The following is a 57,671-nucleotide window of genomic DNA, read 5'->3' on the forward strand; positions in this document are numbered from 1 at the left end:
AGGCCTTAAGACGATTGTAGGCATGGGCCGCATAATCGCCCTGCTGTACCTTGCCAAGATAGGCGGCATACTGAGTTGCCGCAGGCTGAATCTGATTCATCCCCTCCAGGGCATATCCCTTGAAAAACAAAGTCCCGGGGTTACCGGGCAGCAGTCGGTCATAGGTGTTAAAATAATTAAGTGCCGTGTTGAATTTTTTAAGCTGCAGGGCTGCAAATCCCGCCACGTGGCAGGCCTGGCCTTCGGTGGGATAAATATCATGGCCCACCCCTGCATGGGTATATGCGTCGGTGTAATTTTTCTGCACCAGAAAACACCGGGCCAGCATCACCCTTGCCGCATAATCCCGGCCATCCATGGCCACGGCCTGTTTATAACGCTCCCGGGCCTTGTCATATTGTTTCCCTGCCATGAAGGCATCGCCCTCCTGCAGAGCGGTGATGAGTTTTTCCTTGGCCCGTAACGGAGCCATGATATCCATGTACCGCTCCCGGTACAGGGGGAATGTCCGGGTGTGGGCATATTCACGCCCTGCCATGGAAATGGCGGTTTCGTATCTTTCCGAGCTCATGGGATGGGTGGAAAAAAGCATTTCTGCAGCATCGGTATGCCCTTCATTCATGCGGTTGAGAAGAGCCATCAACCCCACAAACCCGTCCGTGGAATACCCGGCAGTGACCATGTATTGATTACCCAGGGCATCGGCTTCCCGCTCATTGGCCCGGCTGTACCGGGCAAGCAAGGCCCCCTGCCCCACCATGCCAATCTGCTGGGCCAGTTTTCCCAGCTGGGAACTCTTGGCACCGATCACCGCGGAAACGCCCCCGATCAACAGAGAAGATATACTTGCCTTGGACATCTGTTCTGCACTGTGCCGGGCATTGACATGCCCCAGTTCATGACCCAGCAGAGCCGCAAGTTCTGCCTCATTGGAAAGTTTCAGTAAAATACCCCGGGTCACAGCAATGCTGCCCCCGGGGAAGGCATAGGCATTGACATAGGTGGCATTGACACACCGGAAGGAGTAGGGCATGTCCGGTCTGTGGGTTTTTGATGCCAGTTTGTTTCCAACCCCTGCAATGTATGAATTGATGTTATTGTCCTGCAGGATTCCAAAATCAGAAGAGAACTGATGGGGAGACTGCTGTTGATCCATGGAAATTTCCGTCTCCCGGGACACCATCATCAGCTGATTTTCACCGGTCACCGGGTTCACTGCGCATCCGGTGAGTGCTCCGGCACCGGCAAGGGCGGATAACTGCAGGAATTGTCGGCGCGTCAAAGGTCTGTTTTGATATTGTTTTTCCATTTTTTCCTCCCTGTATCATGCACTGCGCCAGCTATGGATTTAAATATTGCTGACCTGCTTATTTTCGAAAACACATTCCAAGGACAAAGAAAACAACCCCCGACAACAGCAGCAGTTGATAAAAGGGCAGTTCATACATCATATAATGAAATCCTGTCTGGAGCACCTCCATGGGTATTTTCTCAGCCAATCCATCCAGCTTATCCCCGACAATCCCCCCTAGAAAGAGGCCTGTCCATTGACTGTCCTTATCCATGGCCAGGGATATCGCCTGAAACATCACAATTCCCAGACCGCAGATCCAGGAAAAAATTCCCAGAAAGGTAAACTTGTTTATCTCCATTTTTCCTCCGGTTACGTTTTTGTCATATTCATAATAATGCCGACACCACAGCCCCCAACTGGCGGGCAGTCCGAACCATCAGAAGCCAAAAGCGATAAGCCTGTTTGTCCGGCCAATTGTAACAAAACGCAAACAGTTTTAGAATAAACCTGCCCTGCAGTGCCTGGGCTTTAGTCCGTCAGGCCAAATGGACCGCAAAAGGTCCCGGGTCGTATGGGATGGCCTCTGGGGGCAGCATAATTACATTTTCATGCTTCGTTTTATCAGCCAGAACATCTGTATTATATAAGTTGATAGAAGCAATGAGTCAAACCTTTTTAGAGAGTTTTAAATGTCAGAAGGTCCTGAAAAATTTTTGAGCAACCTGTAAGGCAGGGCAGACGTCCAGCCGAAATTTCCTTTTATTTCATTTTTCATTGTGCTACATCTTCCGGCAAATGGGGCTTGATAAATACCTCCGCTCCAATCACAAAAAACTGACCCCATTGGCCCTCAAACTGTGACGGATGGCCCATGTAGTGACAAGGCCCACCAAATTATAATGACTGGCAGATGTGATGAACACCCCGATAAAAGATAAAGGAAAGAAGATGACATCTAAACAAGGCACCCTGAAAAAAGTCGGCGTGGCCTCATTTATCATGATGGCCTCGGTGTTTGCCAGCCGTGTCATCGGGCTTTTCCGGGAAATGGCCATTGCCTATGCTGGCGGTGCCGGGGGAGGTGTGGATGCCTACCAGGTGGCCTTTATCATCCCTGAAATTCTGAATCACATTGTGGCCAGCGGTTTTTTATCGGTGACCTTTATTCCCTTGTTTTCCAGCTACCTAGCCCGAAAGGACCACGAGGGCGGATGGAAAATTCTCTCCATTGTTTTAAACACCTTCGGCAGTCTGATGTTCATCCTTTTGATCATTGCCTTCTGTTTTGCCCCCCAGCTGGTATCACTGCTGGCCCCTGGACTTAAAGATCCTATTTTATTTACAAAGGCCGTTCGCATGACACGAATTATCATGCCGGCCCAGATGTGCTTTTTCACCGGCGGTCTTTTCATGGCCGTGCAGTTTGCAAGGGAACAATTCATAATTCCGGCCCTGGCCCCCCTGATCTACAATCTGGGGATTATCATGGGGGGACTTTTTCTGGGGCCACGCCTGGGCATGGAAGGATTTGCCTGGGGGGTGCTGGGCGGAGCATTTGCCGGTAATTTTGTTTTGCAGTACATGGGGGCAAAGAAATGCGGAATGAATCTTTTTCCAATATTCAGTCTAAGCCATCCTGATTTTATTCGTTATGTTCTCTTGACACTACCCCTGATGGTGGGGCTGACCATGACCTTTTCCACGGAAATTCTGCTGAAATACTTCGGCTCATTTCTGGAACCGGGAAGCATTGCCGCCCTTAACTATGCCCTTCGGATCATGTTTATACTGGTGGGGCTGTTTGGTCAGGCCGTGGGGGTGGCTTCCTACCCGTTCATGGCAAAACTGGCAGCCAAAGGCAAAATGGATGAACTCAACAACCTGTTGAACACCACTTTAAAATTTCTCATTTTAGTCATTCCCGTATCCGTACTGTTCATGGTCCTGCGCCGAGAAATCGTATTTCTTATTTTCCAGCGGGGACAATTTGATGCCGCAGCCACCGGGCTTACGTCCAGAGTACTTCCCTTTCTCATGGCGGGCACCGTTGCCTTTGCTGCCCAGACCGTGGTGGTCCGAGGATATTATGCCATCCAGAATACCTGGTTTCCAGCCCTTGCGGGATCAGCGGCTGTGTTAATAAGTCTGCCGATTTTTTATGGACTCATGCACCATATGGGGGCCATGGGTATTGCCCTTGCCCTAAGCCTTGGTGCCACCTTTCAGACGGGCCTTCTGTTTTTTCTGTGGAATAAAAAAAGCCACAATCATGGGGGGCGGACCGTTTATCTTTTCTTCATTAAAATGGCCGTGTTGAGTACGGGCATTGGATGGCTGCTCTTGAATCTGGCAGCCCCTCTGTCCCGTTTTTTAAATTCTGCCACCACCACCGGGGCCCTTGGCATCTGCCTAATCACCACCATGGTTTTTATTGCTGTCTTTATTGCCACCGGCTCATTGTTCAATATTGTGGAAATCCGGCTATTCACAAAAAAAATAGCTGCCCGGCTCAAGTCATGAAAGAGTCAAATTCAGCTGTTACTATCCACGATTTCATCTTGTAACCAAGCCCCATCTTTTGAAAAATCCACAACAAAGAATGAAAATGGGAATGCCCCCCTTACCAATTCACCGGCAGGCGCACCTGATGACCGGCCTTGCTACGAAACAACAAATGCCCATGGTCCCGCCCAAACAGATACAGATCCCGGGTGACCCGAACATCCTGGATGCAGTAATCTATTATTTCCCGCAATTTGCCTTCCTTCCACCATTTCAGGGCCAGCAGACCGTCGGCACTTTTTTTTGTTCCCAGAGTCTCCTGGGCCAGACGATCCAGGGAAAGCCGATAGCCCAGCTTTCCATGGACTTTTTTCAGCAGATCCAGGGTGGGAAGACTGAAAAAATCAAAATCCGACAATCCTGACAGCACTTTATAATCAAAGCCCATGATATTAAATCCCACCACAAGATCAAACTCGACGAGATCCTTTACCAGGGTCGGCACATCCTCCTGGAGGTATTCTTTAAAGACATCGGCATGGGAATCATACACCACCACGCAACTGACACCCATGTCATGGGCCAAGTTCCACCCCCCCACCTCTTGTGCAGACCTTCTGGTTTCCAGATCAAGCACACCATAACGCAGCTTTTCTTCTTTTATTGCCGGCAGATCTCCAAAGCCCGGTAAAAGCTCCTGCTGTCTGGGATGTTTTTCCTGTGTTCCACCCGTGGTCTTTTGTTTCATGGAAGGCACAAATTCTCCCACACGTTCCATGACCCGGGTTACCGGTCCCGGTGCATTGGCCTTAATCGTCTTTTTTTTCATCAGTTCTAGAATTTTTAATGCCGAAGTTTTATCAATGGGCCGGTTACCGGAGCCGCACTTGGGGGAATGCACGCAGGCAGGGCAACCGTTATCGCACCGACAGGTGGCAATGACATTGAAGGTTCGCTCAAGCAAAGCCTGTCCATGGGAAAAGGCTTGCCAGGAAAGTCCCACCCCCCCCGGGGTGCCGTCATAGATAAACACGGCGGCCCGGGCGATCTGGGGATGAAAGGGTATGGAAATCCCGCCAAGATCGTTTCGATCCGTCATCACCAGAAGGGGAAGGATACCGATGGCAGCATGCTCCATGGCGTGTATTCCCCCCATGAAGTGGTAGCGGTTGGATTCCATGAAGCCTTTTATGTCATCGGAAATCTCAATCCAGAGACCTTCGGTTTCAAAGGTGTTGGGAGAAAAATTAAGCGGAACAATGCCAAGGGATTTTCCGGAACCCACCGCCTTTCGCTCAAAACCTGTGACATGGTCGGTGACCCGCAGTTTTCCAAAGCCCATGCGGGTATTCCACACAAAACAATGGGCGGTCTCTTCCAGGATTTCGGTGGATTTCACTGATCTGGCCCGTGTGTAATACCCAACGGTTTCAGGAGACACCTCCACAATAGCCTTGTCTGGATCAAACCGGTTCACCACATGGGTGTTGCCATGGTGTAAATAAACGGCTCCTTCGTGGGTCTCGTAAAAGGCACGGTGTTTGTCCACGCTGCCAAGAAGCGTCCTGGTCCCGGAAAGAAATATGGGCACAGTGCTGCCGGTTCCCCGGAGCCCCACCGTTCGATGGGGGCTTTTACGGGAGGCAAACCAGGTGTTTCCATCGGCACTTTTTAAAAGGGTTGCATCCCCTTCAAGGGCTTTGAGGGCATCAGATACCCCGGAGGTCTGCATCATTTCTTCCCCGGCAACCAGGGCAAGGTCCGCTGCGGCACATTCCAGATGACGGGCCATGATCACTGGATTCAAGTGATTGATCACCGCCGTTTCAGGCGGCATGTCAAAAAAATGATCCGGGTTATTCATAAAATAATGATCCAGGGCATCCTCATGGGCCACAAAAATCATGGCGGAATCCCCGCCGTCTCTTCCCACCCGTCCCGCCCTCTGCCAGGTGGACATGATGGACCCGGGATACCCCACCAGAATACAAAGGTCCAGATTTCCGATGTCAATGCCAAGCTCAAGGGCGCTGGTGGATACCACGGCCAGAAGCTCTCCACTGGCCAGTTTTTCTTCAATGCCCCGGCGCTCTTCGGGCAGAAAGCCGGCCCGGTAAGCACTTATTCTGGAAGACAGGCTGCCCGCCCGCTGGGCTGCCCACATAGCAATAAGCTCGGTTATTTTCCGGGACTGGGTGTAGACAATGGTTCGCAGGTTGCGATGGATGGCGGCATGCATGAGCTGTATGGCCGTGTGGGCGGCCCCGGCCATGCCCCCCATTAAAAGTATCTCTTTTTTTCCCGAAGGCGCTCCACTTTCATGGATAAGTTCCACCTTAAGTCCGGTGAGGTCCGATGCAAGTTCCCTGGGATTGGCAATGGTGGCAGAAGAAAAAATAAACACCGGATCACTTCCGTAATGACGGCATATACGCCGAAGCCGCCGGAACACCCAGGCCATGTGGGAGCCCATCACCCCGCGATAGGTGTGCACCTCATCCACCACCACAAATTTAAGATCTTTAAAAAAGGTTTCCCACAGCCCATGGTGGGCAAGCATGGCAAGGTGCAGCATCTCCGGATTGGTTAAAAGAACATTGGGGGGCGTATTTCTGATGCGGGTCCGTTCATGGGCAGACAGATCACCGTCATAGGCGGCCGCCGTGAATTCACCGGCACCAAAATGGTCCAGGGCCACGGCATCAAACAGCTGCTGCAAACTTCCCAGCTGATCCCGGGCCAGGGCCTTTAACGGAAACATATACAATGCCCGGGTATGAGCATCTTTTAAAAGGGCTTCCAGCACCGGCAGATTATAGATCAGACTTTTGCCACTGGCCGTGGGAGTGGCCACCACCGTGTGTAAGCCTTTTCGGATCTGTCTCATGGCCCTTTCCTGGTGGGCGTAAAGCCGGGATATGCCCGCCCTGGTCAGAACGGCTTTTACGGAACCCGCATGGCTGGAATCCTCCGGGGCATAGATGGCTGATCGGGAAGGAAGAGTGCGATGGCACACAATGTCCGGTCCCAATTCCTTATATTTTTTCAGGGCGTCAATGTATTCGAAAAGGCTCAATAAATTCTTTTCCCCATGGCAGATACAATGAGATCCACGGCCAGCCGGGCAGTTTTATTGGCCTGATCCAGAATGGGGTTAATCTCCACAATGTCCATGGAGGCAAGCTTTCCCGAATCGGCAATTATTTCCATGAAAAGATGGGCTTCCCGGTAGGTCAGCCCCCCGGGTACAGGAGTTCCCACCCCCGGGGCTTCGGCCGGATCCATGACATCCATATCCAGGCTGATATGGATACTTTTCATGTGAACAAATTTCATCAAGGCCTTGTGGGTGATGGCACTGATTCCCTGTTCATCAATGTCGCGCATGGTATAGACGGTTATGCCGGAATCTTTAAGACGATATCTTTCCTTTACATCCAAATCCCGGATACCGATGAGAACCACTTGGTCGGGCTCCACTTTACTTGCATTGCGGCCAATGTTGACAAGGCCGGCATCCCCTTCCCCAATGAGGGCAGCCAGGGGCATACCGTGGACATTGCCGCTGGGAGAGGTTTCCGAGGTATTAAAGTCCCCATGGGCATCCAGCCAGATAAGACCCGTTGACCTGTCATGGGATACCCCCCCCACGGTTCCGGTGGCAATGGAATGATCCCCTCCCAGAAAAATAGGAACCCAGCCATCCTTTACGGCCTGTTTTCCGGCATCATACACCCGCTGACACACCCGGGTAATTTCAGGGAGATAATTTTTTGGCGCCTTATCCGTACCCTGATCTCGCACCGGCACCAGCACATCTCCGGAATCTTCCACTTCATATCCCAGGCTTCGCAACGCCGTAACAAGCCCGGAGTATCTGAGGGCAGCAGGCCCCATATCCACCCCCCGGTGAAGCTGCCCGAAGTCCATGGGTGCACCTATGATTTTAATCTTTTTTTCCATGACCCCTTCTCAATTTTTATCAACATAAAAAACCTGAACATCGACTAATTCAGCCCAAAACCGGGAAAATGTGAATGTGCCAACCTTATGGTTGCAGTCTTTTATAGGAAGATATATCATAACGGATGAATTTCATTCAACCTTAATACTTGATACCCCGTTTTCTCAAGACCGATTCTGGGAGAACGTGATCAGCTTACTTAAAAGGAATCCCCACTGCATCATGAGACCCAAAGATAAAATGCGACACCAGGAAACCCTTGACACCATCACCGCCCTGATGGATGAGGGCGTTGAAAAAATGGCCGTTATCATGCGCCATTCCCACCGATATTTCGGAGAAGACAGCTCAAAAGAACCCTTTCTTGGTCTGACCCCGGAGGGAAAGGCCCATGCCTTTGATCTTGGCACCTGGTTGCCGGGAAACATTCAACCCCATTTTTTTTCCAGTTTTTTCGGCCGGTGCATCGAAACCGCCTTTGTCATGGATAAGGGTTATATCAAGGCCCACGGCGTGTTCAGTGATCATAATATTCTGGCCGAAGAGTTGGCACCTTTTTATGTGAAAGATCTGGGCAAAGCCATTGCCATGATGACCCGGGTGGGGACTCCGGCTTTTCTCCGATCCTGGTTTAACTTTGAAATTAATGACAGCGTTATGTGCAACCCGGAACACACCGCCGATACCATTGCCGATTTTATGGTAAAGCGCCTTGACACCATTTCATCGGGAGAAATGGCCATATGTGTATCCCACGACTGGAATCTCTTTCCCTTAAAGGAATTCAAACTGGGCCTTTCCCATGAAGAACACGGCACCGTGGGATTCATGGAAGGGGTAGTGGTTTTTGAAAAAGAGGGCAGCCATTACATGACCAATTATCAGTCACCCCCCGTCCTCCTTCAAACAAGGAGACAGCCATGCCAAATATCAACACCGCACGACTGATCGAAGCCTTAGAAGCCATTGAAGACGGCATATACATCATCAATGCCGACCATGAAATTGAATACATGAACAGCACCATGATCTCTCTGTTCGGAGACAATGTGGGGAAAAAATGCCACGAGGTGATCAACCACACCCCACAAAGGTGTGCCTGGTGCCGGTACACTGAAGTCTTTGAAAAGGGAGAAACCCACCACCACGAAGTGTATATTGATCACCTGAACAAAACATTTAACCTTATTGAACTGCCTGTGACCAACCGGGACGGCAGCCGCTCCAAGTTATCCATCTACCGGGACATCACAAGCACACGGGAGCAGGAAGCAAAACTTAAATCCTCTGAAGAAGATTACAAGCGTCTGTTTGAGCATGCCGGATGCGGCATATTTATCAGCAGCAAGGAGGGGCGATTTCTGGATGTCAACCCGGCCCTTCTTAAAATGCTGGGATACACCGACAAGGATAATTTCCTCGCCATGGACATTGCCACGGACCTTTACTTAAAACCTGAAATCCGCAGGCAATACCAGGCAAAGGTGGAAAAAAACGGCCGGGTGGTGGACTATGAACTGGAGTGGAGACGGCGGGACGGCCATGTCATCCAGGTGCTGCTCACAAGCCATGTCCGGTATGATGTTAATGGCAATGTACTGGGATATGAGGGGGTTGTCGTTGACCAGTCCCTGCGTAAAACCATGGAAGCCCGCACCCGGAAGGCATTGGATTTTCTGGATCAGATCATTGCATGCAACCCCAATGCCATCATGGCCGCCGACCTGAAAGGAGAGGTCCTCATCTGGAATCAGGGTGCGGAAGAGACCTTCGGGTATGTGTCCGAAGAGGTCATCGGCAAAATGAACATCACGGATATTTATCCCAAAGGCGTGGCCAGACAGGTGATGAAGCTTATGCGTTCCCCGGAAAACGGAGGCAAGGGCAAACTCAAATCCTACCCCATTACCTTTATCAGCCGGGACGGGGAAAACCTGGAAGGAACCCTGTCCGCAAGTATCCTTCTTGATGACAAGGGGCAGGAAACCGCCTCGGTGGGCATTTTCGTGGATCTGGGGGAACGCCTTGAGATGGAACGGACCTTAAGAGAAACCCAGCAACATCTTCTGCAGTCGGAAAAACTGGCAGCCATGGGGCGGCTGACCTCCCAGATTGCCCATGAACTCAACAACCCGCTCTTTGGCATCATGAATACCCTGGAGCTAATGAAAACCGAAATATCGCCCGGCAATAAACGCAGACGACTCCTTGACATGTCCCTTTCTGAAACCGTACGCCTTGCCGACATGCTGAAAAAAATGCTCTCCTTTTCCCGGCCGGATCAGGAAGAAAAAATACACATCAACCTGAACACGGTTTTAGATGAAATCATTCTTCTGTATGAAAAAAGGTTCCGGGAACACAGCGTTAAATTCAAATTTGACCCGGCAACGGATCTGCCCCTGGTGCATGCCTCCAAAGATCAGCTGCGCCAGGTATTTTTAAACCTGATCTCCAATGCCATGGATGCCATGCCCGACGGCGGGAATCTGACCATCACAACTGCATCCATGGGGAAAAAGGTAAAAATCACCATCACCGATACGGGTTCAGGCATCAAGGCAGAGCATCTGGAAAAGGTCTTTGACTCTTTTTTCACCACCAAAACAGACAGTGTCAAGGGCGTGGGCCTGGGACTTTCGGTGTGTTACGGGTTTATCAAAGATCATGAAGGCGATCTCACCGTTGACAGCAAACTGGGTTCAGGTAGCACATTTACCATCCTTTTGCCGGTGGCAGGCGCTGTGTCATGATACGACCAGGAGCGTGTCCAGATTCAGAACACGCGCCTCAATGTAGATTACATACGCAACTTTCGGACTTCACTTCAAGGCTGGTGTTGTTATACAGTTCCTGACAGCACCACGAAAGGCGAGCACCGAAAGTTGAGTTGTACCTATCAGTTGCATATTTATCCGCTCACGGTGTAACTGCCAAGAACCTTCATAAATTCGGTATTCTTCTCAATGGTGGCAAGCACCGCTGTGGCCTTTTCCCCATGGATATCGGTCTCAAGGTCGGCATAAAACATGTACTGCCAGGGTTTGCCGTGTATGGGTCGGGATTCCAGCTTCACCAGATTGATGTCATTGTCCGCAAAGATTTTCATCACCTGGAACAGGGCACCGGGTTTATTGGATGTGGAAAACACAATGGAGGCTTTATTGCCAGCACCCTCCGTTAACTGGGCCTTTTCTATGATGGCAAACCGGGTGAAATTTCGGGGATTGTCCTCAATGGCCTCTTCCAGCACCGCCATGGAGAAAAGTTCTGCCGCCTCCACACTGCCGATGGCCGCCGCCCCCTTCAGACCCGATTCTGCTATGCGTTTCACCGCGCTTCCCGTGGCATTGACCGGTACCATCTCAATGTCAGGATAATTATCCAGAAACCGACGACACTGCTGGAATGCCGGGGGCGGGGCAAACACCTGTTTTATATCTTTCAGGGCTGTTCCCGCAGGGGCAATAAGGTTATGTACCACCCGCAAAGAAAACTCAGCGGTGATGTAGAGATCATATTCCAGCAGCAAATCATAATTTTCATGGATACTGCCTGCCAGGGAATTTTCTATGGGGATAATGCCATAATCGGCCCGGCCCTGTTTTACCGCTTCAAAAATATCCCGGAACGAGGGCACGGGATAGCTGTTCACATCTTCGTTGAAGTAATGCTGGGTGGCCTTGTGGCTGAAGGTACCCTGCTCTCCAAGGTAGGCCACCCGCCGGTCCGTGCGATCCATCAGTTCCCTGGAATTTTTTCTATCTTTTCTTCCAGTCGTATAGTCATGGTTCAACTGCTTGCCCACCACCGGTGCAATGACATACAGATCCCTGACAAGTCTGCCAAACTGAATGGGATAAAGGCTCTGGGGACCATCGGACAAGGCCTCATCTGGATTATGGTGCACTTCAATCATCAGGGCATCGGCACCGGCGGCAACGGCGGCCCTTGCCATGGGGGCCACCTTTTCCCGGATGCCGGTGGCATGGCTGGGATCAATGACCACAGGCAGGTGGGTGAGCTGCTTTAACACGGGGATGGCGGACAGATCCAGGGTATTTCTGGTGTATGGCTCAAAGGTTCTAATACCCCGCTCACAGAGAATAATTTTCTCATTACCCTCCGAGGCGATGTATTCAGCCGACATCAACCACTCTTCAATGGTGGCGGCAAGTCCCCGTTTCAGCACCACTGGCAATCCCATGCGACCGGCACATTTGAGTAGTTCAAAATTCTGCATATTCCGGGCACCGATCTGGATGACATCCACATACTTTATCATGAGATCCGCCTGCAGGGGGGAGGTGATCTCCGTCACCACGGGCAGCCCGGTGAGCGCCCTTACCTCTGCCAGTATTTTAAGTCCCTCTTCTTCCAGCCCCTGAAAGGAATATGGCGAGGATCGGGGTTTAAATGCGCCCCCCCGGAAAAGGGTGGCACCGTATTTTTTAACTTCCCTTGCAATGGTCAATGCCTGCTCTCTACTTTCCACAGCACAGGGACCGGCAATAATGGCAATTTTATTTCCCCCCACCTCCACATCACCAATGGTGATGACGGTATCTTCTTTTTTCATCTGTCTGCTCACAAGCTTATAGGAGGTGGAGATGGGCACGACATCCCTGACTCCTTCCATGGCAAGCAGATGTTCCTTATCGCATTTTCCAATGACCCCTAAAATATTCTGCCCGCTACCACCGGGTTCATGGACCATGCATTTCTGCTCGGCCAGCAAACTTTTAATCTGATTTTTCTTTGCCTGTGTGATTTCTTTTTCCAATACAAGTATCACGATCATTTCTCCATTTACGTTAATTTATAAATTAATTTAATTCTTAACACCAGGTCCGAAACTTTAACTTCAGGGCTTGATAATTAAGATCGGCCATTCCGGGGAAGGTTAAGCCCAACGTTATGAGCACACCCAAAACCCGAAACGGGCCAAAACAAAAAAAGGCCCTGGGTTTTTCTCCCAGAGCCTTAAAATAAAAAACCCCGGGTAGACTCTACAGTCCACCCGGGGTATGATCCTTAAACGGAACTATACCGGATGGACGTTCCTAAAAAAGAAACGTCCGAAAATAAAAAAACGATTAATGGTACAGTCAGTTGTATGTTTCAATATAATTTATCCTTATTTATTTTGATCATCTTTCACACAGATCAAAACCATTGTCAAGGGTTTTTAAGGCGGTTGGAAAAAATGCGTTTTCCCTTTTTATTTAAAGCTCCGCACACATTTTAACATCAAAACCTGATTCTTAAAGCCAATTTATTTGACACCCGAGGTATTTGTCGTTACTATGTAGGCCAAAAAGAGCAATCGATAAGAAATCAGCTTCACCACCCCCATGGCACTCTATCAATTTCCAAGCCCTGGGTTCATTGTCGCTTTCCATATACACACGACGAAATCATGTTTCAAAGTACTGTATACCGTAATGCTCCTGAATAGAAACCGGATGACGGCAAAAGGGGACTTATATTTTATGTCTTCCCCTTTTTGCTTTACATCCATACGTGACCATAGCCGAACAATACAACGCCGTAAAGGAGATAAATGGTGAATCCCGTACAAGGATATCTGGAAATCATGGATCAGGGATTTGGATTTCTAAGACAGATAGAAAATAATTTTCAGCCACTTCCCGAAAACACCTATGTTCCCAACAAAATGATCAACCGTTTCAAGCTCAGTGAAGGGGGCTTTATTAAGGGTGTCGGAGAAAAAAAGAGCCCGCGAAATAAAAACATGGCACTGCTTCGCATCGACACCATCAACGGAATTCCCTTAAAAGAAACCCTACACACCGTACCGTTGCAGGATCAGGTAAGCATAAACCCCTATGAACGACTGCAGATGACCATGGGACCCGACGATCTGACCGGCAAGGCCCTGGACAGCATTGTTCCCATGGGCCTTGGGCAGCGGGGCTTGATCATTGCCCCCCCAAAAACGGGAAAAACCACCCTGCTTCGCCACATGGCCAATGCCGTTATCACCAATCATCCGGATACAGAGGTCTTTATCCTTCTGGTGGATGAACGCCCCGAGGAGGTCACAGATTTTAAAAGAGGATTAAAGGAAGCCCATGTCCTGTTCTCTTCGGCTGACCAGCAGGTTTCCCAACACATGCGCATGACCCGTCTGGCCCTGCACACAGCCATATGTTGTGCGGAAATGGGAAACAATGCCGTGGTTTTCATAGATTCCCTGACCCGTATGACAAGGGCCTTCAATACCCAGACCGACAGCCATGGCAGAACCATGACAGGTGGTCTGGGGGCCAATGCCATGCAGATTCCCCGAAAAATTTTCGGGGCGGCCAGAAAATCGGAAAACGGCGGCTCCCTCACCATCATTGCCACCATACTGGTGGAGACGGGAAGCCGCATGGACGATATTATTTTCCAGGAGTTTAAGGGCACGGGCAATATGGATCTCATGCTCAACCGCACCTGTGCAGAAAATCGTATCTGGCCCGCAATTGATATTAATCAGTCCGGCACCCGTAAAGAAGCCCTGCTCCTGAGTAAAGCAGAGCTTGAGGAAATATCCCGCATACGAAGGGAACTAAGCAATCTGGAGGAAACCCAGGCCATGTCAGCTTTCCTTGAATATCTCAAGGATAAATAAACCCGCCGTCATTGAGAATGATCAACATCTATCAAAATAGTTTGTTATTGGAGCTGTTGAATAAACGGCCCCACGGCATCTACGCCTTCTTCGTTCACAATACGAATGGTCTGGGAGCCGATGACGGCGATATCCGCCCTTCCTTTCAGGTAATCCACATCCTTTTTGTCCTTGACTCCGAATCCCACGGCCAGGGGAAGATCCGTGGCTTTCCGGCACCGGGCAAGGTAGTTATCCATGTCGTGGGAAAAGGTGGTGTCCTTACCCGTCACCCCTTTCCGGGCCATGCAGTACATGAGTCCGGAGCCCTTGGATGCCAAAAGTTCCATACGTGCATCCGTGGTGGTGGGTGAGAAAATATATACAGGATTAAGGCTTTGTTTTTCCATAGCTTTCAGATACTCACCACCTTCTTCCGGTGGAAGATCCGGCACAATGGCACCCTTTATCCCTGCTGCTGCCATATCCCCGGCAAACCGGTCCATGCCGTATTTAAACAAAATATTGGTATAGGTCATGAACAAAAAAGGGATGTCAAAGCGCCGGGAGGCTTCCCTTGCAAATTCAAAACATTGGGCCACCCGGGTACCGGCATCCAGGGCTTTCTGGTTGGCCGTTAAAATCACAGGACCGTCTGCCATGGGTTCTGAAAAGGGAATCTGCAGTTCCATGAGATCCACCCCGGCCACCACCATCTGGGCCACAATGTCCATGGATGCCTCAAAGGAGGGGTAGCCAAGCACGATGTGGGTCATGAGCAGAATATCTTTTTTTCGTTTTTTTTCTCTTATATAAGCCTCAAGCATGATATTCACCTGCCTTTTCCTTTATAAACGCTTTCCATTTAGGGTCACCAAGGGCATCGGCCACCGTGAAGATATCCTTGTCCCCCCTGCCCGACTGATTGATGATGATGCACTGATCACTTGAAAGATTTCCGGCTTCCCTGAAGGCCCCGGCAAAGGCATGGGAGGACTCCAGGGCCGGAATGATACCTTCTTTCTGCATGGTGAGCTTCAATGCGGCAACAACCTCTTCATCGGTGGCGGATTCAAACCGGGCCTTTTTATCCACATGGAGCTGGGATAAAATGGGAGACACCCCCACATAATCAAGGCCTGCGGCAATGGAATGGGTTTCTTTCATCTGGCCGTCCCCATCCTGGAGGAAAAAGGTTTTGTACCCTTGGGCCACGCCCACAGAGGCATCATCTGTGCAAAGGCGGGAAGCGTGTTCGCCGGTGGCAAGGCCCCGTCCGGCAGCCTCCACCCCCACACATTCCACCCCGGGGTCTGAAAGAAATCCACTGAAAAGCCCCATGGCATTGGATCCTCCACCCACGCAGGCATATACCCGGGCGGGTAACCGACCCTCTCGTTCCAGTATCTGTTTTCTGGCCTCTTTACCGATGATGGATTGAAAATAGGTCACCATTTCAGGGAAGGGATGGGGCCCACAGGCAGTTCCCAGAACATAGTGGGTAGATTCCATGTTGGTTACCCAGTCCCGAAAGGCTTCGTTGATGGCATCCTTTAATATGCGAGTACCATCTGTGACCGGTATAACCGTGGCCCCCATCTGCTCCATCCAGAATACGTTGGGCCGCTGGCGTTTTACATCCACCTCTCCCATATAAATGGTGCAGTCAAATCCAAACTTTGCAGCCATGGTGGCCGTAGCCACACCGTGCTGACCGGCTCCTGTTTCTGCAATTACCCGGGTTTTCCCCATTTTTTGAACCAGAAGCCCCTGGCCCATGACATTATTGGCCTTGTGGGCCCCGGTGTGATTGAGATCTTCACGCTTGATATAAATTTTTGCACCACCAAAATGCTTAGTAAGATTCTCGGCATAGGTAAGGGGTGTGGCCCTGCAGGAGTAAGTGGACATGAGATCCACATAAGACTCCCAGAAACCGGGGTCATTTTTGATATCATTGAAATGGCTCACCAGATCATCAAAGGTGGCCACCAGGATTTCAGGGATGAATGCCCCGCCGAATTCCCCGTAGTATCCGCGTTTATTCATGTATATTTCCTCCAATGGTCTGTGAAAAAACAAACCGGTCTGTGCGACATAAAAGTTCCGAGTAAACCGCATTGGTGGCCTGGGGAAAATCCAGAAACCGTTTCACCATAATTACAGGATCATCCTCGGCAAGCTGCAGCGCCTGTGCCTGAAATTGATTTAAACGCTCAATCCGGAACGTCTGCCTGCCACAGTCCGGAACCATATAAAAGGTATCTGACACAACCCGGGCCAGGGATTTTCCCGTAAGATCCATATGCTCAATCCCCTTGAACAGCCGGGGATGAAGATAAATCTTTTCCAGAAGCACCGGCTGTTCTTCTGCCAGGGTCAAGCGGCTGACCACATAGGCTTGTCCCCCTGAAAACGGGTTTTCCCTGTCCCCTGAAACCGCCTTAAGACCCACAGGAAAAAGAAGTTTAATGTCAATGGGTATCCCCTGGCGCTGGAAAGCAGCTGACGTACCGGCCAGGGAAAATAAATCCACATCATTTCCCGTCTCGGTCACAAAGGTGCCGGCCCCCCGCCGTCTTTTGACAAGGCCTTTTCTGACCAGAAGATCCACGGCCTGACGAACGGTGGGACGGCCGATGCCGTAGGTTTGGGCAAGACCCATTTCTGCAGGAATCCGTGATCCCGGAGGATATTCTCCGGATCTTATCTCTGCGGTTAAAATTTCTGCCAGCTGATGGTACAGAGGCAGAGGTGATTCAGTGTTTAGCATATTATTTCCCTGTCATCACGGCAGTGCTGATTTTAATGGCTGGTATCAGGGGACATGCCTGAACCGCCAGGACCTTTCAGCAGCCTTTTAAATAATGCAACCAATATCAACCAAACAAGTCAAGTTGTCAAGACATTTTTACCATATGGCAACCCGCCGCACATGCCACTGCAGTTTTTGGAAATGGAGTATTCAGTGGATAAGGCCAATAACACAAAGCAGAACCCATTCCAGCAAAAAATGCCAACATAAACTTGTACATGGAGTTGGAATGAATTCCAAGTCACCTATCCACACCCTTGTACACCCGATTTTCAATGAAATAAGCCAAGTACCGCTGCAGTGTTAAGGGGCGCATTCCCATTTTCCAGGTTCAACGTTTAATCAGAGAAAGGTCATGCTTGCGGTAAAGGAAAAATCCCTACAATATAAAAATAAAGTTCAGTTATTTTATTTATTATAGCTATTTTATTTTTAATAATCTAAATTATATACTTGACTTTAAATAAAAAATAAAATAAATATAATAACTATATAAAATTCATTTTCATTCTGACCACTGCCTGGCCCCATCCTCCCGGATTTACATTCTTCCTTTGAATCAGCGATTCACGATCTGGTTCTTCCTGTTTCGTCCATCTCAATCAGTTCGTTATCACATGGGGGAACTGCCTGGTTTGCAACCAGACATATATCAGTCATCACCTGCTTTTCCATAACACTCGATGTTCAAGTTTTTTTGCCGATTTTGCGAGAACGGGGTCAGGCTTGTGTTATTGGCGTTATCGACCAAAGCCGGGGCGAACCCGAAGCGCCACCGATAATGCCCATAACGCAAGCCCGCCCCCTCCCCGTTTTATATGAAATACTCCGCAAATCAGGGGCGTATTTCAAGCTTCGTTGGGGGCAGAGCCGGATCGGAATACGGTCTGCCCATGGCAGTTATAAGAAAGAGTAGGTAAGTCTAACTCTCTTTCGTCCTTCGTTGTGGGCAGAACGAGATCAAAATAAGGTCTGCCCGTGGCAGTTATATGTAAATATAAACAAACTTGATCATCGAGTAACAAGATCGGCAAATGCATCCACCAGCAAACCAGCCCCCGGGCACAAAGATTTTAACAAAAACCCCTGAAGCACAAGGCCCATGGAGAACATGGGTAATCATTTCATCCATTCACAAGGAGGGTCGATTCATGGAAGACACCATGACCGTATTTACCGCAAGCAAATACTGCAATGTCTCATCAAAAACCATCATCAACTGGGTGGAAGCAGGCCACATCAAGGCCTACAAAACAGTGGGCGGCCATCGACGGATTAAAAAAACAGATCTGGAGAAATTCATGGAAAATCAGGGAATTCCCATCCCCGACGCCCGGGAAAAGTCAAGTGGGAAAAAAATCCTGGTGGTGGATGATGACATGATCATCGTGGAGTCCATTGTCCAGTCCCTGGAGGAGGATGAATATGATTATGAAGTCATCTCTGCCTCGGACGGATTTGAAGCAGGGCTTCAGGTCAACCATTTTAAACCCGATCTGCTGATCCTTGATATCATGATGCCCGACATCAAGGGATACGAGGTGTGCAAAAAAATCAAAACCACCGAAGAAACCGCACACATCAAAATCATCGTTCTGTCCGCCTATCTGGACGACGAAAAATTTCAACAGATGAAAGAGAATGGGGCAGACCTGTGCCTTTCAAAACCCCTGCCCCTGTCCCAGTTGAAAAATGAAGTGGCAAGACTGCTTGGACTTAAAGAATAGGAGGCCCGCCATGAACTTGAAAGACTCACTTGAAAAAAAGAAATTTGTCGTAACCTCGGAAATCCAGGCCCCCATGGGGGAAGATGATCCCCAGGAACTGATCAAAAGTCTGAACAGGGTAAAGGGGCGCGTGGACGGGGTTTCCATATCTGAAGTGGAACTTGAGGGCGTTGTGGGAGACAGCATCCAGACCTGTGAGCTGCTTCGCAAAAATCGTTTCAACGCTATTTACCAGACCACCACAAGGGATAAGAACAGGGTTCAGCTCCAGCGGGATCTCACCCTGGCCCATGATGCCGGGGTGGAAAATCTCCTGGTATTCACCGAAGACTATCGTATTTCCGGCGAGAGTCTCCAGGAGTCCATGTTTTTCCATGTGGATTCCGGAAAACTGTCATCGGTGCTGGAGCACATGAAGCAGGGGCAGACCATTGACGGCAACGCCCTGGATAAAAAAATGGATTTCATGCTGGGTTCCGGTGTGGAGACCCCCTGGGGAAAAAATCTTCCAAAACGCGGCATGGAAGAATTGGAGGACATGATCAGTGTGGGCACCGGATACTTTCTCACAACCCCCATCTTTGACCTGGATCAGTTTGAAAAATTCATGAAACAAGTGAACACCTTCGGGGTACCGGTCATCGCCGAGGTGATGATTCTTCGCACCGGCGGCATGGCGAAATTTCTAAATCGCCATTTCAAATCCGGAATGGTCCCGGAATGGGCCGTGCAGAAACTCTTGAAATCGCCGGATAAAACCCGGGCAAGCATTGAACTTTTTGCCGATACGATAAAAGGACTCAAGCATCTGTGCCAGGGGGTACACATCATCACCATCGGGGGTGAAGACAAACTGGGCGAATATCTTGATGCAGCCAAACTAAGATAAAAAGGGATGGTAAAAAATGACAGAATCAATTGCGCTTGACGAGCTCACCTGTGAATTAAAAGACGAGGTGGCAAGCCGTATCCCCGAGGCCAATCTTGATCTGTGTCTCACCTGTGGTGCCTGCACCGGCGGGTGTCCGGCCAGCGGGCAGTATGACATGGATCCCAGAAAATTCCTTCGCCTGCTCTTATTGGGCATGGACGATGAAATCGTTAAAAATCCCTGGGCATGGGTGTGTACCATGTGCGGTCGCTGTGTCACCGCCTGCCCCATGAAAATTAATATTCCCAAATTTATTTTTAATGTCCGGGCCGCCTGGCCCCGAAAAAAAAGACCCAAGGGCATAAGGGGTTCCTGCGATCAGCACATTAAATCGGGCAATGCCATGGGGGTTCCCAAGGAGGATTTTGTATTCACCATTGAAGATGTGGCAGAAGAGATCAAGGAAGAACAACCCGATTTTAGTGGATTAAACATAACCGCCGACCGGGTGGGCGCCCACATGGTGCTCAACCAGAACTCCCGGGAACCGGTAACGGAACCTGACGAGATGAGTCCCTTATGGAAGGTGCTCCACCTCACCGGCGTGGACTGGACCTATCCCACGGTGATGTGGGGGGGGGAAAACTACTGCATGTTTCTGGCCGATGATGAAGGCTGGAGATACATCATGGAAGAGTTTGCCCACCACATCGAACATACCATCAAGGCCAAGGTGGTGGTCAACACCGAGTGAGGACACTCCTACTATTCAATCCTGGAAGGATTGAGAAAATTTAATATTCCCCACACCTTTGAACTCAAAAGCATCATTGAACTCTTTGCCCAGTGGATCCGGGAAGGCACCTTAAAGGTCAACGCTGACTGGAACCGGGACCTTAAAATTAAATTTACAGTGCAGGACCCCTGCAACATCGCAAGGAAAATAGAAAGCGACCATATAGTCGATGATCTTCGATTTGTCATCAAAACCATTGTGGGGGAAGAAAATTTCATCGACATGATCCCCAACCGGTCCAACAACTTCTGCTGCGGCGGGGGCGGAGGTGCCCTCCAAGCCGGCCACACAGAACAGCGACGGGCCTATGGAAAGGTAAAGTTTGACCAGATCATGGAAACCGGGGCCGATTATGTTATCACCCCCTGCCACAACTGCCATGCCCAGATCGAAGACATGTGCCATCATTATGGCGGCAAGTATCACACCGTCCACCTGTGGACCATCATATGCCTTGCCATGGGCATTCTGGGGGAAAACGAACGGACCTATCTCGGGCCTGATTTGGCGGAATACGGCCTTGAAAAGGAGGATACATAATGACCAGAAACCCAACGGGATCCGTAATGGTGGTGGGAGCCGGCATTGCAGGGATTCAGGCATCCCTTGACCTTGCCGATGCAGGCTATCTTGTCTATCTTGTGGAAAAGGATACAGCCATTGGTGGTGTCATGGCCCAATTGGATAAAACCTTTCCCACCAATGACTGTTCCATGTGCATTATTTCCCCCAAACTGGTGGAGGCGGGACGTCACTTAAACATTGAACTTATGCCCATGAGCACGGTGACTGCGGTGGAAGGCAGTGCCGGTGATTTCACGGTGAAACTCACCCAGGCCCCCCGGTTCATTGACATGGAAAAATGCACGGCCTGCGGCGAGTGCGATTCCGTGTGCCCGGTGGAACTGCCCAACCCCTTTGATGAGGGATTATCGTCCAAAAAGGCAGCCTTCAAGCTCTATCCCCAGGCCATGCCCGGCGCCTTTGCCATTGACAAGGGGGATCGGGCACCCTGCAAGCTCACCTGTCCCGCCGGACTCAATGTCCAGGGCTATGTGCAGATGGTAAAACAGGGCAATTACAAAAAAGCCCTGGAGATCATCATGGAACAGCTGCCCCTGCCCGGGGTGCTCGGCCGTATCTGCCCCCATGAGTGTGAAAATGCCTGCCGCCGATGTGAAGTGGATGAGCCCATTGCCATCCGGGATCTCAAACGCCTGGCCGCAGACCAGTATGATGCAAGGAAGATTGAAATCACCTGCGCACCCGATACCGGGAAACGAACAGCCATCATCGGTTCCGGCCCTGCCGGTCTTTCCTGCGCCTATCACCTGGCCCGAAAAGGCATAAAATCCACCATATTTGAAGGCCTTTCCAAACCCGGCGGCATGCTCCGGGTGGGCATACCTGACCATCGTCTGCCCCCGGAAATCCTGAACAAAGACATTGAAGTCATCACCGGGCTGGGGGTTGAAATCAAACTAAACACCGCTCTTGGAAAGGACCTCACCATTGATTCTCTGTTGTCCGACGGGTTTGACGCCGTGTTTCTGGCCCTTGGTGCCCACAAAGGTATTGGCCTTGGCATCCCCGGAGAAAATCTGGACAATGTCCGCCAGGGGGTTGATTTTTTACGAGAGTTGAATTTAACCGGCACCACCCGGGTGGGCAAACAGGTGGCCATCATTGGCGGCGGGAATGTGGCCATTGATGTGGCCAGAAGCGCTGTGCGCCTGGGGGCTGAAAAAGCCACCATCCTCTACCGCCGGACCCGGGAGGAGATGCCTGCCTGGGAAGAAGAAATTGTTGCCGCCGAGGCCGAAGGGGTTGACATTGTGTATCTGTCTGCCCCCCTTGAAGTGCTCAGCCGGGACGGGGTCATCACCGGATTAAAATGCCTTGGCATGAAACTGGGTGAACCGGACACATCCGGACGTAGAAGACCCGTTCCCATCCTGGGCAGCGAACATGACATTGGCATTGATCAGCTCATCCTGGCCATTGGGCAGACCCCGGATACCACATCCATCTCCCCGGATAAAACCATTTCCATCAGCCGATGGGGCACCACAGAGGTGGATGAAATCACCTTTGAAACCCGTCGAAGGGGCGTATTTGCCGGAGGAGATCTCACCTCCGGTCCCAATGTGGCCATTGCCGCCATTGCGGCAGGCATGGAAACAGCCGAGTCCATTGAAAGATACCTTGCCGGTGAAGATATGAAGGCGGGCAGAAGCGCTTTGGGTTCAGACAGAAAACAATTAACAGAAACGGCGAACTTTACCCCACTCTCTCCGGATATTGTGCAGCAGCCGCGGTCCGGCATCCGGGAGCTGAGTCTTACACAACGTAAGGGCAATTTTAATGAGGTGGAACTGGGGTTTGAAGAGAGCCAGGGCCAACAAGAAGCCCATCGATGCCTCAACTGCGGCTATTGCTCCGAATGCATGGCCTGCGTGGATGCCTGTCTTGCCGGTGCCGTGGACCATGCCATGACCCCGGTAATCCATGAAATTAATGTGGGGGCAGTTATTCTGTCACCGGGCTTCACACCCTTTAACCCCGAACCCTATAAAACTTACGGGTACGGCTCCTCCCCCAACATTGTCACAAGCATTGAGTTTGAGCGGCTCTTGTCCGCATCCGGCCCCCATGCCGGCCACCTGGTGCGCCCGTCTGACGAAACAGAACCCAGGAAAATTGCCTGGCTCCAGTGCGTGGGATCCCGGGATATCAACCAGGGAGATCACAGCTACTGCTCCGGGGTGTGCTGCATGTATGCCAACAAACAGGCCGTCATTGCCAAGGAGCACAGTGAACATCCCCTGGACACGGCCATTTTCTTCATGGACATGCGCACCCACGGCAAGGAGTTTGACAAGTACAACATCCGGGCCGAGGATGAAAACGGGGTTCGTTTTATCCGATCCAGAATTCACTCCATTTTTCCCATGAAAGATCATCGTCTGCGCATCGTCTATGCCACGGAATCGGGCTCCACGGCCCAGGAAATATTTGACATGGTGGTGCTCTCCGTGGGCCTTGCCCCCTGTGCCGGGGCCCAGGAACTGGCAACGGTGATGGGCATTGAATTAAACCGCCACCAATTTGCAAGAACCCGCAATTTATCTCCTGTGACCACCACCCGGGACGGCATCTTTGTATGCGGGGCATTCCAGGAACCCAAGGATATTCCCATGTCCGTCATGGAAGCCTCGGCCACGGCCACCATGGCAGCTAAAATGCTGTCAGAACAGCGCTGGACCCTCACAAGGACCCGGGAACTGCCCCCGGAACGCGATTTTTCCGGCATGCCCCCCCGCATCGGCGTATTTGTGTGCAACTGCGGCATCAACATCGGCGGAATTGCCGATGTCCCCGCCGTGCGCGATTATGCCGCAACCCTGCCCTATGTGGTGCATGTGGAGGACAATCTGTTTACCTGCTCCCAGGATACCCAGGAACAGATAAAGAACATTATCATTGAAAAAGACATTAACCGGGTGGTGGTGGCATCATGTTCACCTCGCACCCACGAAGCCCTGTTCCAGGAAACCATAAGGGATGCGGGCCTGAACAAATACCTGTTTGAAATGGCCAATATCCGGGATCAGAACACCTGGGTACACATGAACCAGCCGGAAAGGGCCACCCGCAAGGCCAAGGATCTGGTGCGCATGGCCGTGGCCAAGGCCACCTATGTGGAACCCTTGCACCAGGTCCGTCTGTCCATCAAGAAATCCGTTCTGGTGGTGGGCGGCGGCATTGCCGGCATGGAAGCGGCCCTGGCCGTTGCAGCCCAGGGATATCAGGCATGGCTGGTGGAAAGAGAGGCACTGCTTGGCGGGGTAGCAAAGGACCTGAGATCCACCTGGCAGGGCGAGCCCATAAAGCCCTACGTGGACAATCTCATCCACCAGGTCAAAAACAGCCCGCAGATCAAGGTGTTTTTAAACACCGAGGTGAAATCCACCACGGGCAGCCTTGGCAATTTTATCACCACCCTTTCATCAAAAGAAGCTGTGGAACACGGAGCCACCATCGTCGCCACCGGTGGAAAAGAATACAAACCCCATGAATATTGTTATGGAGAGCACCCCCATATCCTGACCCATCTGGAAATGGACAAGGTGCTGGAACATGAGAGCGATAAAATCAAAAAGAATAAATCCGTTGTGTTCATCCAGTGTGTGGGCTCCAGAAACAATGAAAATCCTTACTGCAGCAAGGTATGCTGCACCCACAGCCTGAAAAGTGCCATGGAGGTTAAAACCTTAAGGCCCCAGGCCCGGGTGTTCATCCTGTACCGGGATATCAGATCCTATGGATTTCGGGAGGACCTATTCCAGCAAGCCCGGCAAATGGGCATCCTTTTCATCCGGTATGACCTTGAAAAAATGCCCCGGGTGACAATAGATGACACCGGTGCCATCAAGGTGACGGTGGTGGATCATGTATTAAAACTACCCGTCACCATCCATCCCGATTTTCTGGTACTGGCATCGGGCATTGTGGCCCACGACAACAAGGCCTTGTTTGAAACCTTTAAAATACCGGTGAATGACGAAGGATTCCTGGTGGAGGCCCATGCCAAACTTCGTCCCGTGGATTTTGCATCGGACGGTATTTTTGTGGCAGGACTTGCCCATTTTCCCAAACCCGTGGAAGAGACCATTGCCCAGGCAACGGCAGCCGTGGCCCGTGCCATGCGCATTGTTTCCCGGGATCACATAATGGTTGGGGGAATTGTGGCAACGGTGGAACCGGAAAAATGTGCGGTGTGCCTCACCTGTGTACGCACCTGTCCCTATGAGATTCCCTTCATACACCAGGATGGATATGCAGTGATTGAACCCGGAGAATGTCACGGTTGTGGATTATGTGTATCCGAATGTCCGGGCAAGGCAATCACCCTGAACCATTTCACCGACCGGCAGATTCTGGCCAAAACCCATGCCCTTTTCAATGTGGCATAAGGAGGAGACACATGACGGATTCATTTGAACCCCGTATCATCGCTTTCTGCTGTCAATATTGAGCATACGCAGCCGGGGACCTGGCAGGTTCCATGCGATTGAGCTACCCAAGTGAAGTAAAGGTGCTGCAGGTGCCTTGCACCGGGCGGGTGGATATCATCCACCTGTTAAACGCAATGGAAGACGGTGCTGACGGCGTCTACGTGGCCGGATGCCTGGAGGGGGAATGCCACTACCTCACCGGCAACATCAAAACCCGTAAAAAAGTGGCCCATGTGAAAAAAATCCTGACCGAGATCGGTATGGAGCCGGAACGGGTGGAAATGTACAATCTTTCGTCGGCCCAGGGGGGACGATTTGCCGAAATTGCCCATGAGATGACACAAAAAATCAGGGAACTTGGTGCCTCCCCCATCAAGAGCCAGCCTACGGTATAGTATGTACCTGAGCATATATTCTTGGGCTTGCTCACAAAATGGGCCACATGGGGATGGGGTCAGGCTCAGGCTTGGGTTATTGACGCTTTTGTTGAAATCTGCCTTTAAACACAGATAGTTGTCAAAAGCATAAAGCCTGATATAACTGCCACGGGCAGACCTTATTATGATCTCGTTCTGCCCACAACGAAGCATGAAAGACTGTTAGACTTGCCTACTCTTTCTTATAAAAAAATGCAGGCTCTAATACCACATAGCCTTAAGCCCGTTGGCCCACCAATGGACGGGTGGCCCATATTATGACCAAGCCCAGATTGAGATATCAATGATCTATGTCCATGGAATGCTGAAAAATTTATGTGTGAGTACTTAGTAAAGCAAGTTAACATGGGAGGTTGTGTCAGCATATCCAAAACCTGATACCCACCACCCATAAATCATAGAGGTGAACCATGATAGTAGCCGATCGCAAACCACTGACGGAAATATTGAAGATGATCGAGACACAGACAAACATCCTCATTGTGGGATGCAAGGGATGTGTCACCGTGTGCAATACAGGAGGGTTAAAGGAGGTGGAGATCCTGGCATCGTCTTTAAACATTGCCAGAAAAAAAGAAAATCTGCCCATACACATTGAAACCACCCTCCTTGAACGCCAGTGTGACAACGAATATGTGGACCAGTTAAAGGAAAATATCAACAATTACGATGCCGTGCTATCCATGGCCTGCGGAGTGGGACCCCAATTTCTGTCTGAAGCCTACCCCGGTCAAAAATTTTTTCCCGCCGTGAACACCACCTTTTACGGCGGGGCAGTGGCCCATGGCATCTGGGAAGAACGCTGCGCCGGTTGCGGCACCTGTATTATCCATGACTTTGAGGGGCTTTGTCCCATTGCCCGGTGTGCCAAAAGTCTGCTCCATGGACCCTGCGGAGGATCGGCCCAAAGCAAGTGCGAAATCAACCCCGATACCCAATGCATCTGGGATCTCATTGTCTCAAAGAAAATGGAACTGGGAAAATTGGGAGATCTTTTAAAGGTCAGGGAGTTAAGAGACTGGCGATCGGCCAGGGATGGCGGTCCCCGGAAAAGCATCCGGGAAGAGCTGACTCAATAAAAAAATGGCATGATGCCCCCTTTGGTTCCAAATATTCAGGTCAGGATACCCATGGGGAGATCAGCTGTAGTGAAACCCATAAACTGCCCCGGACAACGCCAATTTAAATTACTATAACTGGATATTCAAGAACACAGGTCTGACCCCTTTCTCACAAAAGCGACCAACAAAAAAACTTGAACATCAAGTGTAAGGATAGCAAAAATAAGGAGAATACACCATGAGTGATCTGAAATCAGGCAGTACCCTTGAAAAAGTGCTCACCGCCGGACATTTTGCCTTCACCGGTGAGTGCGGTCCCCCCAAGGGAGCCAACGTGGCGCACCTTGTGGAAAAATTTCAGCATCTCAAAGGCAATGTGGATGCCGTGAATATCACCGATAACCAGACCGCAGTGGTGAGAATGTCCAGCCTTGCCGCATCCCACCTCATGGTTCACGAGGGTATGGAACCCAATTTCCAGATGGTATGCCGGGACAGAAACCGCCTGGCCATCACCAGTGATATTCTGGGGGCCCATGCCCTTGGCATTAAAAACATGTTGTGCCTGTCCGGTGACCACCAGACCTTCGGCAACCATCCCCAGGCCAAGAATGTCCACGACATTGACTCCATGCAGCTGATAAAACTGGTGACCACCATGCGTGATGAGGGCAAATTTGCCAATGGAGATGACATTGATGTAAGGCCCAGGCTCTTTGTGGGGGCGGCCTGTAACCCCTTTGCTGATCCCTTTGATTACCGGGTGCATCGTCTGGCCGCTAAAATTGAAGCAGGAGCAGATTTTATCCAGACCCAGTGTATCTACAACATGGAAAAATTCCGGGAGTTCATGCGCCGGGCTGTGGACATGGGACTGCATGAAAAATGTTATATCCTTGCCGGGGTCACCCCCATGAAAAATGTGGGCATGGCCAATTTCATGAAAAAATTTGTGCCCGGCATGGACGTACCCGATGCGGTTATAAAACGCCTGAAAGGTGTGGAAAAAAAAGATCAGGCAGAGGAAGGCATCAAATTTGCCATTGAACAAGTGGAAGAATTTAAAGAGATGGAGGGCGTTGCCGGGGTTCACATGATGGCCATTGAATGGGAGCATATGGTGCCTGAAATCGCCCAGCGGTGCGGGGTGCTGCCCCGCCCATCAATGGACTGAGAGCTTCGCCCCGGGGCTGAACATACCAAAAGCCCCTGCCGTTATTATGCTTGGGCTTGAGTTATTGGCGCTTTTGTTGAAAAGTTCCTTGAACCGCAGGTAGTTGTCAAAACCGCAATAACACAAGCCTGACCCCATTGGCCCGCTATTGGTGACGGGTGCCCCATGTTGAGATCAGCCTAAAGGGTTCATGCCCTGGCATCATCAAGCACTTCACGCACTGCAACGGCCAATTTACGACGCTCCAGTAGTTTTTCAATAAATTTTTTAATTCCCAAATTCCGGGCAGCCAATGCATTGATGCGCTCGGTGTAACCGGTGCACAGAATAATGGGAAGATCCGGACGTATAGCAAGCAGGGCCCTGGCCAGTTCATCCCCGGAAAGAACGGGCATGGTCATGTCTGTGATGACCATATCAAAGGCCCCGGGATTTTTTGTGAATTGATCCAGTGCCCTTTGGGGATTTTCATGGGTGGTCACCTGGTATCCCAGGCGCTGCAGAACTTTCTGGACCATTTTAAGCAAAGAGGGTTCATCATCCACAATTAAAATATGTTCCTGTCCCCCCGGTGAGGCATCGTCAACGCCGATAGATGCCTCCGGGGTATGGGGAACCGCCGGGAAAATGACATAAACCGCAGTGCCTTTGCCAGGTCTGGAATCAATGGCAATGGCACCATCATGGCCGTTGACAATTCCCTTCACAACAGTCAGCCCCAATCCGGTACCCTTGCCCACCTCCCTGGTGGTGAAATACGGATCAAATATTTTTCCCATGATGGCAGGATCAACCCCCGGACCTGTATCCCGCACCACCAATTGAACGTACTGTCCATGAGGCATTTCCTGAAAATGAGGGTGGGTGTCACATGTTTGTCCAATACACACCGTTTCAAGGGACAGACTTAAAACCCCCTGGCTGTTTTCCATGGCATGGACCCCATTGGTGGTCAAATTAAGAATAATCTGCTGGATCTGGGTGGCATCGGCATTAATGGCAGGCAGTCCATCGGAAATGTCAACCCGGATGTCAATGGTGGTGGGGATGGATGCCCGCAGCAAGGCCACCGCTTCCCGGGCAAGCGCGTTGATCTCAATGGGCAGGTGTTGATTCTTGGTTTTCCGGGTGAAACTGAGCAGCTGCTGGACCACATCCCTGGCCCTGAAAGTGGCGGTTTTAATCTCCTGTAAATTAATCCAGGCCGGGCTCCATTCGGTAAACTCATCCATGGCAAGTTCCAGATTACCCAGAATAATACCCAGGATATTATTGAAATCATGGGCAATGCCACCGGTCAAGGTACCAATGGCCTCTATTTTATGGGCCTGCTGCAGCTGTGACTCCATATTTTTTTCTTTGGTGATATCCATTATAAACCCGTTTACGAGATCAATGCCCGACATATCATCCGTGGACACCACTCCGATTCCCTTTTCCCAGACCCACCTCTCCTGACCCTGTTTATCTATTATGGGATACCTCAGTTCAAAATGATGCTTTACATTCAATGCCTTCTGAACACTTGCCCACACTGTTTCTCGATGGGACTCACAGATGAGATCACCGTAGGCCGCCACACGGTTATTGAGCAACTCATCCTGGGTATATCCGGTCAGCTGTTCACAGCCGTCACTGACAAATTTCATGGTCCATTGGGGTTCATTTTTGCACCGATAGGCCATACCCGGCAGGTTTGACATCAGGGTCTGCAGGGCCTTTCTGTTTTCACTGGCATCCATCTGGGCCTTTTTACGGGTGGCCACCTGGTGCACAAAGGCAAGCAGTCGTTCCATGTTCACCGGTTTGATTTCATAACCGATCACTTGGGGCAGGTTTACGGATGCAATGGCACTTTCAAGGGAGGCATTGGCGGTGATCATTATGTACTCGGTGTTTGGGGCCAGAGATGTCAATCTTTTCACAAGTTCCTGCCCCGAGGTGTCAGGCAGTTTCACATCCACAAAGGCAAGATCAAATTTTTCCTGTTTAAAAAGGGCAAGGGCCTGATTTCCATCATTGGCAACAGCCACCTGGTAGGCTGCCAGCTCAAAGATATCCCTCACATTTTCTGCCAGGTTTTGATCATCATCCACCACGGCAATTCTTAATTTAACTGACATACAATCCTCTCTTTATCACCCACATGTCCTGCCGGACACAACAAATATTGAAAATGGCATTATGCCGCCCCCCCGACGGGCAATGGGCCCGGCCCGGAACCATAGACGGCTCAATTGGCCGGTTCATATTGCCCATCGGGGGGGCTCTGCTGAGGTAGGCTTGAAGGCTATCTTTTCATATAAAAAAACATATATGGGGCATCCTTCATTTCTACTTTACACTTTCACGTGGTGAATTACCATTTCTCAGTGCAAACCCTTAAAAAAACCTGGGGCTTGGTCACAACCTGTTATCCTGCGTTGGCAAGAAAAATGGCCCGTACTGGTGCAGGATAGCCTTCAACTGTTTTACCGGCATCAGCCGGGTCCAGAAAGTCATTGAGAGATTCCGTTTGAATCCATGGGGTTTTGCGCTGTTCACCAGGAGTAGTTGCGGAGACATCAACGCAGCGGATATTGGTAAATCCGGTGCGTTTCAACCAGGAGGTCATGGCCGGAATGCTCGGGATAAAAAACACATTTCTCATTTTGGCATATCGATCGTCCGGAAAAAGACACATATTTTCCGTGGAACGGATGATGAGATTTTCCAGGACCAGTTCTCCATCTTTTTTAAGGGTGTCATGGATTTTTTTTAGCATTTCCAGGGGAGATTTCCGATGATAAAGAACCCCCATACAAAAAACAGTGTCAAAATAATTCCGGGCCACGGGGAATTCATCAAAGGTAAAGGGAAGATTGACCACCCGGGATAATTTAAGATACTTCTGCAGGGCCAGATATTGAAAATAAAAGGTGTGCTGGGGTTCCAGCCCCACCACCAGGGACGGATCAAAGGCGGCCATGCGAAACATATAGTAGCCGTTACTGGAGCCGATGTCTAAAATCCGTCTGCGGTAAAGGGGGGCAATGTGGTCTGCCAATCGATCCCATTTAATAAAACTTTTCCATTCAGTGTCAATGGAAATATTAAACAACTTATAGGGGCCTTTACGCCAGGGACACATCTGGTACAATGCAGCTTCCATAACGGCTCTGTCAGAACTGTTGATATCCAGGGAAGTTCCCACGCCCACAGCATCAGAAAGGAAATCACAGGTTGACGGGGTGGCTTCGGGCAAGTTTTCAAGGGCCGTGGCGTATTTTAAGATATTTCCCCTGGGAATTTCAAAGAGATGCCGTTTGCTGTCCAATGCCTTGTTCAGGGCGTCTTTAAAAGGGGGTTCATTTAATTGTTCAATAAATACTTTTTCAAATTCAAGGCTGATATGAGGAATCATTAAACGGGTATCCTAAATTTTAGTAAATATTGGGCTTGATCATGTAAATATTTCGGCAGGGGCGCATTCCCATTTTCCCGGCTTGATCACAATATGGTTTATTTGTCATAGTTGGTAAAGCCAACAGGGGTCTGCCTTATGTTATTATGATTTTGTCAACAGCCTGTGTTTAAAGGCAATTTTAAACAAAAACGCCAATAACGCAAGCCTGACCCCTCCCTGATTAAGCGTCGAACCGCGAAAATGGAAATGCACCCTTCGGCAGAACCTCATACTCGCCTGTTTGGGGCTGCGTAGCATACTAATGGTAAGTGAGCAGACCAAAACAGGCGAGTATGGGGTGCTGACCGAATATTTGCCTATTTTATGGCAAGCATAGCGGCAAAATTAAACCATTTAAGCCAGATATCCATATTGGCAAACCCGGCACAGTGCAGACGTTCCCGATGTTTTTCCAATGTTTCCGGCACAAGAACATCCTCCAGAGCGTCTCTCTTCTGGCTGATCTCCAGATCAGAATAACCGTTTTCCCGCTTGAATTTTTTATAATAGTGCTGTTGGAGTACATTTATTGAATTGTTTTCATGGATAATTTTTTCAGTGAGAAGCAGCAGCCCCCCCGGGCAAAGTCCATCATAAATGCTTTGCATCACAGCCTGCCTGCGGTGGGGGGCGATAAACTGCAGGGTGAGATTTAAAACCACCACCGAGGCATTGTCAATGGCAACGTTTTCCACCAGATCACACACAAGTGAGACCGAACTCTGTGACTCTTTTTCTTTTAACCGTCTTGCATACCGATCCAGCATAGGCTGGGAGCTGTCCACCGCCACCATGTCAAAGCCGGCATCTGCCATGATGGTGTGAAAGGTCATCCCCAGATTCCCATGGGAGCATCCAAGATCATATATCCGGGTTCCCTTCTGGTAAAACCGGGCTGCCAGCTGGGCCTGGCGATGGACGCACTCTTTGTACAGGGGCACGGAACGGGTTATCATATCATCAAAAACCTGGGCCACGTTCTCATTGAATTCAAAGGGCGGCACTGGATTTTTTTTTTCTTTAAATATTGTGTCTTTTTTCATCTCTTCTGTTACCATGGTCAAGTCGGATCATCAACCTCAGCCCCCGGAACGGCCGTCAGTGTTTAGTCGCTATTTACCTTACGTGTCAGTCATAAGGCCACCATACATGATCCTGATAATTTAGTTAAGTGGTTTCCGGGGCTTGGTCATCGGTCAGCCGTCATAATTGGCGGGGTAATCGGGCAAATCTGGCCCACTCCACAGGTGAGGAGAATGCCCTGGGCCCGGGCCATGGCCGGGATGAAATCCGGCAACCTGGATATGATACTGACCATTTTTTATACTTCGGAACGCGCCCGCTTCATGTCATTCACCATTCCCTATGTGGATATTCCCACAGTTGTTTTTGTTCTGAAAGGAAACGAGCTTAGCTTTAACAAAGATGCAGATTTAATAGGACAGCAGGGCCTGATGCAAAGGGGGGACAGTTTAGGCCAACGCTTTGATACCTTTCTTCCCAGGCTAACATTGACTGAAATCGCCAGCTATGAACAAATCATTAAAATGCTCCTTTCCGGTCGGAGGGATTATGCCATTGGCCCCAAATATGAATTTTTCATTGAACTGAAACGGCTGGGGCATGACAATAAAATACATGCCCTGCCCCGATCCATTGATGTTGTAAATCTGCATTTTGCCTTCTCAAAGAAATCCTTATGTATCAAATATATCCCGTTGATAACCCAGAGAATAAAACAATTTAAAAAAAATGGATATATTGACAAAATGATCGGCCGAGTCATCCAAAACGTTTCACAGCCCTGACCATTGAGGTGTTTAACATTATCCGTTACCTACCCCACCCGGATCAAGCGAAGGGCATCCACACGCAGCCTGGCCGTTGACAAGGCAGTTTCAAGCGCTTCAAGGGCTGTACGGGCCATGGCAATCTCTGTGTCTGTCACCGCAGGATTTTTAAGTTGTAAACGCTCCAGGCGCCGTACCTCCATTCCCAGGGTATGGCTCATGTCCGCTCTGGCCTTTTCAATGATTTCTTTTGACTGGCTTTCAACGGACCCGGCAGATGCTCGAATCATTCCCGGCAGCAAAGATTCCTTTATTTCGGGATATTCACGGAGAAAGCCACTCTTTTCATCGGTGAGTTCAAGGTGAATATCATCCCAGTCCCAGTCAGGTGTCACCTCTTCCATCAAATGGTTCACCACCACCCTTATGGGGGTAACAGGTAAAAAACGATCCATGTGAAGATGTTTCGGTGTTATGCATTCCAAAACATGCACGGCTTCCAGCAGCAATTGAAACTCACCGGCTGCCCGGTACAGGGCAAAGCTGCAGTTTCCCTGTTCACTGCCAAGCAACAGTTCCATGACACCATGGACCAGGGGATGATCCCAGGTAATAAAATCCATTTCCCCCCGGGTAACGGCGATGTTTCGATCAAAGGTGATGGTCATGCCCTCTTTTTTCAGTGGAGGGACAGGAAATGATGGATGGGCCATGTCAAAGGTAACCGCATGGGTCCGCGGCATGAATTCATCGTGGGAAACATTGTAAAAATCAAAAAGAGCCAGGACGAAGGTTTCCAGGGTGGTGGTGTTGTCCTGGGCAGAAATGGCATCAACCAGTGCCCGGGCAGGGCCGGATCGAAAGGAATTAAGCTCCAGAAGCCGATCCCTTCCCCGGGACAGGGTTTCCTGAATGTCCCGGGCGTGGTGTCGGGTTTCTTCAATGAGTTGATCAAGGACGAGCCGGTCAAAATCCCTTCCACTATCGCAGTCATTGCAAAGACGCGTTAACCGCTCCTTGAAATGATCATATATCTGGTACAGCCCATTGACATGCCCATTAAATATACCAGTGCCGTCCATGTACCATCTGGCCAGAACCTCCTGGGAACTGTTCTTTAAATAAGGGACATGGATTTCAATGTCCCTGGTCTGACCAATGCGGTCCAGACGTCCAATGCGCTGTTCCAAAAGCTCGGGATTACCGGGAAGATCAAACAACACCAGATGATGGCAGAATTGAAAATTCCGGCCCTCGGAGCCGATCTCGGAACAGATCATAAGCCGGGCACCCTCTTTTTCGGAAAACCAGGCAGCACTTCTATCGCGCTGCAAAAGGCTCATGGATTCATCAAACTGTGTGAACTTAAGGGTCATCACCCCCCGCAGGGCATGGGCAATGCCTGCAGCCCGTTCCTTTGTACTGCAGATCACAAGCACTTTCCGGTTTTTTAAACGCTGAAGTAAATCGGCAAGCCATGCCACTTCGTTTTGCCGGTCAAGGGGATAGCATCTTCCCTTTCTGGCTGGAAAGCCCTTTATCACGGCCCGGGTGTTTCTGAAAATCGACCGGCCCGGTCCATGGCAGTCCAGCAAAATTTCAAGATCGTTGTCCGGGGCGCTGTCCAGGTCCGTGTGTTTTTCAAGGCCCTGGTTTATTTCTTCGAGGGTGTTTTCATAGGTGACACCTTCCCTGTGATAGGCGTCAAGGCTGGTATAACGATGGGGATCAAGCAGCTTTAAATGGGCAAAATGGCGTTCCATGCCCAATTGCTCCGGTGTGGCAGTAAGCAGCATCATGCCTGAAGTACCCTTACTCACCCGTTGTAAAAATGCATGGGTGCTGCCGTTGGGGTCCAGATGGTGGGCTTCATCAACCACCACCATGTCCCATCCACCATCAAGGGCATGGCGTGTTAAAGAGGAATGATTTTCCATATAATTCATGGGGCACAGGAAAAGCTGGTTTTCCATGAAAAGGTTACCAGATGTATTCATGCAGGCGGTGAAATCATCATTTACAATGGAAAAAGAGAGATTGAACCGCCGGTACATTTCCACAAACCACTGGTGCACCAGAGAATCCGGTACCAGGATCAGCACCCGTGAAATCCGCTCATTCAAGAGCAGACGATGCAGGATAAGGCTTGCTTCAATGGTCTTTCCAAGACCTGTTTCATCCGCCAGGAGAACCCTTGGCAGATAACGTGCGGCAACTTCTCCGGCAATGTAAAATTGATGGGGAATCAATTCCACCCGCCCTCCCAGGAACCCCATGACAGGAGAACGCCGGTATCGGTGCTGAAGTACCCGGGCCTGGAGACGCAGATCAAAGGTTCTGGTGGTATCAAACAAACCTGCGGAGAGTCGCTCGCCGGGACGGGAAAAGGACATGGTGTCAGACAGTATCTCTTCTGAGATAACCCGGCCCTGGCCATGATAGTAAAACAGATCGTCCAGGGTGTCCACCGCCGTCACGGTGATACAAAGGCCATCCTTTAAGGTGATCGTATCCCCCGTAGAAAAACAGGCCCTTTCAAGGGGGGCGCTTTCCATGGCGTATTGTCGCACCACACCGCTTGCCTTAAAGTGTATATGCACCCGTCTACCGTTGTTTTCCACTGCACTGAGTGTCCCTAACCCCAGTTCCGGCTCCATGCGGCTGATCCACCGCTGCCCTTTTTTAAACGACACTACGACTCCTGCCCTGCTTTTAAAAAAATTTTATTTTATGACACCGTTTATCAAAAACGTCAACTTTTTTACACGTCAATCACCAGATCTGTGCATGATAATTTCTCCATATATTTTCTTGACTCACCGCTTGTATAAGCGTACAAAAAAAAAGAGGTGATACAATATTGCCCTTGCATACTACCATCTTCATCGACGGGAAGTATCACCAAATACTCACGCTCTTTTCAGGCGCTCTTCTGATACATGGGACCTGTTCCATTATCACGTCCTCCTATATACGATCTGCCCTGAAAATTAACCCTGGAACTGGAGGTTGAAATGTCTTACACCGACGCATACCCTGATTGTGAATGGATGGACTTTGAAACCCTGGAAAGATTTATGGTGGATGCCCGGTTCCCAAGGTGCTGCAGAATCAAATGGATGAGCTGCGACAACGATACCAGCTCAATTACACATTCCCCTGGAATGCATAAAAACAGAGCCGGATCATAACGGCGTTATAATCCGGCACATCCCCATTTTCAAGCGCGGGGAATTCGTAATGAATCCAGAATATTAAACCACAGGAGTGGATATATTGAAAATTACATCCCCGTCAGTCCTTCCGGTTCGAAAGATACCCCTGCGTGTCAAATTATTCCCATTTCTGCAATGGCTGGGGCTGATCAATTTTTCCACCCTACGGGCAGATCTGGCTGCCGGACTCACCGGTGCATTCATTGTCCTGCCCCAGGGGGTCTCCTTTGCCCTGGTGGCAGGCCTGCCAGCTGAGTATGGTTTGTACACCGCCATTATTCCACCCATTATTGCGGCTCTTTTCGGATCATCCATGCATTTGATCAGCGGCCCCACCACGGCATTGTCCATTATTGTCTTTTCCACCTTAAGCCCCCTGGCAGAACCCGGTTCTGCAAATTACATCAGCCTGGTTCTGTCACTTACCTTCCTGGCCGGGGTATTTCAACTGGTCTTTGGCCTGGCACGGCTGGGAACAGTACTCAATTTTGTTTCCCATTCGGTGATAGTGGGATTCACCGCCGGTGCGGCACTGCTTATTTCCACCGGTCAGCTCAAATATGCCATGGGCATTCACATTCCCAATGGCTCTTCATTTCTGTCCAGCTGGGCGGTTATCATAAAATCCACCGGCCAGACCAACGAATACGAGCTGGCCATATCACTGACCACCCTGATCTGCGGAGGCATCCTGAAAACCTGGCGCCCCCAGTGGCCCGGGCTGCTGATTGCCATGATCATCGGCAGTGTCCTGTCCATTCTCATGGGGGGAAACAGTCATGGGGTCAGACTCCTGGGGTCCCTTCCCGGGAATCTTCCGCCCCTGTCAAGGCCTGATCTGAGTCTGGATACCCTGCGACTCCTGGCACCGGGGGCACTGGCCGTGGCGCTTCTGGGTCTTATTGAGGCCTCTTCCATTGCCCGGTCCATCACCATGCATTCCAGGCAGCACATCAACGGCAACCAGGAATTCATCGGCCAGGGGCTTTCCAACATTGTGGGCAGTTTTTTTTCAAGCTATGCCAGCTCCGGATCCTTTACCCGGTCCGGGGTAAATTACGAGTCTGGAGCAAAAACCCCGCTTTCAAGCATCTCCTCAGCCCTTTTCCTTGGTGCCATCATTGTCTTAATCGCCCCGCTCACCGCATGGCTACCCCTGTCTGCCATGGGGGGCGTCATTCTGCTGGTGGCCTTTAAGCTCATTGATGTCCACCACATCCGGGAAATCTTTAAAAGCAGCCGTTCCGAATCCATCGTGCTTTTGACCACTTTTTGTGGCACCCTTTTGTTTCAGATTGAATTTGCCATTTACACAGGGGTGCTTCTCTCCCTTGCCATTTATTTAACAAGGATGTCACATCCCCGGGTTGACGCCCTTGTGCCGGACCCCACAGCCCCGGGTCGACACATGATAGAAAATATTTCCGGGGAGTTTCCTGAATGCCCCCAGCTGAAAATTATTCGCATTGACGGTTCTCTTTTTTTTGGTGCCGCCAGCCATATTGCCCAGGTTTTTGAGGAAATTGACGGGGATACACCCAAAAATCTGCTCATCGTGGGGGCCGGGATCAGCTACATTGATGTGTCCGGAGCCATGATGCTGATCCAGGAAACAGAGAGGCGCAGGGCCATGGACAAGGATCTTTTCCTGTGCAGTCTTAACCGGAGTATCATCCAATTTTTAAAGCAGGGAGATTATATTAACTACATCGGAGAAAAAAATATATTTGACTCAAAACATACGGCCATTTCTGAAATTGTTTCACGTCTTGACAAATCCGTCTGCGCCTTGTGCGACAGTCCCATTTTCAATGATTGCCCCCATGAAGGAAAGTAATCACACCTCCCTGTGATCCCGACCGGTTTTTGAAAGGTAATACTCATAATCGCCTTTATAATCGGTCATTTTACCATGATCCATCTCTAGAACCCGATCCACAAGGCTGCGCAGGAAATAACGGTCATGGCTGACCAGCACAAGGGTGCCGGTGAATTTTTTTAGGGCATGGAGCAGGATCTCCCGGGACTGAATGTCCAGGTGGTTGGTGGGCTCATCAAGGATGAGAAAATTAATGGGTTGCCCCAGAAGTGTGGCCAGCACCACCCGGCTTTTTTCCCCGCCGGAGAGATGTTTGATCTGCTTATCCACATCATCCCCCGAAAAAAGAAAGGCCGCACAAAGGCTTCGAATTACACCGATGCCTTCAAGGGGCAAGGTGTCCTGGACGGTTTCAAAAACAGTTTTTTCAGCGTCAAGCAATTCCATGGCATGTTGGCTGAAATAACCTATGTTCACACCGGTTCCGATTTTTAAGTTGCCCCCTGTGGGTTCTGTCCTTCCTGCCAAAATCTTTAAGAAAGTGGATTTTCCTGCCCCGTTTACCCCGACCACGGCAATTTTATTCTCTCGGTTGATCAACCCTGAAATATCGGTAAAAACGGTGTTTACCGTTCCATCGGGTCGATCCCATGTTTTGGCCAGGTTATCAATCATAACCACGTCATCCCCGGAGCGGGGGGGATCTGGAAATTCAAATTTCATGACCCGTTGCTGTTCGGGTATTTCAATGCGCTCTATTTTTTCAAGTTTTTTGATTCTGGACTGCACCTGGGCCGCATGGGAGACCCGGGCCTTGAACCGGGCAATGAAATTTTCCTCCTTGGCCAACATCTCCTGCTGTCGTCTATAGCTTGCCAGCAGATGGGTCATGCGGATGTCCCGTTCCCGGACATAAAAATCATAGTTGCCCCCATAGGTGGTGACGGTTCTATTGGCCACTTCAACTATTTTGGAAACCACTTTATTCATGAAATCATGATCATGGCAGGTCATTAAAAGTGCACCCTTGAAATCATTGATCAGCCAGTTTTCAAGCCAGACAATGGACTCCATGTCCAGATGGTTGGTTGGTTCATCAAGGAGTAAAACGTCCGGGCTGATGGTGAGTATTTTTGCAAGAGCAATGCGCATTTTCCACCCACCACTGAAGGATTCCACCGGGCGGGTGTCGTCTGCCGGGCCGATACCAAGCCCTGTGAGCACCGTCTGTGCCCGGGTTTCAAGGTCGTAGCCCCCCCGATTTTCAAAGGCCTCAGCAGCTTCCCCATAATTTTCCAGCAAAATGGCCATGGCCTCGTCATCCATGGGGGTTGCCATGGCCGCTTCCATCTCTTTCATTTTTTTGCCCAGCATCACCACATCAGCGGCCGCCGACATGACTTCGGCCATGGCAGACCGCCCGGACATCTCCCCCACGTTCTGGGAAAAATAACCAATTTTCGTTTTTTTGGAACAGGAAATTTCCCCTTCATCCGCTGCTTCTGCCCCGGTTATCAGATGAAAAAGGGTTGTCTTACCAGCGCCATTGGGTCCCACAAGCCCCATGCGTGCCCCGGGTAAAATCTGCATACCGGCATTTTTAAAAAGGATTTGATCCCCATATTGCTTTGATATCTTTGTCAAATGAATCATTGATTAATGCTCCAAAAAATTTTCAAAATACCATATCTGAAAGCCGGGGGGCAAGTAAAAGCTGGGACGACTGCATCTAATTCTCCTATTACATCGATGCTTACAGCACGGGGGGATAGCCAATTCTCGGAATCGTTCATACCGGTATTTTTTATACTCCTTGCTATCTTTATGACCATACTTATATCAATAATTAAGAGAATAATCATAACATGGATCACCTGGGGGCTGGGGTCAGGCTTGCGTTATTGGCATTATCGGTTCTTCTGGCAGCCAAGAATCCAGTTACATCCAATCCGGGCTTACGCATAAAACCTGCCCACCCGACCGATAAGCCCATGGCAGATATTGTGAACAAGTATGCCCTGCGGAAAAGCAACGGAGATGCCGGTCACATCAGTGATAAAAAAATGCGGGAGATGAACACATTTTCCGGCAAAAAAGCAGTTGCTGTTACCCTGAACCACGAGGGCCTGAAAAAGGATGAATTTTTACCAGCCTGTGCCCAGATCACAAAAGTGACCGGATTACCGGCTTTTGATGTGCTTAAATTTGGTTCAGGCCAGCTGATAACCCTTTTAAGGACACACGTAAAATGATATCATTTGACGATTATCCCTGTGACCATCGTTTTTTAAACTGGAACAGATATTGACATGAAAATAAAAAGAATAGAATGGTCCCGACTGGACATGCCCCTTACGGGGCCATACACCATTGCCTACGAGACCGTAAGCAAGGCCAGCAACTTTACCTGCAGATTCACCGGTAGCACAAAACAGAACACCTTGCCACACAGGAAGAAATGAAATTTAACAGAGAAAAATTTAAACGTACGGAACTGCTCCTGGGAAAAGATGCCATGGATCGCCTGGAAAAGGCAACCATCACCGTCATCGGCCTTGGGGCCGTGGGTTCCCACGCCATTGAGGCCCTGGCCCGGAGCGGGGTGGGAACATTAAGAGTTGTGGATTTTGATGAGATTGGTCTGAGTAATTTCAACCGCCAGCTCCTGGCTATTGAACCCAATGTGGGACGGTTGAAAACCCATGCGGCAAAAGAGCGTCTGTTGCAGATCAACCCGGACATTAACGTGGAGGTGTTTAATACCCTGTGCCATAAAGACACCTTTGATGAGGTCTTCCACACCCCCACGGACGTGGTGGTGGATGCCATTGACAGTCTGAACCCAAAAGTCAACATTCTGTTTGAACTGGTGCAGCGAAACATCCGGGTAATTTCCAGCATGGGAGCGGCCCGGCGCATGGACCCCACGGCCATCACCACCGGAGATATTTCAAAAACCATGGCCTGTCCCCTGGCACGCTCGGTGAGAAAACGCCTGAGACGCATGGGCATTGACTCGGGAATTCACACCGTTTATTCCACGGAAATTGTGGAGAAAGATTCGGTATCCCGGGAAACCGAAGCCAACTTTTTTGACAGCGGCAGACAACGCAATCCCATGGGGAGCCTCTCCATGATCAGCGGTATCTTCGGATATGTTGCCGCCCTGGAAGCATTGAAGATTGTGCTGGATATTACTTAAATTTACCGGCAAGCTCGGAGTCTATGACATAAATACAAACCTCTTTGGCCCCCTGTTCGGTATATTGAAATTTTTTTGCCATATTTTTAATGAGAAATTTCACATCACTTCGGATACGTTTGTCATAAGTTTTAAAATCCGATGTGTCAAAATCCCGGATGGCCCGCCTGAAGTTTTCATTGCTTAAAAAGGGTTCCAGAACACGTTTTTTCAAGTTAAAGACATATCTTTCATAAAGGCTCATAAAAAGACGGGTTTCTATGATATCCTTGTCTTCCACCATAATTTCCCGGGGAAGTGCATGGGTGGTGTACTGGGTAAGCACATCGTTGCGCATTTCAATTCTTTTTTCCATGGTGATCCCCTCGGCAAAAAGACGGCTCTCTATGGAACTTAAAAAGGACTCCGTCACATTAATTTCTTCGCCGGTGAAAAGGCATCTTGCTTCGGTACCCAGCTCAAAGGTAAGCGCTGAAATATAGTTTTTAATATCCTTTGTGATCTGCTGCTCATTGTAATAATAAAGGGATTCCTTGACCTGCTGCAGTACGTTATACTCGTACATGCGCAGCAGAGAATCCAGAAATCCATCGGGAACCATTTTGGGATAATCCTTGATAACGCCCTTAAAAAAGGTGCACAACTCTGGCATGTTTATCAGTCCATCGTCCTTGGCGTAAAGAGAATAAAACTGATCAAAAAGCCGGATAGAATCCCTGCCTGAAAACCCGTAATTTCCCTCATTTTCCGACTCTTTGAAAATCTTCTGCCATACCTTACTGTCAAGGGCTTTTCGATCTTCATCATTGAGCCAGTCGGGTATATGCCCTGCGTATATTTCCATCTTCAGCAGCATCAATGGTTCATCACAGTAAAGATTATACTTCGAACTGTCTTTAATCCAGTCGACAAGGGCTTCAGATTTGGGTTTCAACCGGGAAGAGATGATAATCCTTGCAAAATTATCCATGACCATGGGTAAAAAAGCATCTTCTATATGACGACCAAAAATATTGTTGTATATTTTCATTTCCGTTTCGATATCAAGCACATAGGGAATATTAATATATCTGATGCGGTCGGTGAAGGAAGGAAAATCCCGGATGTTTTTCTTGTCTTCCGGATTCATCAGGGCCAGAAACAGGGAATTTACATTTTCTTCAATATCTTCCACCTTGTGCACCGCCTCACTGATGATATTGTGCAGTTCCACCATGCGATCCACATTGTGTGATTTAATGTCCATCAAAGCATAAATACCATTGTTGGTCTTGGAAAACCGAGAATAGATATAGTTGATCAAATTACTGTCCCTGAACAGGTTATTGATACGGTTCTGGAGCATTTGATTGCTCATGACATTCTGCTTTAAGGGAACATCCCCAGGGTTGAATACGGAAATCCCGGTACCCAGACGTCGATTAAAATAATAAGGCCTGGCAAAGACCATCTCAAACACCTTTTCCGGTGAACCCAGTCGTTCCAGAAGTGCCTGAAAAATGGATTCACATATGGTGCAGGGCTCAAGGCTGAAAACCCATTCATACTCTTTTTCCTTGAACAATCGCCATTTAAATTCGTCGTTGGGGACCAGTTTATCCAGAAAATCCCGTCGATGTTTTTTGGGAATGATTAAAATGGGATTATCATGTGAAATACAAGGAATTTCTATGTATTCGGAATGAAATCCGGGGGCAATGCAGGCCTCGGTGACTTTTTCAGAAACATTCCCATGGGGATGATCAATCAAATTTACCAGGCGTTCAATGGCGGAAGTTGTCTCGGCAGCCCGGCCATCCCCGAGTTTATCGACATCAAGTCGCCACACAATCTCGTACCGGATACCCTCTTCACTGTTGGCATAGCTTTCAAATTTTTTAAGCATGTTATTTAAAAACGTACTCTTGCCGCAGCCATGGGGACCATGAAAAATATAAATCTGATTCTGCTGGGCACCATGGCGCAGGCCCTCCATGTGCTTCATCAGGCGATTGGCAAAAAGCCGATCCGTGAAGTAGGGATTTTCCGAGTCTGCCACGAAAAGCCGACTGCAGTCATAATTGATAATGTTCAGATCATCAAGCTCTTCAAAGGCTTCCACTCTATCCACGTGGGATATCATCATGTCATGGAACACCTGGAAAATATTGCGGATGGTCCGAAAGGGATTCTTCGCCACCATGTCCAGGTACTGGGTAAAGGTAATTGGTTTAAATTTTTCGTATTCGCCGATATCACCATTGAGAAAATCCAGGGCTTGTTTCACCCGCTGTTCATTGTTTTCCATGCCAAGGGTTTCTTTGTTCATTCTCACACCCCCCGTTTCAACAATTTTCTATTTTCCATCACATACAGAACCCGCTTCCATGCCATTGGTTCCTTTTCTTTTTTCGGGGTGCCTGCCGATGCTCCGGCAGGTGCAGGTGGGCTCCAGAAATCAATATAGCGCTGCTGGGGGGTGGCGGGCTTTACCGGTTCGCTGGTTTCAAGGCGCACCGACCGACCCCAGAGATACTCAATGCCCATCATGGTGTTTTCAATAAAGTCCGTTTTCAGGGGTTTGCCTTCAAAGCTGTGTTCCAGATAAAGGGGACCCTGGTTGGTCTTTTCCACATTGACCTTTATGACAGGGGGATGATACAGGGTGTCAATGACCATGTCACGATAGGCATGGGCACTTCTGGATTTAACATAATACTGCCATGATTTGCGTTGGCTGTTTAGACGCTTGCCCGTCACAAATAAATTGTGCCGATGCATGAATTCCTGGTCGATATAGGTATTAATAAAGGTAAAATCACACATATTTTCCCGGATGGAAAAAAGGCGATCAAGGCCCGCGCCATGCTTGGTGTCAAAGCCTTTCTGTTTGACCTCATCCTTAATCAGATCGTATTCCAGGGAATAACAACCCCGGTTTTCCATTTTTTCTATGTGATAAAAAAGGCGCATGCCAAGGGCATAGGGGTTGAGACCCACCTTGGGCATGGCGGTAACACCGGCGTTGACCTTGGCAAAATTCACCTCATGGCCTTTGATCCTGTCATCTTTCATGAACAGCGTTTCATGCCAGTAACTGGCCCAGCCCTCGTTCATGATCTTGGTGCGGATCTGGGGTTGAAAAAACAAAGAGGTTTTTCGCACCACCGCCATCACGGATTTCATCCACTTGTTCTCGTCCTTGTTCAAAAAAGTGGAGTGCTCCATGATATATTCCATGACATCGGGTCGACCCCGGTCCTTTTTTTCCAGATATCGTTTATAAAAGGCATCAAACTCAGGAAATTTGATGCGCACATCAATAAAAAAATGCTCCTCAATATTATGGTGATGGGTAGCCAGGGCTTCATTGTAGCGTTCAATCTCTTTGAGGTAATCATTGTGGGACAGGCCTTTTTCCCGCTGGAGAAAGATATCAAAATAATAATCAAATGGGGTGAGATGTTTTGCCTGATGTGCACGGGTGGTCCGGGAAACGGTATCGTGATATCCCACCAGGTTATCAATTCCCCTGGCAAATTCAATGACATAATCCACCCATCGCCCCTTTTCAGACCGATATCTGGCAATCAGCCGTTTATCTGCCAGGGCCTGGCCATTGAAATCAAGATCCCAGGTGTGCTGGAAAAAAAGATTGTTCTGAAAAAAATCTATGTGGCCCAGCACATGATAAAAAATCATCACATTGAGCCAGTCCGGGTTATTATCGTTGTAAAACGAGATGGCAGGACGGGTGTTGATGACGGTCTCGTAGGGGTTGTTTGGATAAAGTTCATACATTCCCTTGCCGGAAAGCACCCTGACATCATGCACCCAGTAGTCGTAAAGGGTTGGCATCATCACCTTGGGGCTTAATTCCACCATGTCCCGGTTGGTGACAATATATTCCAGGGACTCATCCTCAAAACAAAGGCCTGCATCCCTTGCCCGCTCCTTACATCCTTCCATGATGGCCTTTACATGCTGATCAACAATTTCCATGGTGAACCTCCCCTTTGTCAGCCGTCTGACGATCCTTTATGCGCCATGATCTTTTCTTACTGGCGTAATAACAACATCGGTCCCCGGTCATAATGATCTTCCCCCTCCCCAAACGGCCGGGGGGTATGATCAAGACCGGTTTTAAATGTCAACTGCCCAGAAGATTTTTAATCCCTTCAATAATCCTGCTGTCTTCAGCATCCTCCGCCATGACATCCATACGGATGTGACGGGGATGTTTTTCCAGAAGTCCCGAACCGGCAATGTATTTTTCCACCTCAGTTTCCTTGCCTTTGGCATAATTGTGCTTTGCAACGGTAATGCCGATACGGGCAGCATAGGTGACCATTTTTTCCAGTTCCACCAACGCCTCCTTGCCATCGGTGTCCCAGTCATCCCCGTCGGTGCCGTGGAAAACATAAATATTGTAGTCCCTGGCAAGGCCTTCTTTTTCCACTATTTCATTGACCATGCGGTAGGCGGACACCACCTTGGTGCCGCCGGCCACTTTGTAGGAATAATATTTATAAAAGTCAGGCACTTCCCTGGCATCCGTGTCATGGAGGATAAATCGGGTTTCCACTTGTTTTTCGTACTGGTACAACAGCCAGGAGTAAATCATCACATGCTGGGACACCACCGTCTGGGTGGGCTTTCCCCCCATGGACCCGGAGTAATCCCTTAAAAAAAATATCATGGCCTGGGATTCATAGGCCTTCTCACGGGAAAGCACCCGATAGATCATGTCAGAGGGTGCCACCAGAAACTTGGAAGCATCAATATTAGACACATCGGGAATATTGCCAAGACTGATGTTTGTCTGCACAATACGTTTTATGGTGGCTTTTTTGTCAAGGATCTGGCCAAATCCCCGGTTACGGTCGGTCATGTCATAGACATACCGCACCAGGGTTCTTTTGCCGCCCTTGTCCACCAGGTTGGGCAGTTCAAAATCCTGGGCCAGGGTTCTTCCCAGATCATAGGCATTGGATTCAAATTCATGTTCACCACCACTGCCCTCCCCCGGGCCTTCGCCGTCTCCTTCTCCAGTGCCTTCTCCCTCTCCTTCCTGGGGGCGGATGGGCTCTTCGCCGATGACATCGCCCTCTTCTCCGGTACCGGTGCCCCCGGTGGGCTGGGATTCGCCCTCTTCGTCCAGGCTGATTTCATCATGAACAAATTTTTCTTCCACCGTGGTGGGTACAACAATGATCCTTTCCCTGCCCCCCTGGACAGGTTTAACAATACGGCCAATGCGGATTTTGCGTTTAAATCCGTCCTCTTCCCGCTTCCGGTCCCTTTCCAGGAGTTCATCCAGGGTTATCATTATTTATCATCCTCCTGACTGCAGAAATATTCAATGGTCTTCTGGGCACAGGTGCTGCAATATCCCAGTTTATCCATCATGGTGTTGATCATCCGGTCATGAAGTTTCTTATTCTCTTCATTGGTACGATTGGCAAGGGCACCCACAAGGCTCCCAGCCCCGGCGATGTCGGATTTCAGTCGCACATCGGTGATGGCCTTGACAAGTTCCAGGTTGTCCATGAAATCATAATTGGGGTCCACTGAGATCTTCTGCCCGTAAATCTTTCGAATGGTGTTTCTAAAGGAAGATCGCTGCTCGTCGGTTTTAAGCCCGAGACGTTCCTCAACATTTTTAATGTAGCGCTCATCGATCTTCATGGATTTAAGTTCATTGGACTGGGGATCTTTATATTTCCACATCATGTCCGGCCCCAGGTGCTCGGCATCAATGCCGATGATCATGTTCACATAGTTCATGACATCTTTTTTAATGGCCAGGGGTTCATCCATGTAGGCATTGAAGATCTCGGTCATGATGCGTTCCCGGTAAAGTCCCCGGGCCGTGTGCAGATCCTCCATGAATTTGGTGCGATCTCCAGACTCTGTGACATAGTCCAACACCACCTTTTCCAGAGTTCTGAAAATATCCAGGGCAAACATGCAGGTGCCCTCGTTGGTCTCGGAACTCTCTAAAAGCAGCTGGATGGCCCGACCCAAATTTCGTTGTCCCAGCCCTTTTTGACCGAAGCGCTTGGTGATGTCTGTGTCCTGGTTCAGGGTGTCGATGAGTTCAGACAGGGTCTTTAAACTCTTTTCTCCGGCCACCTCCCCTGCGGACAGCTTCATGGTTTCCACGGGGGTGAGTTTTTCCGATCTTGGCAGCCGGGTGAGCACCACCCCCACCGATGCAGCATAATTCAGGTTGGGATCCTGGTGGAGTTTTTCCATGTTCAGGGTGGTTTTGACATCCCCGCCGATGGCATAAGCCGTCAGTTCACTCTGGAGTTTATAATCGGTGTTGTGGGCCACATAGCAGAGACGGCACCTGTCCACAATGGGAGCTTCTTCTTTTTCTGCCAGAAAGGTATTAAATTCAGAGTTGTTGCTGGTGGCCACAATTAGAGTATCAATGGGCCATTTATAGCCGTCGATTTCAATATTGCGGTTCTGAATCACCCCGAGGTACACTTGGACCAGATCTTTTTTGTTTTTATAAATCTCATCGCTGAAATGGATCCCGCCTCCGGCCACCCGGGCAAGGGCACCCCGTCTCAAATCAAACCGATAAGGATTGTTGGTATCAGTGATGTGGAGAAGTCTCTGGATGGATTCTTCTCCCAGAAGATCCACGGCGGAGGAGGTAATTTTATCCTTGGCCGGATATTTACCGGTCAAGGTGCCCATGCTTTCAATCATGGGTACCTGCACCACTTCCACAAAGGATAGCATTCTTTCAAGATCGCCATCACAGAACTCCCGGATCTGGTTCCATATATAGGAAGAACAGGCCCCAAGCGGCCGATATTTCCCAGTAAGCACCTCAAGTTCTCTGTCGGAAAAACCATAGGTGGCACCAAGATATTCCAGGGAGGCGGCCTGGGTTTCATGCAGTCCCATGGCAAGAATCATGGGATCTTCATAGGTCTGGGATTCTATAGTGGAAATTCTGCCATAACCTTCCAGTTGATCAAGGCCTTTGAAACGGAAGGTATATTTACGATTTTCCGGCTTGAAAATAAAATTGCGGTAGGCTTCACACAGATAATCCACAAAGAAGGTCTTACCATTTCCCGGTTCACCCACCAGGACAAAGGCCATTTCCCGGGAAGATCCCCCCTCGGAGGCATCCTTTACAAAGGAAACAAAACTGTTGATTTCGTCGTACATCCCCACGAGGTGTTTTTTACCCTTGCTGAAAAGATCAAAATGATAGGTGGTTCGACCTTTGACGGTGATTTTATCCACCCCGCTGCTTAAAATCATGCGGGAGACCCCCTGGAAACAATCTTCAAAGGTCCTTTTTTCTGTTTTTACCAGTTCAATGTGATAGGAAAGTGTTTTTGAAGTGGTGTTATCATCCATTGCTTCCTCCCCGGGCAGCATCAAGGTTTTTGCTGCCGATCATATATAAATTAAATGACGGAAAACCTGTTTGATGAAAACGGTATTACTTGATGGACAAGTATAAAACATTGCAGTGGAATCGCTGATCCATGAAATTAAGTTCATCTGGTGGGATATGTCTCATATCGGCCACCTGAATTGAATATATCAATGGGAAGGATAGGTGTCAAACTATATCGTCAAAACAACCGTTCACGAAAAAAATCTGCGATAAAACAAGGCAAAAGAAAAAATCTCATTCATTCCGGCCTTACGCTTTATGGAGCAATGACTCCATTTTGAGGATAATGTTTCAAATAAATGTAGATCATAACTCGATGGGTTTGGTGATAAAATGAGCCACCCGTCACAATTGGTGGGCCAACGGGGTCAGGCTATGTGGTATTAGAGCCTGAGTTTTTTATCAGGCTCCATACTTTTTACAACTATCTGCGTTTCAAGGTAAACTTAAATAAAAGCGGCAATAATGCAAGCCTGACCCTGTTCTCGCAAAATCGGCAAAAAAACTTGAACATCGAGTATAAGGATGCCGAAAAAGGGTAGATAAAACGCAATTTACAGGCGCAGAAAACAGCACCGGCGTGGTGACAAGGAATTCCCTGGCAATTAGGACGGTTGGCACGGTGCTTTTAATAATCAACTACCATAAAATTACCAGGAGCGACAGTCTCCGGTATCCAGATGAACAAAATCTGATTTGGGATAATATCCCACACCGCCGGCACCAAGATGAACGGCCACATCCCTTAAATGACGGGTGGAAAAATCTTGGATGCGGATGTCAATGGCCCGCCCTTCCATGTGAAGGCTTTTTTTGGCCACTCCCCAGCTTTTTTTTCTCAAATTACGGTTGGTTTTCGGTGAACGGTAACCGGAAACCACTTCGATGATTCCCCGACTATTTCCCCGATTTTGAACAGCCGCGATGATATCAAGCAGACCGGGATCAATGGGATGAATGGTATTAGTTCGAAAATCCCTCAAAAAATCATTGATCTTGCGTTGATTGGATGCGGATCGGATACCCGGAGTGTGGCGAATATCAAGATATTCCCCGGTGTGAGTATGAAAAAAAGTCATGGTACGTCTGCCCCCCGTACTTGCCAAAGATACCAGCGGAGAACCGAGAAAAAGACCCGCCGCTGCTCCGGCTGACGCCTTTAAGAATTGTCGTCTTGTTGTTTTGATATTCATATGCTGTGGCTTCTTTCTCCATCCTTATGTTCAGGTGTCAGTCAATTTTCAGGCAGGGTTGGACGTAATATCCGCAACTCAACCCTGAGCCCCTTCCCAATATCAGATACAACCCATCAATTGTTTGAATCACACAAAAATACTTTGTCAGTTCAACACATCTCCGGGGAAAAGCGCCTGCCCCAATTTTCTATCCCGGTCGTAGATATCCCGGTTGAAACAAATTAACCCATCTTTATTAACCCATGCGGTCTGGTAGGTTATGTGCACAGGTACAGACCTCCCCGGTCGAATCACTGTTCGTTTGCCGGAGTCCAGTATGGTTTTAATTTTCTCCCGAGTCCACCCGGCGTTTTCACCGGAAAGAATAAACAGAGCAAGACCCGGAGGATCACTCACACGTATACAGCCATGACTAAAATTTCTTGTGCTACGGCTGAAAAGATTCTGTGTGGGGGTATCGTGCATGTACACATCATATTTATTTGGAAAAATAAATTTAACAGTTCCCAGAGCATTCCAGGGCCCGGGATCCTGGCGAAGTTTAAACCCGGCCATCTGCCCCCTGGTAATCTTATGCCAGTCCATGGTGGTGGAGTCCAGTTCCACGGCATCAGATTTCCAGCTGGAAAACAGCCGAATATGCCGTTTCACCAGATGACGGGGGTCTTTACGAAGAGCAGGCAATTCTTCGTTGCGGGCAATGGAGGGGGTTATATTCCAATAAGGGTTAAAGTCGATGTACATCACACGGTCACTGAAAACCGGGGTCTGATGCTGTAATTTTCCCACAATCACGGGAAAATGAATTTTCAACTGCTCCCCTTCAAACCCGGACAGATTAAAGCCTGCAATATTCACCAAAATATATTTTTCACCCAGAGAATGCTCCTGCCATCGCCACCTGGCCATGTTAATCATAATCCGGCGGACAGCACTGTGCACGGGGATATTGAGTGCCTCAAGGGTTGCAGGCCCCACCACACCATCTGGAGAAAGACCATGGCGAACCTGAAATTTTTTCACGGATGGCACTAGATCTTCCCCATAAACCATGGGTTTATCTTCAACGGGACTTACAATATCCCCTGTAATGGCAAGACGTTTTACAACGGCAGGCAGACGGTGATCAGAATCACCGGGCCGAATGGTTTTACCGGCAGCAATTTTTTCCCAGCCCCCCTGGCGGGCCAGGTTTCTATAATGTTCAAGGGCTTTTTTTAAATCCGTATAATGCCGGTGGACCGGGGGCAGTGCGGCAAGATATGCGGCAAGGTCACTCACTGAAAGGGCTTTATCCACTGTGGCAAGAGGGTCAAAATCAACATCTCCGGCCTCGGCAAACAAAAGGGGTTCTATATACCGAAGTTTTATCTGGCCACGACTGACATCATGGATATATTTAATCAGATTAAAGGTGATAAGGGTGTCCAGCCGGGCCAGGGATGACGGTTCCCGTAAATGCCACAAAGTTTCCATCTGGGGCACCCCATAATCTACGGGGTCCAAGCCCTCCTCATCGGCCTTCTTAAGGGTTTCCAAAATAATGGTGGCCCGAATCCCCGGACCCTGAGCACTGACCCACAGGGGAGACAATCCCTTTTTATGATAAATCACCGCCAGGCATAAATTCCGGGAAGTGGCAGAGGGTTTCTGATCTTTGAAACTCAACAGTTCAAGGGGATAGCATTCCAGATATTCGGCCATGGCCGTTGACAGGGGATCAGTCGCATGGGAAACAAGCGGGCAACAAAAAAAAATGGCAGAAACTGACAAAAAAGTAAAGGTTGAGAAAAAACGGGACATGAATCCCAAAAAGCGTTGATGACAGGCCCTGACCCCTGAAAATAAAAAAATGATGTCCAAGGAAATAAAACGCCGTATTTTTAATTCAGAATCCAAATTCTCTCCCCATTTTTATTGTTCAGGCATTGCGACACAGACAGCATATATCCTATCCCCCTTCCGTAAGCATCATTGTTCAAAGACGAGACACAATGAATTCCGCCCGCCCCATATCTTCAGGGGTGGTAAGCTTTATGTTATCGGGAGAACCCGGCACAATGTAAACCGCTTTTCCCATGGCCTCCACCAGGGAAGCGTCATCTGTTCCCATTAAACCACTGCCAAGGGCATATTCATGGGCACTTACCACCAAGTCAAAGTGGAAGGCCTGGGGAGTCTGAACCTGGTAAAGGTTTTCCCTGGACACCGTGTCCACCACCTTTCCATGATCATCCACCCGTTTCAGGGTATCCACAACGCGAATGGCCGGGACACAGGCCCCATGACGTCGAGCACCTTCAATGCAATTTTCAATCATGGCGGCATTCACAAAGGGTCGAACACCATCATGAATCAGCACCACATCTTTTCCGGAAAAGCCCTGGTCCTTCAGAACATCCAGCCCGTTTTTCACCGATGACTGGCGATGTGTTCCCCCATAATCCAGCAGAATCCTTTCAGAAAGGCCGTGGGGCCTCAGAAGTTCCTGCCTGCAGAAAGTCTCATCGGCCCGGGGAATAACAAGTAAAATGGGGTCAATGAATTTCCGGGCAGCAAAAAAATGAAGGGTTCTCACCACAACGGGTAGGCCCTTGAGCATCATGTACTGCTTGCGCACAGACGATTGCATGCGCTGGCCACTTCCCCCGGCCACAATTATGGCCGCCACCCTGGATTGAGACATATCTGCGCCGCCTATCTCAGGTAAAACAGTTCTTTTGGTAGGGGAACCCCTTTACCAATGAGATCTTCACCATAATTAACACCGGCAAGAATTTTAATGTCGGCAAGAGCCCTGGAATCCCCCTCAAAGGAGACCTGCTCCACCTCTTCTTTTTTGATTTTTCCCCCGGCCCACTGGATATCGAGAACGCTTGAGGCATCAAATCGATCCGCTCCCACCAGAAGCTCTACCTCCCCGCCGTAATACTGGACAATCTTGGCAACCAACAGGCTGGGGCGGGAATGAAATCCCCTTTCCTGGGGAATCCCCACGGTGATGCTGCCCCGATCAATGTTTTCATTGAGAACTTCAGAGGCCAGGCGCTTCCCAGAGGAAAGAAACTGCCAAGCATAAAACAGGCAGTAATTGACGGCCCGGTCCAGCAACACATCAGGATCAATAAGCTCCGTTAAGGCCTCACTGACGCTCTTGTACACATCTTTATATTCCACATCATGGAGATGACGCTCATAGAAATGCAGCAAACGTCCCATGACCTGGAGAATATGAAAAACAATGGAAAAATGGCTCCGAAGCTGTTTAAGCTTTCGGTTGCCATGGAAAAATCCGCCATGAATCACATAGGAATCAAAGGAGGATTGAAGGTTATGCAGCAGCATTTCAAAGCGCCGGATTTCCACTTCATTAATTTTTTCCGGTACAATTTCCCGTATCCTGGTACTTGGATATCTTTCATAAAAGGCAAATTGTTCAAATTTATCCACCAGGGCCAGAAAATCACTGGCAATAATTGTTAGATTTTTTTGCTGCTGTTGTTGTCGTCTGTTTTCCTGGTCATCAATGTTATGTTCCAGCTGATCCCCTGTGGCAATTCCGGGGAAATAACCAGGTTCATAGCCCATGGCTGGAATTTCTATGCCAAGCTTTACCGCCTCCTGGAGAATCACCGGCGCTGCCAACTGCAAAGATCCCTGGATCATTAGCAGGGTATCCCTGGACTCCATTGCAAAGGTTTCATGCTTTTTCTCAAACTCATAAAAACCGATGCGATTGTAAATATGTTTCTGGGAATAGCCTGCCAGGGAAAGATGACGCACCGCTGCGGTGAGTTCCCTGTAAAACACCCATTCCCGGTTATTCTTGGCCCCATGAAAATCAAGGAAATCCTCCAGCAGGTGCGAAGCAGTGATGAGCTTGGAGTATAGCTTTTTGGTGAACAGATAGGCTTCTGTTTCCACCTCTGTCACGGACATGAGACATTTCAGATACTCAAATGAGAACAGCTTTGCTTTTTCCCTGAAGGAAATATCGCACGATAGGGTCATGATTTCTTCTTTTATTATCCCTTACATCATGTCCTGTTCAGTTTCCTTCACCGCCTGATCCATTTTCCGGGCCAGTTCTTCGGGTAATCCCTCAATGTCCACATTGAGGAAACCACGAACAATGGTGGAAACCGCATCATCTTCGGTGAGACCCCGGGCCATGAGATACTCTATCTCTCTTTTGTCAATTTTACCCACCGCGGCTTCATGGGACATTTCTACGCCGGGTACAAGGCCTGAAAGTTCGGGGATGGCATGAAGGAGGCCCTCCTTTAAAATAAGTCCCTTGCATTCAAGATGCCCCTTGACCCCCGGCACTTTGCCTTTTATGTGGCCCCGGGAAATAATTGTTCCCCCGGCCACAATGGCCCGGGAAATAATTTCCGCCCTGGCACCGGCCCCATTTAATTCCACCACAGATCCCACATCCATGTGACAGCCTTTACCCGCAACCAGAATACTGTTCAATCTTGCAGTGGCGTCCTTTTCCAAATAGGTGACCGGATTGGACTGTAATGAGCCCACGGGTTTCAGGGAAATATAATTGGATATGAACACCCCCCCTTCTTCCACATGCACCGCTGTTCGTGGACGAACAAAAATGTTTTCGCCCCAGTCGTGGATCATGGTGTATTTAAGGGTAGCCCCTTTTTTTACATAAAATTCCGACACGCCGATGTGAAGCCCGGAAGACAGATGGGGAGAGGTGGAACATCCGGCAATGATATGCACTTCGGAGTCTTCTTCGGCAATGACAATATTGTGAACCTTCTGGGAAAATTTATCCTGGGCAATATGAAGACAGGTCTGCAGGGGTTTTTCTATTTTAACCCCCTTGTGACTGCGAATAAAAAATCCCTGCAGGGGACTGTTGGCAGTCTCCCTTGTCATGTCATCCTTTTCCGGGGACAGCAATTTCCATACATAGGGTTCAAGCCATGAAAATTGAGAAAGGGCTGCGGGCATACCTAAGACATCCACCCCTTCCATGGAATGGCTGCAGTGTACTAGGTCATTGTTTTTCTGGATAAAGGTCCCGGCTCTCAGAGCTTCATTGGTTTCTATGCCCACTTTGACAAATTCATCGGCATCTATTTTTGATATTGCGTCAAGACGGTCAATATAGGCATGTTCATCGTGGGCCGCATCGCTGGTAAAGTCAGAAAGGTTAACAATGGTTTTATCACTTACGCTGTGCATCCGACACACTCCTCATACCCGTATTCCCTGATCCATTTCAAAATTTCCCTGGCATTGCGTGAACATCGCAGCTGTCCCTTATAGAGCACCTGACCTTTATCTGCGGTGATGTAGTCCAGGATATGACCGGTGTGTGTAATCACCAGACCCGATTTGGGTTTTTCTCCGATGATGCCTTTCTGACAGGAAGGCTGCTTTTTTATCCCTCGATTTAACAGGATATTGATGCTTTCTCCCAGAAGTGCAATGGATTCCAAGTCCACACCGGACTCCGGCTCGTCCAGGAGCACCATATCCGGCTGCTGTGCCATGAGCTGGAGCAGTTCTGAACGTTTTATTTCCCCTCCTGAAAGGTTGTGATTCACATCCCGTTCCAGAAAGCTTTCAAATCGAAGGCAGGCAGACAGCTTATCCACATCCACCTCACGATCCCTTGCGCATAGTTCCACCATACGGCGGGTAGTAAGACCATTAATGGTGGGTGGACGCTGAAAAAGAACTCCAATACCCAATCTGGCCCGTTCATGGAGGGGCATGAAGGTGACATCTTCGCCTTTAAAAGTGATTTTACCCCGGGTAATCCGGTAACCGGAAAATCCCATGATGGTCATCATGAGGGTGGTTTTCCCGGATCCGTTGGGTCCAAAGAGGATATGGGTCTCCCCCGGGGGGACATGGAGATTGACATTCTGCAGAATCTCTTTGTCTCCCACCTCCACTTTAAGTTCTTCAATCAACAGCATCTTATCTATCCTTCAATGTAAATATTCGACTTGCTTATGTAAATTTTAGAATCATGTTTAAATTTCAGGGTCCTTTATAAAGATCAACATGAAGCCAATTTTAATAAAATATACGGTGAAAGCAGCCAGTAAGCCGAATTTTGTACCCCGGGGCAGTTACCCGCCATCGGGGCCACGATCATTCATCTGGGATGTACGTTGCCGCACACCTCTTGCAACCTACCCGGAAGCTCGGACGGGCAGCCCTCAAACACTTCCCTATTTGGTCTTGCACTGGACGGGGTTTACCAAGCTTCTCCGGTCGCCCGGAGAACTGGTGCGCTCTTACCGCACCGTTTCACCCTTACCGTGTTGTTTCAATAAAGAAACAACACGGCGGTCTACTCTCTGTTGCACTTTCCTTCACGTTGCCGCGACTCCACGTTATGGAGCGTCCTGCCCTGCAGTGTTCGGACTTTCCTCCAGATCAATTAAGATCCAGCGATCGTATAGTCTACTTCCACCGTATATGTTTACTTTTTTCAGTGTATCCTCATCCGTCAGGGCAAGGTCTTAATTTATTCCTGAGCACTGAAGTAGAGGATTCTATTGCATTGGGGACATAAAATCAAGTCTTTCCCTCTCTGCACTTCAATGTAAAGCTGTGGCGGTATATTCATGAAGCATCCCCGGCACACCTCATTTCTGACTTCTGCCACGGCAAGTCCACCGCTGGTTCCAGAAATTTCATCAAAGCTTTTCAATAAATCAGGGGAAAGGGTGGCACCGATATCTTCCTTCTGCTGCGTGTAAGTTTCAAGCAATTCCCGGTCGTCTTCGCATTTGCGGTCAATTTCCGCCTGCTCCGACCTTATTTTTGCCGTGACCTGATCCAGGTCAAGCAGTTGTTCCTGAACAATCTTTTCCTGGGCCTCTTTTTCATCAAATATTTTCAGAAGAGCATCTTCAAGACTTTCAAGGCGTTTTTTATTATTGTCTATTTCGCGCTGAAGCACCTGGTACTCCCTGTCTGTTTTTACATGCCTCAAGGTTTCAGTGCTTTTTTTAATACGCTCATCCGTTGTCTGAATTTCAAGCTCCATATCCTTAACTTTCTTGACAACAGCGTCAAGGGCATCTTTCTTCTTATCCAGCGCTTTCACAAAAGCGGTCAACTTGGATTCAAGTGCCTCTTTTTCCTTATCAATGCCTTTAAGATAGGACAAAATCCGAACGGTCTCTGTCTCAGCCTTCTGAAGCCTTATCAGCACATCCATCTCATTTTTAGTAATTGCTGCCATATTTTTCCCCTGTGGCGTTGGTATTGTAACTAAAACTCCGTCGTTTTTATCCCATAGTCAAGGACACGTCACCGCATC

General features: G+C 49.2%; 41 protein-coding genes and 1 other RNA gene (1 of these 42 only partly in view). 17 read left to right on the plus strand and 25 right to left on the minus strand.

Annotated features, from left to right (window positions below):
* Both ACYQ2M_RS07665 and ACYQ2M_RS07670 read right to left on the minus strand, forming a co-directional pair.
* Positions 1 to 1,309, minus strand: partial view of a M48 family metalloprotease gene (locus ACYQ2M_RS07665; RefSeq protein ID WP_459915745.1) — the 5' portion only. The gene continues 20 nt to the left of window position 1, outside the view; the window shows 1,309 of its 1,329 coding nt (coding positions 1-1,309); it begins with the start codon at positions 1,307 to 1,309; its stop codon lies off the left edge, out of view.
* Between the two features lie 58 nt (positions 1,310 to 1,367).
* Entirely contained in the window at positions 1,368 to 1,652 is a 285-nt protein-coding gene (locus ACYQ2M_RS07670) for a hypothetical protein (RefSeq protein WP_459915746.1), read from the minus strand.
* 590 nt (positions 1,653 to 2,242) lie between these two features.
* On the opposite strand from ACYQ2M_RS07670, the gene murJ reads away from it, so the two are divergent.
* Entirely contained in the window at positions 2,243 to 3,814 is a 1,572-nt protein-coding gene (gene murJ, locus ACYQ2M_RS07675) for a murein biosynthesis integral membrane protein MurJ (RefSeq protein ID WP_459915747.1), read from the plus strand.
* Positions 3,815 to 3,914: 100 nt separating this feature from the next.
* On the opposite strand, the gene ACYQ2M_RS07680 is transcribed toward murJ, so the two are convergent.
* Both ACYQ2M_RS07680 and rocF read right to left on the minus strand, forming a co-directional pair.
* The gene (locus ACYQ2M_RS07680) at positions 3,915 to 6,872 is read right to left on the minus strand and encodes a DEAD/DEAH box helicase (RefSeq protein ID WP_459915748.1); all 2,958 of its coding nucleotides are present in this window, start codon (positions 6,870 to 6,872) and stop codon (positions 3,915 to 3,917) included.
* Positions 6,869 to 7,759: an arginase gene (gene rocF / locus ACYQ2M_RS07685; protein WP_459915749.1), complete on the minus strand. Its 891-nt coding sequence runs from the start codon at positions 7,757 to 7,759 to the stop codon at positions 6,869 to 6,871. The genes ACYQ2M_RS07680 and rocF overlap by 4 nt, the downstream gene beginning before the upstream one ends.
* A 223-nt stretch (positions 7,760 to 7,982) precedes the next feature.
* On the opposite strand from rocF, the gene ACYQ2M_RS07690 reads away from it, so the two are divergent.
* Both ACYQ2M_RS07690 and ACYQ2M_RS07695 read left to right on the plus strand, forming a co-directional pair.
* Complete coding sequence (locus tag ACYQ2M_RS07690) at positions 7,983 to 8,708, plus strand: histidine phosphatase family protein (RefSeq protein ID WP_459915750.1); 726 nt, start codon at positions 7,983 to 7,985, stop codon at positions 8,706 to 8,708.
* The gene (locus ACYQ2M_RS07695; RefSeq protein ID WP_459915751.1) at positions 8,681 to 10,513 is read left to right on the plus strand and encodes a PAS domain-containing sensor histidine kinase; all 1,833 of its coding nucleotides are present in this window, start codon (positions 8,681 to 8,683) and stop codon (positions 10,511 to 10,513) included. The genes ACYQ2M_RS07690 and ACYQ2M_RS07695 overlap by 28 nt, the downstream gene beginning before the upstream one ends.
* A gap of 158 nt (positions 10,514 to 10,671) precedes the next feature.
* Here ACYQ2M_RS07695 and aroF read toward each other — a convergent pair whose 3' ends face one another.
* On the minus strand, positions 10,672 to 12,555 hold the full coding sequence (gene aroF, locus ACYQ2M_RS07700; protein ID WP_459915752.1) for a 3-deoxy-7-phosphoheptulonate synthase: 1,884 nt from the start codon (positions 12,553 to 12,555) through the stop codon (positions 10,672 to 10,674).
* Between the two features lie 768 nt (positions 12,556 to 13,323).
* Between aroF and rho the strand changes: the two genes are divergently transcribed.
* Positions 13,324 to 14,400 (plus strand): transcription termination factor Rho, encoded by a 1,077-nt coding sequence (gene rho, locus ACYQ2M_RS07705; protein ID WP_459915753.1) that lies wholly within the window; start codon positions 13,324 to 13,326, stop codon positions 14,398 to 14,400.
* Between the two features lie 44 nt (positions 14,401 to 14,444).
* On the opposite strand, the gene trpA is transcribed toward rho, so the two are convergent.
* Genes trpA through ACYQ2M_RS07720 form a run of 3 tightly spaced genes read right to left on the minus strand, consistent with a single transcriptional unit; the run spans position 14,445 to position 17,152 of the window.
* Positions 14,445 to 15,206, minus strand: a complete 762-nt coding sequence (trpA, locus tag ACYQ2M_RS07710) for a tryptophan synthase subunit alpha (protein ID WP_459915754.1) — start codon at positions 15,204 to 15,206, stop codon at positions 14,445 to 14,447.
* The gene (gene trpB, locus ACYQ2M_RS07715) at positions 15,199 to 16,428 is read right to left on the minus strand and encodes a tryptophan synthase subunit beta (protein WP_459915755.1); all 1,230 of its coding nucleotides are present in this window, start codon (positions 16,426 to 16,428) and stop codon (positions 15,199 to 15,201) included. Before trpB ends, trpA begins: the two co-directional genes overlap by 8 nt.
* Entirely contained in the window at positions 16,421 to 17,152 is a 732-nt protein-coding gene (locus ACYQ2M_RS07720) for a GntR family transcriptional regulator (RefSeq protein ID WP_459915756.1), read from the minus strand. Before ACYQ2M_RS07720 ends, trpB begins: the two co-directional genes overlap by 8 nt.
* Positions 17,153 to 17,206: 54 nt before the next feature.
* On the opposite strand from ACYQ2M_RS07720, the gene ACYQ2M_RS07725 reads away from it, so the two are divergent.
* The 8 genes from ACYQ2M_RS07725 to ACYQ2M_RS07760 all read left to right on the plus strand — a co-directional run bounded on the left by ACYQ2M_RS07725 (position 17,207) and on the right by ACYQ2M_RS07760 (position 28,278).
* Positions 17,207 to 17,404 carry a hypothetical protein gene (locus ACYQ2M_RS07725; protein ID WP_459915757.1) on the plus strand — a complete coding sequence of 66 codons (198 nt, stop codon included), beginning with the start codon at positions 17,207 to 17,209 and terminating at the stop codon, positions 17,402 to 17,404.
* Between the two features lie 941 nt (positions 17,405 to 18,345).
* On the plus strand, positions 18,346 to 18,921 hold the full coding sequence (locus tag ACYQ2M_RS07730) for a response regulator (RefSeq protein ID WP_459915758.1): 576 nt from the start codon (positions 18,346 to 18,348) through the stop codon (positions 18,919 to 18,921).
* Between the two features lie 10 nt (positions 18,922 to 18,931).
* Complete coding sequence (locus ACYQ2M_RS07735) at positions 18,932 to 19,810, plus strand: methylenetetrahydrofolate reductase (protein WP_459915759.1); 879 nt, start codon at positions 18,932 to 18,934, stop codon at positions 19,808 to 19,810.
* A 16-nt stretch (positions 19,811 to 19,826) separates the two neighbouring features.
* Entirely contained in the window at positions 19,827 to 21,128 is a 1,302-nt protein-coding gene (locus ACYQ2M_RS07740) for a (Fe-S)-binding protein (RefSeq protein ID WP_459915760.1), read from the plus strand.
* A complete protein-coding gene (locus tag ACYQ2M_RS07745) occupies positions 21,128 to 25,564 on the plus strand; it encodes an FAD-dependent oxidoreductase (RefSeq protein ID WP_459915761.1) in 4,437 nt (1,478 codons plus the stop codon). The genes ACYQ2M_RS07740 and ACYQ2M_RS07745 overlap by 1 nt, the downstream gene beginning before the upstream one ends.
* Before the next feature lie 11 nt (positions 25,565 to 25,575).
* A complete protein-coding gene (locus ACYQ2M_RS07750) occupies positions 25,576 to 26,001 on the plus strand; it encodes a hydrogenase iron-sulfur subunit (protein ID WP_459915762.1) in 426 nt (141 codons plus the stop codon).
* A 452-nt stretch (positions 26,002 to 26,453) separates the two neighbouring features.
* On the plus strand, positions 26,454 to 27,122 hold the full coding sequence (locus ACYQ2M_RS07755) for a methylenetetrahydrofolate reductase C-terminal domain-containing protein (RefSeq protein ID WP_459915763.1): 669 nt from the start codon (positions 26,454 to 26,456) through the stop codon (positions 27,120 to 27,122).
* 220 nt (positions 27,123 to 27,342) lie between these two features.
* Positions 27,343 to 28,278, plus strand: coding sequence for a methylenetetrahydrofolate reductase (locus ACYQ2M_RS07760; protein WP_459915764.1), 936 nt, complete (start codon positions 27,343 to 27,345; stop codon positions 28,276 to 28,278).
* Between the two features lie 188 nt (positions 28,279 to 28,466).
* Here ACYQ2M_RS07760 and ACYQ2M_RS07765 read toward each other — a convergent pair whose 3' ends face one another.
* The 3 genes from ACYQ2M_RS07765 to cmoA all read right to left on the minus strand — a co-directional run bounded on the left by ACYQ2M_RS07765 (position 28,467) and on the right by cmoA (position 32,766).
* Entirely contained in the window at positions 28,467 to 30,401 is a 1,935-nt protein-coding gene (locus tag ACYQ2M_RS07765; protein WP_459915765.1) for a hybrid sensor histidine kinase/response regulator, read from the minus strand.
* 290 nt (positions 30,402 to 30,691) lie between these two features.
* Complete coding sequence (cmoB, locus tag ACYQ2M_RS07770) at positions 30,692 to 31,681, minus strand: tRNA 5-methoxyuridine(34)/uridine 5-oxyacetic acid(34) synthase CmoB (protein ID WP_459915766.1); 990 nt, start codon at positions 31,679 to 31,681, stop codon at positions 30,692 to 30,694.
* Positions 31,682 to 32,040: 359 nt separating this feature from the next.
* A complete protein-coding gene (cmoA, locus tag ACYQ2M_RS07775) occupies positions 32,041 to 32,766 on the minus strand; it encodes a carboxy-S-adenosyl-L-methionine synthase CmoA (protein WP_459915767.1) in 726 nt (241 codons plus the stop codon).
* Between the two features lie 204 nt (positions 32,767 to 32,970).
* Here cmoA and ACYQ2M_RS07780 point away from each other — a divergent pair, with 204 nt between their 5' ends.
* Positions 32,971 to 33,531, plus strand: coding sequence for a substrate-binding periplasmic protein (locus tag ACYQ2M_RS07780; RefSeq protein WP_459915768.1), 561 nt, complete (start codon positions 32,971 to 32,973; stop codon positions 33,529 to 33,531).
* A 29-nt stretch (positions 33,532 to 33,560) separates the two neighbouring features.
* Here the strand turns inward: ACYQ2M_RS07780 and ACYQ2M_RS07785 are convergent, their stop codons facing one another.
* Positions 33,561 to 36,206: an SNF2-related protein gene (locus tag ACYQ2M_RS07785; RefSeq protein WP_459915769.1), complete on the minus strand. Its 2,646-nt coding sequence runs from the start codon at positions 36,204 to 36,206 to the stop codon at positions 33,561 to 33,563.
* A 583-nt stretch (positions 36,207 to 36,789) separates the two neighbouring features.
* On the opposite strand from ACYQ2M_RS07785, the gene ACYQ2M_RS07790 reads away from it, so the two are divergent.
* A complete protein-coding gene (locus ACYQ2M_RS07790; protein WP_459915770.1) occupies positions 36,790 to 38,565 on the plus strand; it encodes a SulP family inorganic anion transporter in 1,776 nt (591 codons plus the stop codon).
* Here the strand turns inward: ACYQ2M_RS07790 and ACYQ2M_RS07795 are convergent, their stop codons facing one another.
* Complete coding sequence (locus ACYQ2M_RS07795) at positions 38,566 to 40,200, minus strand: ABC-F family ATP-binding cassette domain-containing protein (protein WP_459915771.1); 1,635 nt, start codon at positions 40,198 to 40,200, stop codon at positions 38,566 to 38,568.
* A gap of 212 nt (positions 40,201 to 40,412) precedes the next feature.
* Between ACYQ2M_RS07795 and ACYQ2M_RS07800 the strand changes: the two genes are divergently transcribed.
* Genes ACYQ2M_RS07800 through ACYQ2M_RS07810 form a run of 3 tightly spaced genes read left to right on the plus strand, consistent with a single transcriptional unit; the run spans position 40,413 to position 41,749 of the window.
* Positions 40,413 to 40,799, plus strand: a complete 387-nt coding sequence (locus tag ACYQ2M_RS07800; protein ID WP_459915772.1) for a DUF1611 domain-containing protein — start codon at positions 40,413 to 40,415, stop codon at positions 40,797 to 40,799.
* A 57-nt stretch (positions 40,800 to 40,856) separates the two neighbouring features.
* Positions 40,857 to 41,009 carry a hypothetical protein gene (locus ACYQ2M_RS07805; protein WP_459915773.1) on the plus strand — a complete coding sequence of 51 codons (153 nt, stop codon included), beginning with the start codon at positions 40,857 to 40,859 and terminating at the stop codon, positions 41,007 to 41,009.
* A complete protein-coding gene (locus tag ACYQ2M_RS07810; protein ID WP_459915774.1) occupies positions 41,006 to 41,749 on the plus strand; it encodes a tRNA threonylcarbamoyladenosine dehydratase in 744 nt (247 codons plus the stop codon). The genes ACYQ2M_RS07805 and ACYQ2M_RS07810 overlap by 4 nt, the downstream gene beginning before the upstream one ends.
* Here the strand turns inward: ACYQ2M_RS07810 and ACYQ2M_RS07815 are convergent.
* The 12 genes from ACYQ2M_RS07815 to ACYQ2M_RS07870 all read right to left on the minus strand — a co-directional run bounded on the left by ACYQ2M_RS07815 (position 41,742) and on the right by ACYQ2M_RS07870 (position 57,593).
* The gene (locus ACYQ2M_RS07815; protein WP_459915775.1) at positions 41,742 to 44,057 is read right to left on the minus strand and encodes a serine protein kinase PrkA; all 2,316 of its coding nucleotides are present in this window, start codon (positions 44,055 to 44,057) and stop codon (positions 41,742 to 41,744) included. The genes ACYQ2M_RS07810 and ACYQ2M_RS07815 overlap by 8 nt on opposite strands.
* 2 nt (positions 44,058 to 44,059) lie before the next feature.
* Positions 44,060 to 45,730 carry a SpoVR family protein gene (locus ACYQ2M_RS07820; RefSeq protein WP_459915776.1) on the minus strand — a complete coding sequence of 557 codons (1,671 nt, stop codon included), beginning with the start codon at positions 45,728 to 45,730 and terminating at the stop codon, positions 44,060 to 44,062.
* A 148-nt stretch (positions 45,731 to 45,878) separates the two neighbouring features.
* Positions 45,879 to 47,057, minus strand: a complete 1,179-nt coding sequence (locus tag ACYQ2M_RS07825; RefSeq protein WP_459915777.1) for a DUF444 family protein — start codon at positions 47,055 to 47,057, stop codon at positions 45,879 to 45,881.
* On the minus strand, positions 47,057 to 49,120 hold the full coding sequence (locus ACYQ2M_RS07830; RefSeq protein ID WP_459915778.1) for a serine protein kinase PrkA: 2,064 nt from the start codon (positions 49,118 to 49,120) through the stop codon (positions 47,057 to 47,059). The genes ACYQ2M_RS07825 and ACYQ2M_RS07830 overlap by 1 nt, the downstream gene beginning before the upstream one ends.
* A 693-nt stretch (positions 49,121 to 49,813) precedes the next feature.
* On the minus strand, positions 49,814 to 50,356 hold the full coding sequence (locus ACYQ2M_RS07835; protein ID WP_459915779.1) for a peptidoglycan L,D-endopeptidase MepK: 543 nt from the start codon (positions 50,354 to 50,356) through the stop codon (positions 49,814 to 49,816).
* A gap of 147 nt (positions 50,357 to 50,503) precedes the next feature.
* On the minus strand, positions 50,504 to 52,258 hold the full coding sequence (locus tag ACYQ2M_RS07840; RefSeq protein WP_459915780.1) for a L,D-transpeptidase family protein: 1,755 nt from the start codon (positions 52,256 to 52,258) through the stop codon (positions 50,504 to 50,506).
* Positions 52,259 to 52,337: 79 nt separating this feature from the next.
* Complete coding sequence (gene ispD / locus ACYQ2M_RS07845; RefSeq protein ID WP_459915781.1) at positions 52,338 to 53,045, minus strand: 2-C-methyl-D-erythritol 4-phosphate cytidylyltransferase; 708 nt, start codon at positions 53,043 to 53,045, stop codon at positions 52,338 to 52,340.
* 11 nt (positions 53,046 to 53,056) lie between these two features.
* Positions 53,057 to 54,370 (minus strand): HPr family phosphocarrier protein, encoded by a 1,314-nt coding sequence (locus ACYQ2M_RS07850; RefSeq protein WP_459915782.1) that lies wholly within the window; start codon positions 54,368 to 54,370, stop codon positions 53,057 to 53,059.
* 21 nt (positions 54,371 to 54,391) lie between these two features.
* Complete coding sequence (locus ACYQ2M_RS07855; RefSeq protein ID WP_459915783.1) at positions 54,392 to 55,570, minus strand: SufB/SufD family protein; 1,179 nt, start codon at positions 55,568 to 55,570, stop codon at positions 54,392 to 54,394.
* A complete protein-coding gene (locus ACYQ2M_RS07860) occupies positions 55,558 to 56,313 on the minus strand; it encodes an ABC transporter ATP-binding protein (protein WP_459915784.1) in 756 nt (251 codons plus the stop codon). Before ACYQ2M_RS07860 ends, ACYQ2M_RS07855 begins: the two co-directional genes overlap by 13 nt.
* Before the next feature lie 113 nt (positions 56,314 to 56,426).
* An RNA gene (rnpB, locus tag ACYQ2M_RS07865) (RNase P RNA component class A) lies at positions 56,427 to 56,814 on the minus strand.
* 56 nt (positions 56,815 to 56,870) lie between these two features.
* Positions 56,871 to 57,593, minus strand: coding sequence for a zinc ribbon domain-containing protein (locus ACYQ2M_RS07870; RefSeq protein ID WP_459915785.1), 723 nt, complete (start codon positions 57,591 to 57,593; stop codon positions 56,871 to 56,873).
* Between the last annotated feature and the right edge of the window lie 78 nt (positions 57,594 to 57,671).

The organism is Desulfocicer niacini (genome assembly GCF_054657595.1).

Excerpts from the sequence above, each read along its gene's own strand:
- ACYQ2M_RS07795 (WP_459915771.1), bottom strand. The coding sequence starts at position 40,200 with ATGATTCATTTGACAAAGATATCAAAGCAATATGGGGATCAAATCCTT.
- trpB (WP_459915755.1), bottom strand. The coding sequence starts at position 16,428 with ATGAATAAACGCGGATACTACGGGGAATTCGGCGGGGCATTCATCCCT.
- trpA (WP_459915754.1), bottom strand. The coding sequence starts at position 15,206 with ATGCTTGAGGCTTATATAAGAGAAAAAAAACGAAAAAAAGATATTCTG.
- ACYQ2M_RS07820 (WP_459915776.1), bottom strand. The coding sequence starts at position 45,730 with ATGGAAATTGTTGATCAGCATGTAAAGGCCATCATGGAAGGATGTAAG.
- ACYQ2M_RS07860 (WP_459915784.1), bottom strand. The coding sequence starts at position 56,313 with ATGCTGTTGATTGAAGAACTTAAAGTGGAGGTGGGAGACAAAGAGATT.
- ACYQ2M_RS07735 (WP_459915759.1), top strand. The coding sequence starts at position 18,932 with ATGAACTTGAAAGACTCACTTGAAAAAAAGAAATTTGTCGTAACCTCG.
- ACYQ2M_RS07725 (WP_459915757.1), top strand. The coding sequence starts at position 17,207 with ATGCCTGAACCGCCAGGACCTTTCAGCAGCCTTTTAAATAATGCAACC.
- ACYQ2M_RS07760 (WP_459915764.1), top strand. The coding sequence starts at position 27,343 with ATGAGTGATCTGAAATCAGGCAGTACCCTTGAAAAAGTGCTCACCGCC.
- rocF (WP_459915749.1), bottom strand. The coding sequence starts at position 7,759 with ATGGAAAAAAAGATTAAAATCATAGGTGCACCCATGGACTTCGGGCAG.
- cmoB (WP_459915766.1), bottom strand. The coding sequence starts at position 31,681 with ATGATTCCTCATATCAGCCTTGAATTTGAAAAAGTATTTATTGAACAA.
- ACYQ2M_RS07695 (WP_459915751.1), top strand. The coding sequence starts at position 8,681 with ATGCCAAATATCAACACCGCACGACTGATCGAAGCCTTAGAAGCCATT.
- ACYQ2M_RS07835 (WP_459915779.1), bottom strand. The coding sequence starts at position 50,356 with ATGAATATCAAAACAACAAGACGACAATTCTTAAAGGCGTCAGCCGGA.
- ACYQ2M_RS07670 (WP_459915746.1), bottom strand. The coding sequence starts at position 1,652 with ATGGAGATAAACAAGTTTACCTTTCTGGGAATTTTTTCCTGGATCTGC.
- ACYQ2M_RS07720 (WP_459915756.1), bottom strand. The coding sequence starts at position 17,152 with ATGCTAAACACTGAATCACCTCTGCCTCTGTACCATCAGCTGGCAGAA.
- cmoA (WP_459915767.1), bottom strand. The coding sequence starts at position 32,766 with ATGAAAAAAGACACAATATTTAAAGAAAAAAAAAATCCAGTGCCGCCC.
- ACYQ2M_RS07810 (WP_459915774.1), top strand. The coding sequence starts at position 41,006 with ATGAAATTTAACAGAGAAAAATTTAAACGTACGGAACTGCTCCTGGGA.
- ACYQ2M_RS07690 (WP_459915750.1), top strand. The coding sequence starts at position 7,983 with ATGAGACCCAAAGATAAAATGCGACACCAGGAAACCCTTGACACCATC.
- ACYQ2M_RS07800 (WP_459915772.1), top strand. The coding sequence starts at position 40,413 with ATGGATCACCTGGGGGCTGGGGTCAGGCTTGCGTTATTGGCATTATCG.
- ACYQ2M_RS07830 (WP_459915778.1), bottom strand. The coding sequence starts at position 49,120 with ATGGATGATAACACCACTTCAAAAACACTTTCCTATCACATTGAACTG.
- ispD (WP_459915781.1), bottom strand. The coding sequence starts at position 53,045 with ATGTCTCAATCCAGGGTGGCGGCCATAATTGTGGCCGGGGGAAGTGGC.
- ACYQ2M_RS07850 (WP_459915782.1), bottom strand. The coding sequence starts at position 54,370 with ATGACCCTATCGTGCGATATTTCCTTCAGGGAAAAAGCAAAGCTGTTC.
- ACYQ2M_RS07855 (WP_459915783.1), bottom strand. The coding sequence starts at position 55,570 with ATGCACAGCGTAAGTGATAAAACCATTGTTAACCTTTCTGACTTTACC.
- ACYQ2M_RS07805 (WP_459915773.1), top strand. The coding sequence starts at position 40,857 with ATGAAAATAAAAAGAATAGAATGGTCCCGACTGGACATGCCCCTTACG.
- ACYQ2M_RS07765 (WP_459915765.1), bottom strand. The coding sequence starts at position 30,401 with ATGTCAGTTAAATTAAGAATTGCCGTGGTGGATGATGATCAAAACCTG.
- ACYQ2M_RS07815 (WP_459915775.1), bottom strand. The coding sequence starts at position 44,057 with ATGAACAAAGAAACCCTTGGCATGGAAAACAATGAACAGCGGGTGAAA.
- ACYQ2M_RS07870 (WP_459915785.1), bottom strand. The coding sequence starts at position 57,593 with ATGGCAGCAATTACTAAAAATGAGATGGATGTGCTGATAAGGCTTCAG.
- ACYQ2M_RS07730 (WP_459915758.1), top strand. The coding sequence starts at position 18,346 with ATGGAAGACACCATGACCGTATTTACCGCAAGCAAATACTGCAATGTC.
- rho (WP_459915753.1), top strand. The coding sequence starts at position 13,324 with ATGGTGAATCCCGTACAAGGATATCTGGAAATCATGGATCAGGGATTT.
- ACYQ2M_RS07755 (WP_459915763.1), top strand. The coding sequence starts at position 26,454 with ATGATAGTAGCCGATCGCAAACCACTGACGGAAATATTGAAGATGATC.
- ACYQ2M_RS07745 (WP_459915761.1), top strand. The coding sequence starts at position 21,128 with ATGACCAGAAACCCAACGGGATCCGTAATGGTGGTGGGAGCCGGCATT.
- ACYQ2M_RS07825 (WP_459915777.1), bottom strand. The coding sequence starts at position 47,057 with ATGATAACCCTGGATGAACTCCTGGAAAGGGACCGGAAGCGGGAAGAG.
- murJ (WP_459915747.1), top strand. The coding sequence starts at position 2,243 with ATGACATCTAAACAAGGCACCCTGAAAAAAGTCGGCGTGGCCTCATTT.